Here is a 56,928-nt window from a genome sequence, read left to right as displayed (position 1 = left end):
TGGTGAGCAAGAGCTTTACTTTCAAGATTTCGAAGGACATAGAATGTCTATGGTTGCTGATGGAACTGCTCCGGTATTAAACGAAATTAATGTATATAACGGTAATGGAGTGGAAGAGCAGCATGCAATACGTGCAATTGGTCCAATCACATTAACGGTTAAAGTATTGGAAAAAACGGAAGCCTATGTAACGAACCTACTAGGATTTGAAAAGGTCGTTCAAAAGGAAAATGGCTATAAAGAAGCTTTATTTACGATTCCTTCTTTAGGTTCATCATCGTACATTCATGTGATTGAACGGAAAGATTTGCCAGTTGAAAAGCCTGGGAAAGGTAGCGTCCATCACTTAGCACTTCGTGTACATGACCTTGACGAATTAAACAAATGGGCATCATTTTTAACTAAAGAACGAATCGCCCATACAGGTGTGAAAGATCGCCACTATTTTCAATCATTGTACTTCCGTGATCCGAACGGGATCGTTTTTGAGTTAGCTACAGATGGCCCAGGCTTTACAATTGATGAACATAAGGATGAGCTAGGAAAGAGATTATCGCTACCTCCGTTTTTAGAGGAGAAGCGTGAAGAAATCGAAAAACACTTAAAATTGAAAAGCAATTTTTAATGGGTGTGGGATTAAATATAGTTTGAGATCACGCAAAGCGGCTTGAGATCAGAATGGTGTAGTTTGAGATCACGAAACCTGATTTGAGATCAAAACGGGGTAGTTTGAGATCATGCAAAGTGGCTTGAGGTCAAAACGAGGAAGTTTGAGATCACGCAAAGCGGCTTGTGATCAGAATGGTGTAGTTTAAGATCACGAAACTTAATTTGAAATCAAAATTGGGTGGTTTAAGATCACGCAAAGTGGCTTGAGATCAAAACAATGTAGTTTGAGAGATCACGAAACTTAATTTGAGATCAAAACAATGTAGTTTGAGATCACGCAACCTGATTTGAGATCAAAATGGGGTAGTTTGAGATCACGCAACCTGATTTGAGATCAAAACAATGTAGATTGAGATCACGCAACCTGATTTGAGATCAAAACAATGTAGTTTGAGATCACAAAAAGTGGCTTGAGATCAAAATGAGGTAGTTTGAGATCACAAAAAGTGATTTGAGATCAAAACAATGTAGTTTGAGATCACGCAAAGTGGCTTGAGATAAAAACGAGGTAGTTTGAGATCACGCAACCTGATTTGAGATCAAAACGGGGTAGTTTGAGATCACGCAACCCGATTTGAGATCAAAATGGGGTAGTTTGAGATCACAAAAAGTGATTTGAGATCAAAACAATGTAGTTTGAGATCACGCAAAGTGGCTTGAGATCAAAACAATGTAGTTTGAGATCACGAAACTTGATTTGAGATCAAAATAGGGTATTTTGAGATCACAAAAAGTGATTTGATTCTAAGATTTAAATGAGTAAATCAATGAAAGCAAAACCCAGTTTATGATCTAAGTCGATATGTTTAAGATCAGAAACACGGGTTTATGACTAGTTTTATACAGTTTTCACAGGTGAAAAGAAAAGCTTACTTATAATACACTGTACTTTTTTTAGTTCCTTTTGTTTTTAAATTCATACCTTGTAATAGTCGCTTAGCGACGTGGCGGCATTCAATCATGAGGAATTTTCTACAGTCTGGATTTGATATTTCTGGTCCAAAAAGGTGAAAATATTCTTCTATCGCTTTAATGTGAGCGTCCTTTGAAACTGAATGACATTTCTTGCATTTCCATTGAGCCAATTTGTAATCCATATTAAACAAGTTACATGTATCACATTTTACTCCACGAATAATCTCATTTGGTTTAACGTTTTTCTTGAAAAGAATATTTGTTTGATCATAAATATGTTTACTGTTTATTTTCTGATAAATGAATTTCACCATTTTAGTTGATAGGATCTCGTTTGTGTATTTAGTTTGTATAGTTGAATAAGTATCGTATAATCCATGACAATATATAACATGTTTTTTTGCTTCAATATAGTCGGGATCGATAGTTACAATAGTGGCGGGGTCAGTAACAACGACAAGATATTCGACAGGTAGTTTAGGAAATGAATTTTTATGTAGCCATTTTTGGAGAAGATAACGATGTCGTTTTACTTGTGAAATTGGGTCAAAATAGCCTTGTTCATTTTCATTTAATGTCCTAGTGAATTGATTTAGGTCTTTCTTGAATGACAAAGCACCGTCAAAGTTTTTACACTCAATGATTAGTGCAAATCTTGGAGTTAATAAAAGAAAATCCATTTGAAAAGTATGATTGTCAACCGCGAGCTTTATGTCATATAGGTTGACTTGTCCATAATCAGGCAATTCATCAATATAGAACTTTGCATTAGACTCACCATGATAAGAATGAATTTTCTTTAGAAACTCACTTTTTACTGAAGCGTAGCTAAAGTGGGTTCTAGGTAATCGATTGAATAGTGTTTCTAATTTTAATAAATATTCACTTTTCATAAAAGGCTTTACAAACAATTTTTATGCCTCACTTTCTATTTAAGGTAATTTGATTTTAAACGATGAAAGTCCAATGAAGACTTTATGTTTGAATAATTCACTAAATGGTCGATTTTTTATAAATTTTTGTTAAAAAATGTTCTATAAGCTTAAAATGAAACTTTTTTTGTATCTATACGTTATATACATTATAGGAAAAAAATAATGTTGATTGACTACAGAGGGTGATGCAAGTGGATAAACTAACACCTATATGGGATCGAATCAAGGAATTTTGGTTTGTGATCTGGGAATATATTAAGAAATATTGGAAGAAATTCCATGTTACTCAAATTCTATTATTATCCGTTTTATTAGTTGTTTTATGCACAATATTATTCTTTGCGTACTTAGCCGCCACAGCAAATGTGTCGTCATTAAACGATGGACTAAAGCAGTCAACTGTAATTTATGATAAAGATGGCGATGCTGCTGCGAGAATTGCGACGAATCGAGCGGATGGCGTGCCAATTGAGGATTTACCTGATCATGTTGTGAATGCAGTTGTTGCTATTGAAGATGAACGCTTTTATAAACATAATGGCTTTGACTTAAAAGGAATGACGAGAGCATTCGTAAATAATTTATTTGCTGGAAGAATAACTGGCGGAGGAAGTACAATTACACAGCAGTTAACAAAGAACGCATTATTGTCAACTGAGCAAACGTACCGACGAAAGCTAGAAGAGTTATTTTTAGCGGTTGAAATCGAAAAGCATTATTCAAAGGACGATATATTGCAAATGTACTTGAATCAAGTTTATTTTGGTGCTGGTGCATGGGGGATAGGTAGTGCATCGAAGAAGTATTTCGATAAAACACCTGCTGAATTAACATATAGTGAGGCAGCTTTAATTGCTGGGTTATTACAAGCACCGTCTTCATTAGATCCATTTAAAAACTTGGAAGGTGCAACAAAACGTCGAAATATTGTGCTAAGTAAAATGCATGAACTAGAAATGATTTCTTCAGTGGAGAAAGAAAAAGCCATTGAAGAAGGTGTTCAGTTACATGAAGGAACTGGCAGTCTATTTGAACGGAAATATCCATACTATGTTGATGCAGTAATGGATGAAGCAATCCGTGATTATGGATTAACACAGGAAGAGATTTTTACAAGAGGGTACCGCATTTATACTGAGATGGATCAAAACATTCAATCAAGTTTAGAAAATGTGTATGCCAATGATGCAATGTTTCCAAAATCAAGAACAAATGAGCTAGTTCAAAGTGGTGCTGTTCTATTAGACCCGTCAACTGGAGGTGTTCGAGCACTAGTTGGTGGCCGTGGTGAGCATGTGTTCAGAGGGTTTAACCGTGCAACACATATTAAGGCACAGCCAGGCTCAACGTTAAAACCATTATCTGTTTTTACTCCAGCGATTGAATTAGGGTATGATGCAGATTCTATTTTAAAAGATGAGTTAACATCATATGGAAATTATCGCCCTGAGAATGCAACAAAGCAATATGCAGGAGAAGTGCCGATGTATGAAGCTGTTGAAGATTCATTAAATGCTCCGGCAGTTTGGCTTCTTAATGAAATTGGGTTAGATAATGGAATTAATGCATTAGAACGATTTGGCATTCCATTAGTAGAAGATGACCATTATTTAGGAATTGCGCTAGGCGGTATGAGTCAAGGGATTTCACCAATCCAATTGGCAGAAGCTTATTCTGCCTTCCCGAACGGTGGGAGAAAGCATGATTCACATTTAATTACAAAGATAGTTGGACCTACAGGCAATATCATTGCGGAGCATAAAAAACAAACTGTAACAATTACTTCAAGAGCAACAGCTAATCAAATGACTTCAATGTTGTTAAATGTTGTTGAGTCTGGTACAGGACAAGGAACAAAAATTGAAGGTGTACAATTAGCAGGAAAAACAGGGTCAACACAGCTTCCATATAATGATATTAATGGAACTAAAGATCAATGGTTTGTAGGCTATACGCCAAACTTAGTAGGTGCAGTATGGTTAGGCTATGATCAAACGAATAGGGAACAGTACTTGCCCTCGCGCAGTTCCGAAACAGTTGTCCCAGTTTTTAGAGCCGTAATGTCAGAGGCTACGAAGCACGTAGAGAAACAAGAGTTTGGAGTAGTTTCAATTAACGAACAAAAACGGATAGAAGAAGAAGAGAATCGCAATATTTTCCAAGAGCAAGCTGAAAAAATCAAGGAAAATTTACCAAAATTAAAAGAACAATTCAATGAAGGAATAGAAGAGCTAAAAGAATTTGGAAATTATTTAAAAGATCGTTGGAAGAATTTTAGGGAGCAATAGCAGAGATAAGCATGAGCATGTAGACAAAGTCGAAAATCGACTTTGTCTACATATTTTTAGACGACCTTTAATTTCACACTAAGTATACAGCCTTTGTGAAGAATATAAGACGAACGATACTTACCACGACGAATGTGAACGTTTGTCAACAGAATAAGAAACATGTTGCTCTCTTCTTTAATATGTATCATTTGAAAGATTAGAAGTAATCCGATAGAATAATGCTAAATAAGTGCTAGCAGTTAATAGCATTTTGATAGGGGAATAAAAATAATGAATAATCGCATTCAACTTAATGTCCGTATTACAAAGGAAACGAATGACAAACTTGAAGATATTGTAGAATTTTATCAAGAAAACCTTAAGATTGGGAGAATTTATAAGGGGGATGTGCTAACAGATATCATCGAGAAATCATATGATTTAATGCAGAAGCAAAAAAATGTAAAAACACGCTATTAATGAAAGGATGATCACATGAGGGATGTACGGCTAACGGACCTTTATCAACATAGAATTGCTCAAAAATATATTAGTCGCTCTGGCCTAGCGCATGCAATTGCTGTTAGTTATCACGCATATCAACTAGCATTTGCTGAAGATGTAGATGTTGATATGGCTGCGAAGGCTGGTTTTCTTCATGATATCGGTCATTATACATGGTATAAAAACGGTAAATGGGATTATGAAGTTTATCGTAAAAACGACATTCATGCGATCAAAGGCGCAGAACGTGCTCATAAGTTAATGATTCGTCTAGGAGAAAATCCAGTGAAAGCTAAGGAAATTGCGTTAGCAATTCTATTTCATACTGACTCTTTTTTACCAGGAGGCGAAGTGATAAGAACGCCATTGCAGGATCTTGTTAAAAGAGCAGATGAAAAGGATGAACAGCCTGGTGGCGCTCACCATTATCGAGAGATTTCATCGGATAGAGCTCTAAAAATGTTGGAAAAATTAGATGAAAAAATAGATAATACATTAGGTTTTTCATTTTAATAGGTATAACGTATCATTTTATATGATTAAATTGAGATTTATGCAGGAAGAAAGTTGTTTATTTTGATAGATTTCTATTGTCCTATATAAATATTTTCGCTACTATTTATATAAGGACGGTGATCGCATGAGAGCTAGAACGAAAAGAAGTAGTTTCTCTTTTGACAATTTAAAATTTGGATTAACAACTGTATTCCTGCATTTATCTTTCTATGCACTCATTGTTTTTATTTTGTACATGTTTTTTGAGTTGTTTAGTTAATTTTCCGTTTTGAAAATTTTGAATTGGATGAATTTATATTTAATCAGTGAAATCTTTTATTCCTCCTTTGATTAATGTTATGATAAGTTTGATTTTGTAATCAAAGAAGGAGATGAAGAAAATGACAAAAAAAGGATACATAAACTTACAAAATGGACACAAACTTGATTTTGAACTTTATCCAAACGAAGCACCAGGTACGGTTGCTAACTTTGAAAAGCTAGCAAAAGAAGGTTTCTACGATGGTTTGACATTTCACCGTGTAATCCCTGGCTTCGTAAGCCAAGGTGGTTGCCCAAGCGGAACTGGTACAGGTGGGCCTGGCTACACAATTAAATGTGAAACAGAAGGTAACCCACATAAGCATGAAGTAGGAAGTCTTTCAATGGCACACGCTGGAAAAGACACAGGCGGAAGCCAATTCTTCATCGTTCATGAACCACAGCCACACTTAAACGGTGTACACACAGTATTCGGTAAAGTGACTTCTGGTATGGAACATGTAACATCAATGAAAAACGGCGATGTAATGGAAAAAGTCGTAATCGAAGACTAATTATAAAAACACTTCTCTTTCAGTGAAAGGGAAGTGTTTTTTTTGATTAATGAAACTAACTTTCGTAATAATCGTATAAAAGTTACCTTGTTATTCGGAAGGCTGTTTGTAATGAATAATGAAAACAGAATAAAAGAATGCCCAAAATGCGGGAAGACAGAGCTTGGAATTGGTAGACACAGTGGGAATTCGATCATGGTGCCAGCCGGTAAACTTAGAGGATCTAATATTAAGTATATCGTTTGTACTTCATGTGGCTATATCATTGAAGGCTATGTAGATAAGCCAGAAAGATTTAAAGGCACCATATATTAATTACATTCTCCGCAGCACACACTTACTTATTTTGTAAATGAGTAAGTATCTATACTTTTTGAAAGTCTTTTAGCATGCGCTTAAAAGGCTTCTTTAAGTAAATAGATTAACTGAATGCGACTACTTTGCTAGTTGAAAATCTTCGATTAAATAGTTCACACTATATAGCAGGGAGAAATTTTACTTTGATAACTGAAGCATCTTTTACTATATCCACTTGAATTCATAATAGAAACTGCAATTGCTAGCTGATATGATAAGAATACATTTGGAATGAAGGAGCGTTTTATAGATGCAACAAGTAAGCGATCATTTACAGCATGGTTTAGACGTCGTATTCATAGGGTTTAATCCAAGCATCAAGTCATCCGAGTTAGGTCATCACTACGCAAACCCAAACAATCGATTTTGGAAGATACTTCATGAAGCAGGCTTAACAGAAAGAAAATATCACCCAAGTGAGGATCAGGACCTACTTTCTATTAAATTTGGCTTCACAAATATTGTCATGCGCCCAACGAAGGCTGCGGATGAAATCACGAAGGAAGAATATGAAGAAGGAAGACAAATCTTAAAAGGGAAACTTGAAGAATATAAACCAAAGATTGCTTGTTATGTCGGTAAAGGTGTTTATGAGCAACTAAGCAAACGTAAACAAGTGCTATGGGGAAGACAGGAAGTATCAGTCGTGCCAGGAGTCATTGATTTTGTCGCACCGTCATCAAGCGGCTTAGTTCGGATGAAGCTTGAAGAAATAGTGTTGATCTATAAAGGATTAAATGCACTTAAGGATGGAGTGTAAGAATGCAACCATTCACAGAAAATGTCATAAATATCATTCGGTCTATCCCACCTGGAAAGGTACTAACGTACGGATTAGTTGCTGAACTTGCGGGCAACAGAAGAGCGGCAAGACAAGTAGTAAGAGTGCTACATACTATGAGTGCACAATATGACCTACCGTGGCATAGGGTTGTTAATCGAAAAGGGGAAATCGCCTTGAAGGGTGAAGAACAGTTTATCCGCCAAAAGTGCCTTCTTGAACATGAAGGAATTGAGTTCAATATCGATGATACAATTGATTTGAAAACGTATTTATACAATGCTCCAATAGAATTTTCCGGTCCTTCAGATCAATCATGGATAACAAGATGAGAATATTTATCGCACTCATACTAAGTTTCGTATTAGTAGGTTGTAGCCAAAGTCAACGAGAGCCAGATACAAGGAGTCAATACATTTCGGAGGGAGAGGCGATCGGGTACACATTTGAAGTAGACATGGAACAATCCCCAGTCGAATGGACAATTGGATATAAAGGGGAGAAGGCAGTAATTGTTGAGGATCACTCTAATCAAAGTTCTTTAATCAACTTTATGAGTGCGGTTTGGGATATTGAGATGTATTTGAAAAAGCTCATATTTCCGATCGTGTATTTATTACTTATTTTCATTACGACAATCCTAATATATAAGAAAAGAAAACACTATTTGAAGCAAGTTGTTTTTGCCGCTTGCCTCCTTGCCTTCTTAACGATGTATTTACTTATAGATACACTTGTAGACTTGTCCATCGTACTTAAACAGGCAAACGACTTGTACCATGTATTAAAATAAGAAATCATAAATTGAATTATCTCTTTTTTAATAAAAATAAGACTGAGGACAAACTAAATTTTCTAGTTTGCTCTCAGCCACCTTTATTCGTACTTATTCTGCTTTAGATGCTTGTAGTTCTAAGTGGATTTTTACTTTATCGCCTACAAGTACGCCACCAGCCTCTAATGCCGCATTCCAAGTTAGACCATAGTCACTACGTTGTAGGACACCATCTACACTGAAGCCAGACTTTTCAACGCCCCATGGATCTTTTCCAGAACCCTCATAAGTAACAGTTAATGTTTCTGATTTAGTGATGCCATTTAAAGAAAGGTCACCTGTAACAGCATACTCGCCATCACCTTTTGATGCAATGCTAGTCGCTTTGAACGTTAAGTTTGGCTTGTTTTCAACATCAAAGAAGTCTGCTGAACGTAAGTGGTTATCACGATCTGCATTATTTGTATCCACGCTTGTTAATGCAACAGTAAATGAAATGTCTGCTGTTGTTAAATCTGCTGTGTCCGCCACAACCTCAGCATCAAATTCTTTAAAAGTTCCTTTAACGTTTGCAATCATCATATGTTTGATTGAAAAATCCACACTGCTATGCGCTTTGTCTAAATTCCATTTTGTTTTTGCCATTTTAAATCTCCTCCAATAATAAAGTTTCACTTCAAAAATTCTTAATTCAAGATATTTTAATTCTAGGTAAATTATATGCACTATAAAAATAGAAGTCAATCACTTTTTTCGTATTTTCAAAAAAAGAATCAGAAACCTTTATGCTTTATAAAAGCGATGTTGTGAATTTGAAGTGACCGCATGGTAGAATAATGAAGGTAAATCGGTTTTTGGAGGATAATATGGAATTACTAAAAGATATTTATGAAAAAGCAGTAGAAGCTACAAAAATCAAAATTGAAAATGATCTAGATCAATTTTTTACTGAAGATGATGATTCACTCAGTATTAAACAATATAAAGAATCTCGAATTATATTCCTAAAATATATTTGGTCAAATATTTGGCTGAAGACGGTTAATCAAAAGACAACGCTTCACCAAAAAAGAGATTATTTGTTGATGAAAAATCTTGATGTACATGAAATGAATAAAAAAGATGTACAACATATTTTTCGAACTGAAATTGAACAGCTGTTCCAATTTGATGTTTTGAATTGGTTAGAATTAGAATATGGTGAAGAAATGAAATGGCAGGAGAGAAAGACGTTTGCAACTAAACGTCAATCAGAAGCACAGCTTAGGGAACGGATCGAAGAAGATAAAAAAGTGCTGGAAGCCTCATTAAGGGAAGAGAGTTTACATATTCTTTCAACAAAAAAAATAGACATATATATAAAACTCCGTGCAAAGCTTGCTAACAAGATAAAGGTTATGATTCAAACAGCTACTAAGTATAAAAAGCGAGATGTCTTACAAGTCGAAGTACCACTTATCGAAGAAGGATATTTTAAGATCGGGCCATACGACCGTATAAAAACGTTTTTAACTGAATTCACAGGAAATCTTCATCGAAAAAAACTAGGTAGGCATACATATTTTGCATATGAAACATACGGAGATGTTTTTGATAAAATAATAGAGAGAGAATTAGAGCTTACCCTGCAAATGGTGCTCTTTCAACAGATTAAAGAAGAGTTGACGAATGAATACGAAGCTTTGTTTGGCAAAACGATTTCAGGAAGATTCCTGCTTAAACTAGTGAAACAAACGATTGAAAACATTATGTATGAAGTCCATTTTTTATTCCAAGAAGAATACATCGTTGATTTAATAGCGATTGCAGAGCTTCAAACTAGTGATGAAGGGATGATGGAACGGTACGAAAATGATCTTCTTAATCGAAAGGAAAAGGAGGAGCATCAAAGAGAAGAGCAGAGGCGTAAAAAGGAAGAAGAAGGAAAAATGATGCATGATTTATTCGGTAAAGAATATCGAACAACTGGTGGAAGAGATATTCAATATGTCCTTCATATTGGTGAGACAAATACGGGGAAAACACATCATGCGCTCGAGCAATTAAAGAAAGCAAAGACTGGATTGTATTTAGCACCACTACGATTATTGGCTCTTGAAGTTTTTGAAAGGCTGAATAATGAAGGTGTTCAGTGTTCATTGAAAACAGGTGAAGAAGAGAGGGTAAACGATGGGGCCTTACATTTGGCAAGTACTGTTGAAATGTTTAATAGTCAAAACCAGTATGATGTAGTTGTTATTGATGAAGCACAAATGCTTGCAGATCCTGATCGTGGGTATGCATGGTATCGGGCCATAACAAGAGCAAAAGCAAAAACTGTTCATATTATCGCAAGTTTTCATGCCGAAAAGATGATTAAACGTCTTTTAAGTGAGCGTCAAGTTACTGTTCAGCATTATAAAAGAGAGCATCCATTAAAAGTAAATGAAAATCCGTTTAAGTTAAATGCAGTTCGTAAAGGCGATGCGCTTATTTGCTTTTCTAGAAAAAGAGTACTCGATATGGCAGCGAGATTGACTCAAAATGGTTTTAAAACAAGTATTGTGTATGGAACGATGCCTCCTGAAACAAGGCAGAGGCAAGTGGACGAGTTTCTAAATGGAAAGACAGAAGTGATTGTTTCAACTGATGCGATCGGAATGGGATTGAATTTGCCAATTAAGAGGATTGTCTTTTTAGAAAATCAAAAATTTGACGGAACAAGAAAAAGGTTACTCACTTCTCAAGAAGTGAAGCAAATAGCTGGAAGAGCTGGGCGAAAAGGAATGTATCCGATTGGAGAGGTAGCCTTTACTAAGGATATAACTTTGATGAAGGAACTATTAACAAAGGGAGATCAATCAATAACAGAATTTGCGATTGCACCAACTAGAGAAATGTTAAGGAGATTCCAAACATATTCTCATGATTTATCTCTCTTCTTTAAACTTTGGGACAAATTTAGAGGACCAAAAGGAACAGTGAAAGCACCATTAGAAGAAGAAAGGCTGCTTTTTGAAATCGTTCATGGAACAGAAATTGAAGCGAAGATGCCATTGGACGAATTGTATGGATTTTTGCACCTCCCTTTTTCAAGAAAAGAGCCTGAACTCATTCAGCAATGGGAAGCAACAATGTACTCAATCATAGATGGAACGGACTTCCCACAACCATATTTGAATGAAGCAACACTCGAGGAACTTGAACTAAGCTATAAATCGATTGGACTGCTTCTTCTTTTCTACTATCGTTTAGACAGGAACACAGAAGCCGTATATTGGGAGCGTAAGCGGATGGATGTGTCGATTTCAATACATGAACAGCTGAAAAAAGACGTTCAAGAGAGAAAGAAAACATGTAGAATCTGCAGACGTAGACTAGAGCTAGATCATCCATTTGCTGTTTGCGATCAATGCTTTATGATTCATTATTAATGAGATAGGCATGAACTTATTCTTCACTGTATACATATGAATGTAGACACTTCTATGATGGACAGAAAGGATGAGAAGATTGCCGAGTTATAAGCATAAAACAAAAGTGAATATCCCTTTAGAAGCTTTATGGCATTTTGTTTCAGATATGGATCAGTGGGCTCCTCTTGTACCAGGTTATATTAGCCATGAGAAGATCAGTAATAAGGAATCGAATTGGTCCTTTCACGTAGATGTTGGTTTTTTAAAGAAGAAAATTGACGTAAACGTCTTGATAGAGGAATGGAAGCAACCTTTTAAGGTAACTTTCCATCTTGTTGGTAAGAACGAGAAGGTTTCTGGAGGCGGCTATTTCCTCGCTGAAAAAATATCTGAGCGTCAATTATTAATGACAGGTTTCCTTGACTTAGAAGCAAAAGGAATGATGGCGAATATAGGCAACTCAATCCTCGTTAAATCACTACCTGAGCTTACGATTAAATTAACAGAAGCAGTTGCTGAGAATGCTGTGAAAATGCATATGCAAAAGAAATAGCAGGAAGTTCCACTGAGCATATTTGCATATGATTCGTCACATATGTGCTATCATAAGCGTATATGATCGGAGGGAAATAAAGATGAAAATTGAAGTTTGGTCTGATTACGTTTGCCCATTTTGTTACATTGGGAAAAAACGATTAGAGGATGCGCTAGAGAACTTTCCTTTTAAAAATGAGGTAGAGATTGAATATAAAAGCTTTGAGCTAGATCCTAATACACCGAAATACAGTGGCGCAAATATTGCTGAAGTGTTGGCAAAAAAATATAGTATTCCAGTAGAACAAGCGAAGCAAATGAATGAAAACCTTGGCCAACAAGCTGCGGCTGTTGGATTAACGTTTAATTTTGAGGATATGAAACCGACAAATACCTTCGATGCCCATCGTTTAACAAAGTTTGCGAAATCAAAAGGGAAAGAAGCTGCGATTACTGAGCGGCTTTTATACGCTTATTTTACTGAATCAAAAGAAATCAGTGATCACGACACATTATCTGCGATTGCTGAAGAAATTGGTTTGACTCGTGAAGATGCAATGAATGTCCTAAAGGACGAAAAAGCATATGCCCATGACGTTCGTCTAGATCAAGCAATTGCACAGCAATACAAAATTACTGGCGTACCATTTTTTATCATTAACCAAAAATATGCGATCTCTGGTGCTCAACCACCGGAAACTTTTGCAAACGCTTTGCAAAAAGTATGGGAAGAAGAAAATCCCTCTCCGAGCTTTCAATCATTGGGAGATGAATCAAAAACGCAATACTGCACAGATGAAGGATGCGAATTGCCAGAAGACAAGAATTAATTGACAAGTCAAAAGTGGACACAGTCTACATAAGAAACCTGCTGCGAAAATCACGTAGCAGGTTTTTTATGGCAACAAGATTATTCACTTACTGGAAAGAACCGCTTAATTCATGTATGATTCTTTCAGAAGAATGTTATTAGTAGGAGGTTTTTTGATGAAAGAAAGAGTAAAAGCATTTATTGAAAAGAATAAGGAAGTGGAGTTACTTCCATTTGAACATACATATGCAAAAGAGCTTGGGCTTCTGCATGAACATGTGAATGCAAATTATAGGCTTACCGGGTCTTTTATTGAACGAGTTGATAAAGAATCTGAGGAATCGATTGCTGTTGTCGATGCGTCATTTTTAAGCAAACCTATTTCCTTTTTAAAAGAGCATAAAAGCGAGTATCTATACTTTGAAGATAGCCGCTTCTCAATAATCGGTATTGATAGCCTATCTTTAGAAGTTGATGATGTGTTCATGCATTACGAATGTTTACTAGGATTACCATTACCTAAAAAAGCAAAAGCGAATATTAAAGAAGCAATCGAAGCAACTTTTTCTGAAAATGCGCGATATAGCTTGTTGTTCAACGATAAAGATGGCCTTTGGGAAATGAACCTTCCGCTTAATGATATGGATAACTTCGAAGAGAATTTATCACTTAGTGACATCATTACAGAGCTATATGAATGGATTTTTACATTAGTGGTTTCGATTAAAACTCAAAAATAGGAACAATTGCTTACGCGAACCATGATATTTATCATGTGTACTATATGACATCTATGTCTTTTCTGATCCTTATGAAATCATTATTCTTAACTTATACAAGGAAAGAAAGGAATTGGATGGATGAAAAATAATCGTTTGGCACAATTAAGAAAAGGGATGGCACCGTTTGAAAAATCAGATATGATGAGTAGTATTTGGCAAATGGTGAATACGTTTGTCCCATTTTTCGGTTTATGGACTCTTGCTTACTTGAGCTTGCAGGTTTCATATATCCTTACACTCTTCATTTCAGTCATCGCTGCTGGATTTTTAGTAAGAATATTTATTATTTTTCATGACTGCTGTCACAATTCATTTTTCAAGAATAAGAAAGCAAATCAAATCATTGGAACCATTTCAGGTATTATTACGATGTTCCCGTTCAGTCAATGGAAGCATGATCACTCTGTTCACCATGCAACAAGTGGAAATTTAGATAAGCGTGGTACAGGTGACATTTGGGTGTTGACTGTGAAAGAATATGTTGAAGCACCGAAGAAAACGAAAATTGCGTATCGACTTTATCGTAATCCAATCGTCATGTTTGGCTTAGGTCCGATCTATCAATTTTTAATTATGAACCGTTTTAACCGTAAAGACGCAAGGAAAGCTGAACGATACAATACTTATTTAACAAATTTTGCAATTGTCGCAATTTACACTGTACTATGCTTAGTTCTTGGATGGCAGGCATTTTTACTCGTCCAAGCTCCAATTTTCCTCATTTCAGGATCATTAGGAATTTGGTTGTTCTACGTACAGCACACATTTGAAGATTCGTACTTCGAAGAAGATGATCATTGGGAATATGTGAAAGCAGCTGTCGAAGGAAGCTCTTTTTATAAATTGCCAAAGTTATTACAATGGTTAACAGGGAATATTGGGTATCACCATGTTCATCATTTGAGCCCTAGAGTACCGAACTATAAGCTTGAGCAAGCACATTCTGAAACAGAAGTATTACAGCATGTACCGACAATTACATTAAAAACAAGCCTTGAATCATTGAAGTTCCGATTCTGGGACGAAGAGAAGCAAATGTTTGTCGGTTATCGAGCGCTTAAAGATTATATGCGCCAGCTAAAAGAAAAGCAGGTCGTCGTACCGAAATAAATAAGAACGTGCTTCGATATGATAAAATCATCAGAGAAGCACGTTTTTTTCTACCTTAATGATGAAAGGGATTTTTGTCCATTGGAAAAACGAATGAAGAAGACGATCGATTCACTTAGAAATTCTGGGATTTCTCCTTATATATGGATATTACTTAGCATCTTGCCGTTTTACTTTATTTTCAGGTCGTCGTCAACGATCGCCATCATTGTTGGTATTTTCTTTACGGTTTTATTTTTTATCACTTATCGTTTTGCCTTTATCTCCAATAAGTGGCCGGTCTACTTATGGGGAATTATTTTAATTGCAATCTCGACAACGATGTCTGTAGTGTTTCAATACGTATATTTTTCTTTTTACATCGCCTATTACAATGGAACGATACGCAATCGGGCAGCATTTACTACCGTCTATGTAATTCATCTTGTCGCGATCATCATGGCAATCAATTATAATCTTGTCGTACGAGATTCGCTGTTTTTAACACAAACACCTTTTATTCTTATCGTCTTTATTAGCATGATTTTACTTCCTATTAATATTTATAATAAGCAAAAGCAAGAGGGACTTGAGGCAGAGCTCGCCTTTGCTAATAAACGAATTTCCGAATTGGTCAAGCAAGAGGAAAGACAACGAATTGCAAGAGACTTACATGATACGTTAGGGCAAAAACTCTCACTCATTGGATTAAAGAGTGATTTAGCAAGAAAGCTTATTTATAAAAATCCTGAGCAAGCAAAGAGTGAATTAAAGGATGTTCAACAAACTGCACGAACTGCCTTAAACGAGGTAAGAACGATGGTTTCGCAAATGAGAGGGACGAGATTGAAGGACGAAATCACAAAAGCAACCCAGCTGTTAAAGGTTGCTGGTATCAAGTATGACGTACAAGAAATGAACAAGCTAAATCATGTTTCCTTATTTATTGAGCATATCATTGGCATGTGTTTAAAAGAAGCAGTAACGAATGTTGTTAAGCATAGTGAAGCAACGGAATGTGTCATTACGATTGAGCAAAACGAATCGGGCTGTCTTGTTCAGATTAAAGATAATGGCAAGGGAATAAATGTCTTAACAGATTTAGAACGTGGAAATGGAATTCAAGGAATGAAAGAGCGAATTGAATTTGTAAACGGCGATCTTCAAGTAATAGACAATTCAGGTACAACGGTCGTCATCCACATTCCAACTGTCAAAAAGCATATGGAGTCGGAGGGATGAAGAAATGATCAGAATCGTAATTGCCGAGGATCAACGAATGATGCTCGGAGCATTAGGTTCATTGTTAAATTTAGAAGAGGATATGGAAGTAATTGGGCAAGCGACAAATGGAAGTGAAGCGATTCAACTTATCCAAAAGTTAAAACCTGATGTATGTATCATGGACATTGAAATGCCTGAAAAAAGTGGCTTAGATGCTGCAGAGGCGGTCCGTGATGTCGGTAGCAAAGTAATCATTTTGACGACATTTGCTCGGACTGGTTACTTCCAAAGAGCTGTAAAAGCAGGTGTGAACGGTTATTTATTAAAGGATAGCCCAAGTGAAGAGCTAGCAAGTACAATCAGAGCTGTCATGTCTGGGAGACGAATCTATGCGCCGGAGCTAATGGATGACCTCTATAGTGAAGAAAACCCTTTAACAGAACGTGAACAAATGGTCTTAGAATTAATGGCAGAAGGGAAAAACACGAAGGAAATAGCGATTGACCTAAGCATAACAGCGGGAACTGTACGAAATTATATATCAGCTATAATGGAAAAGCTTGAAGTAACTAATAGGATTGAAGCAATAACGCAATCAAAAGAAAAAGGTTGGTTTAAAACATTTAAATTATAAGCATCTGGTTTGATCACAAATGCAATTTTGTGATCTTAATTTTGCTCTCAAATGAAATATGGTGATCTCAATCTGGTTGATTATGCTCTCAAAAACGATTTCGTGATCACAAACTGGTTGACTTTGCTCTCAAATGGAATTTCGTGATCACAAACTGGTTGACTTTGCTCTCAAATGGAATTTCGTGATCACAAACTAGTTGATTTTGCTTTCAAATACGAAATCGAGATCACAAACAAGTTGATTTTGCTCTCAAATGCGATTTCGTGATCACAAACAAGTTGATTTTACTCTCAAATGGGATTTTGTGATCTCAAACTGGATGATTTTGCTCTCAAATGGGATTTCGTGATCTCAAACTAGTTGATTTTGCTTTCAAATGCGAAATCGAGATCACAAACTAGTTGATTTTGCTCTCAAATGAGATTTCGTGATCACAAACTGGTTGATTTTGCTCTCAAATGCGACTTAGTGATCTCAATCTGGTTGATTATGCTCTCAAAAACGATTTCGTGATCACAAACTGGTTGACTTTGCTCTCAAATGGAATTTCGTGATCACAAACTAGTTGATTTTGCTTTCAAATACGAAATCGAGATCACAAACAAGTTGATTTTGCTCTCAAATGCGATTTCGTGATCACAAACTGGTTGATTTTGCTCTCAAATGCGATTTCGTGATCACAAACTGGTTGATTTTGCTCTCAAAAACGATTTCGTGATCACAAACTGGTTGATTTTGCTCTCAAATGAGATATCGTGATCACAAACTGGTTGATTTTGCTCTCAAATGGGATTTTGTGATCACAAACTGGTTGATTTTGCTCTCAAATGCGATTTCGTGATCTCAAACTTTTTAATTTTGCTCTCAAATGGGATTTTGTGATCTAACCCTCCTCCGATCTTGCTCTCAAATGAGATATCGTGAACTAACCCTCCACCGATCTTTCTCTCGTAATTTTAGGTAGTATTCCACATAAAAGTGATATCCGAATTTCTTTCAAGAAGTGCAACTTATTGACACAACATTTGATAGGTCTATAATGTAGATAGAGTTTATTATCTGATTATTCAGTATTTATTTTAGGAGGTTGTGAGCATGTTTGTTTCTGAGAGGCTAATTGAAATGGCAAAGGTACAACCAGAAAAAATCATAACAACATTTGCTGGTAAAGAATTAACGTACAAACAATTTGTAGAGCAAGCACAAAATTTAGCAGGGTATTTTCAACAAAAAGGTTTTCAAAAAGGGGATCGAATCATTTTATATGTGATGAACTCTGATTCCTTTCTAATTGCGTACTATGCATGTCATCTTGGTGGATATACGGTAACCCCAGTGAATACAAAGTTAACGTCTAATGAGATCTCCTATATTTTTGAACATTCAGAAGCTAAAGCGATCATTTATGATCATCGTTTTGAAAATGTTTTACAATCGATTCATACAAATCAATTTTCTGAGAAAATTGTCATTGGTGGGCAAAAGGATACATTCCATCAAATCATAGAAGGACAAAGAATTCCGTTTACAAATACAAGAATGGATGAAGAAGATACTGCTGTTATTTTTTATACTTCTGGAACAACAGGTCGGCCAAAGGGTGTAATGCTTTCGGCGCAAAACGTAAAATCGACAGCGGAAATTTGGTCTGAATCTATGGAGATCACTGATCGAGATCGAATGCATATTGTTGCCCCATTATTTCATTGTGCAGCAAGTCATGTATTCTGTGTTCCTGTTATTTACAAAGGCGGTACAATTGTCATTGAAGAAGCTTTTTCACCAGAACAAACGTTGGTAACGATGGAAAAAGAGAAGGTATCGATATTCTTTGGTGTACCTGCCATGTACGCAATTATGTTAAATCAAGAGCGCTTTAGAAACTTAAATTTAGAAGCGCTTCGATTGTTTACTTACGGGGCAGCGCCAATGCCTTATGAACATATCAAAAACCTGAAAGCGCTTTATCCAAAAGTAAAGATGCAAAATCTGTACGGACAAACGGAAAATTCTCCAGCTGCAACGACGTTAACGGATCAATATGCTTTAGAGAAAATCGGTTCGGTTGGAAAAGCTGTTCCACTTACAGAAGTAAAAATCGTTGATGAAAATGGAAAGGAACTTCCACCTGGAATGGTTGGAGAAATTGTTGTTAAAGGCCCGCAAGTTATGAAGGGCTACTTGAAAAATGAGGAAGAGACGAAGAGAGCGATAAAGGATGGTTGGTTATATAGTGGAGATTTAGGACGAATGGATGAGGAAGGGCTATTATATATCGTGGATCGCAAGAAGGATATGATTATTCGCGGGGGCGAAAATGTATACCCTGTTGAGGTAGAAGAGGTATTATATGAAATGAATGAAATACTAGAAGCAGCAGTAATTGGAGTCCCTGATCCTGTCTATGGGGAAGTGCCGAAAGCTTTCATCGTTGTAAAAGAAGGGAAATCTATTAGTGAAGAGGGACTGAGAACTTATTGCACGAAGAAATTAGCAAAGTTCAAAATACCAGTTTCCTTTTCTATCATTGATTCTTTACCTAGAAACGCTAGCGGAAAAGTGTTGAAAAATAGTTTACGAGAACAAGTAAATGTGTAACTTTATTTATTTGTAAAGGGTGGTTGACTTTTATAGAAAATAGGTTCATAATATTTTAAAAAATCAATCAACTTTATCAAAGGACTGCTATACCGCTTTTGTGTACAAAAGTACAAAAAGGACGATGTATATCACTCTTACACATCAATTGAAGATCATACCGATACCAAAAGAGAAGTTGATTTCTCAAAAATGATCTAAAGACAGGGAGAATGAGTGGCTATGAAAAACGAAGAAATCCAACTGCAGGTAAGCACGACAAAAAAAGAAAAACCATCTTTTGACAATTTAGTTTTTGGAAGAAGCTTTACTGATCACATGTTTGTTATGGATTATACTGAGGGTGTCGGCTGGCATGATCCACGAATTATCCCATATCAACCACTGCAATTGGACCCATCAGCGATGGTTTTCCATTATGGGCAAAGTGTATTCGAAGGGTTGAAAGCATATTTGACTAAAGACAACGAAGTGCTGTTGTTTCGTCCGAAAAAGAATATGGAAAGGTTGAATCGTTCGAACAATCGTTTGTGTATTCCAGTGGTTGACGAGGAATTTGCTGTATCTGCTTTGAAAAAGTTAATTGAAATTGATCGGGAATGGGTGCCAAATGTTGCGGGTACTTCTTTGTACATTCGACCATTCATTATTTCTACAGAACCATATATTGGGGTAGCTCCATCTAAGAAATATCAATTTATTATTATCATGTCGCCTGTTGGAGCTTATTACAAAGAAGGAATTAACCCAGTGAAAATCGCTGTGCAGACAGATTATGTCCGTGCTGTTAAAGGTGGTACAGGTAACGCAAAAACAGGTGGTAACTATGCAGCAAGTTTAAAGGCTCAGGAAGTAGCTGAAACACTTGGCTACTCCCAAGTGCTTTGGTTAGATGGTAAAGAAAACAAGTATATCGAAGAAGTAGGAAGCATGAACATCTTCTTTAAAATCAATGGAGAAGTCATCACCCCAGCCTTAAATGGTAGCATTCTTGACGGAATTACACGTAATTCTGTTATGGAGCTATTAAAGCATTGGGACATTCCTGTCGTGGAAAAAAGGATTTCCATCGACGAACTAATTGAAGCTCATCGGAGTGGAACTTTAGAAGAAGCCTTCGGAACAGGTACAGCAGCGGTTGTTTCACCAGTAGGGGAATTATATTGGCAAGGTGAATCAATTGTTGTAAATGGAGGGGAAACAGGAGAAATATCGAAAAAAATCTACGATACACTAACAGGTATCCAAACTGGTGCTGTTGAAGATCCATTTGGTTGGTGTGAGGTTATTGAATCTCCACAAAAAAGCTTTGTAGGAATTTAAAAACGTTTGTGTAGGGTGCATTGTCAAAATGTTGATCAATGTACCTTTTTTGTTAGAAAACGATATTGACGGATTGGAAGGTTTACATAATGAATAACAATCCTATACATAGTAATGAAATTGCTGTTGGCTTATTAAAAAGGCTGGAAAGCAGAACCATTTTAAAATTATTGGTGGTGAAATTGAGGAAGGAGAAACAGCATGGGAGGTATGCCATTAGGGAAATGAGGGAGGAGATAGGGGTGAATAATATCGAATTAGATAAATCAAAAAAATTTGATCAATTTTACAATCCCTTCGAAAACTACATCTACATCGCGCCAGTTTTGTAGTATTTATAAATGAATAAAAACGGTCATTTTAAAACATAATCATTGTGACGATGCTTAGTTTCTTTCGAGAATGCTAGTAAAAGAGTGTTCTTACCCGGAAACGTTCGCATATTAGCAACAATAGAAAAAATATTGTAAACACCAGTCCAGGATTGAGTATTAATGAATGTTAATTGGAGCGGGAATAGCATTCGCAGTTTCACTAGCAGGAGCATCTACAATGGCAAGATGAATCATCGTAATAAAAGAAAGAAGAAAAGGTGAGATATCAAAACTGGAGGTGTTGAAGCTTCATTTTGTTGGAGTGAATTCAATTTACTTCTACATAAAAACGTTACAGGGATCGATTTAACCGATGAAGGGTGCATGTTCGATTTGTTGAATCATGCATCTTTTTTCCAATTCTTGTAAATAGTCAATTTATATAGTAAAATTTAACAAATTCCAATTGCAAAGCTTACACTTGATTGGAGGGAATTGTATTGGAAGAAATCATCATCTTTGCATTCATATTTGTAATTTTACTAATAATTAGTAGCATGTTAAATCTAATCTTAAATACAATGACCAAAAAAGATTGGCTGATCACAATTTCCATAAGTACGATCTTCACCATTATTATATATGCAATGGTTCGTATTTAATCTTAAATAAATGCGTACTTCTTGCTCATTTTAAATCATTGTAGCAATGAATAAAAATGGGTAAGAAGTCTAAAGAATAGATCTTATTATCTTGTATTATGGTTTTTCTTAAAAATAGCCCTTAGGGTATTTAAATTAATGGTCTTATTATAATTAAAACATTGTTAAAATATGGTTTGGTTTTCTCGCGGTCGGGGAATTGAATAACAGCAAAGTTTTTTCCTTTTCTGTTTTCGTTTCGTTGAAGTAAAATAGGAATTGCTGAAACTTTTAGTCGCTTTCATTCGTTTACTTATATGAATATATGAACATACATAAAGAAAAGAGTTTGCTTATGAAAAAAATTCGATCCCTATCACCAAATTTAATAGTTGTTATGACTGTTTGCTTACTTGCAACAAAAACAAGTTCAGCTCTATTATTAGGGTTTAATTTTCAATTTCATCGCTGGTCAGAAGTTGTGATTTTACTAATCACTACCTTTGCCTCAATTTTAATCGTTACATCTTTTGGTTTTTACAAAGGAGTCCTTCGGAAGAAAACATTACTCTTCGTATCTTTAGGTACATCCATCGTATTATATGCTAATTTACTGTATTACCGTTTTTATTCAGATTTTATTACTGTCCCGATTCTTTTTCAATTTAAGAATGTTGGGGGTCTTGGGCCAAGTACATTTGAATTGCTTCGCTTGGCGGATATTCTCTTATTTTTAGACGTCATCATCCTTATAATTGTCTTGCACACTTACACTAAAACTAAACAGCATACATTAGAAGTTACTATAAAAAAGTATTATGTAAAAACAACAGCTACTATAGCAATTGCTTCACTTATATTGGCTGTTTGGCAAACTCCTTATTTATTTTCTTTGCCATATGATCGGACGCAAATCGTTAAGTCACTCGGTCCATATAATTACCATATTTACGATGGTGTTTATGCAGTTACGACTCCTTTTAAGAAGATTTTTGCTTCCGAGATTGATACAGAGGCTGCTGTTAGTTTTGTTTCGAATGATGGGTATGAACCATCCGAATTGCATGGTATGGCAGAAGGAAAGAATCTAATCTTGGTTAGTATGGAATCAACGCAGAATTTTGTCATTAATAAGGAGTTAAATAATAAAGAAGTGACTCCATTTCTTAATGAGTTAGTCGAAAAAAGCTTTTACTTTTCTTCAATTTATGAGCAAACTGCACAAGGGAAAACATCCGATTCTGAATTTATCATTGATAATGCATTGTATCCGTTACCAACAGGTTCAGCGTTTGTACGTAAGCCGAATAATGAATACCATACATTGCCAAAAATTTTAAAGAACGAGGCAAATTATTATAACGCAGTGTTTCATGGCAATGTTGCTCATTTTTGGAATCGGAATAATGTATATGAAAACTTCGGGTACGATCAATATTTCTCAGAAGAGTATTATGAAGTGACAGATGAAAACTCCATTAATTATGGAATTAAAGATCTACCTTTTTTTGAGCAAACTGTCGAACTTTTGAAAGATTTGCCGCAACCATTTTATAGTCGAATCATCACATTGACCAATCATTTTCCATTTTTATTAGAAGACGATGATCAATACATTGCTGAGGCTGATACGAGTGAACAACTAGTCAATCGTTATTTTACAACGGTTCGTTATCAAGATGAAGCCCTTAGAACATTTTTTACAGATATGAAAAACGCAGGTTTATATGATGAGTCTATTTTTGTTTTGTATGGTGACCATTATGGGGTATCAGAGGAATATGAGAGTGGACTCTTTGAATTATTGGATATGGATGCAAATGCAGTGAACCATGTGGAATTGCAGCAAGTTCCAGTAATTGTGCATATACCAGGAGTTGAAGGAGAAGAAATCGATACAATCGGAGGCACTATTGATATTCGACCAACGATCTTGAATTTAATGGGGATCGAACCACAAGCTCAGCCATCCTTTGGCCATGATTTATTTAGTCGCAGCAATGAGCAACCTGTCATTTTTCGCGACGGAAGCTTTGTTGCTGATGATTTGGTCTATTACAACAACGCCTGTTATGAAAAATCAACAGGAGAGCAAATAGGTCAAACTGAATGTGAGCCATACTTTGATTTGGTTCATGAAGAACTAAGTCATTCAGACAACATTATTAATGGTGATTTGCTTCGTTTTATGGATGTAGATGCCGAATAACAAGCGACACCTAATTGAGAAAGTAGACAAAGTTGATTGCCAACCTTGTCTACTTTTTTAGGGAGTTGATACGATCAATCTGACGTATATGTTGTATGACGCAATTGAAGGATAATTTCCGAAACGATTTCATTTGTAGATTTTTCTTCAACTTTAACTTTTATATGATGGTAATCATATATTTTCTGTCTTTCTAAAAACAAAGCATGAATTTCCTCTTCTGATTTATGTTGTAAAACTGGGCGTGTATCAATAAGATCTTTTATTCGCTTTTTCCAGTCATCCCATTCTATCGATAAAAAGACGACGATCGTCTCGTCCATGCAAAGTGAGCGAGTTTCTTCGTTAAGAAATGCCCCTCCCCCTAAAGATAAAACAGCATTTTCGCTTTTAATCAATGCCTCAATTGTTTCTTTTTCTTTGTTTCTAAAAAAAGCTTCCCCATAGTTATTGAAGATCTCTACGGTTGATTGGTTCATCACTTTTTCAATCGATGCATCTACATCGATTTGGGGAAGGTTCAACGCCTCTGCTAGAAGATGTCCGATAGTCGTTTTTCCACACCCCATAAATCCGTTTAATGTAATTGGTCGTAGTGATTGATTCATTTGATCGGTCGTCTCCTCATGTTCACTTCTATTTAAGGGCATTATAGTATAAACGGAATGATGTGGAAAGAGAATTTATGAATCGAGTGTTGGAGTATGAAGGTTTTATGTATTGATGGTGGTGGCATTAGAGGTGTTTTTCCGGCAAGGATCTTAGCAAAGTTGGAGGAAGATTTAGCAAAGCCATTAGGTGATGTGTTTCAATTAATTGCTGGGACAAGTACTGGAGCAATTATTGCAGGAGCATTGACAAATGGAAAACGAATGGAGTCTCTTGTTGACCTCTATTTACATAAAGGTGAAAAAATCTTTAAACGAAAAGCTAATTTCGGTTTGTTTAAGACGATCTATAGTAATCATTTTTTAGCGAAAGAATTAAAGAAAATGTTTAATAATACGTATTTACATGATGCCAAGCCAGAATTGATTATTCCGACGGTTAAGCTTGAAAGCGGCACTCCGTATGTGTATCGTTCTCGAAAGAAGGAAAATGAACCGGTCTTGCTGTCAGAAGCCATTCTATCCTCCTGTTCAGCGCCTGTTTATTTTCCCCCCAATCATGTGAAGGATGAAGGGTTGATGATTGACGGTGGATTATGGGCAAATAACCCTTCTCTTATAGCATTGAATGATACACATTCGTATTGGAACAAACGAATGGAAGAGGTGAAAATTCTTTCAATTGGTACAGGGTTACAAAAAATTGACTTTCCTGAAGCGATGTTTGGAAACTGGGGAGTCAAGAAATGGTTGCCGTTTTCTATTCCTAACTTGACCTTTAAACCAAAATTATTGGATTTAGCATTGCATCTATCTTCAGAGGCGATTACCTATCATTGCAAGCAATTTATTGGAGACAATTATTTTCGGGTAAATATTAAGCTCCCGTATGAAATGAGCTTTGATGATATTAGCAATTGTTCCTATCTAGTAGAAATGGCTGATCAGTACTATGAACAGAACAGAGAAAGGTTGTTTCATTTTATTAAAAATTAGTTCTATTTTGAATTTGTTGATTCAATGTTTTTTCGTTGAAAATGTATTCAAACATGTTATGATGAATTCAAGTGAATACACTAGGGGTGTCACATTTGATGTGACTGAGATAGCATTGGCTGAACCCTTTGAACCTGAACTAGTTCATACTAGCGGAGGGAAGTGATACAGTATGTTTTCGAAAGATAAACACATATCCCTGCCGCTCATATTTTTTGAGCGGCTCTTTTATTTAGATTGTGTATTCACCAGTGTTTAGAAGAAAAAAGAATAAAGAGGTGAATAGGATGTCTAAAACAAAAAAACTAACAATGACAGCAATTCTTGCAGCAATTACTACAGTGTCTAGTAGTGTCATCTTCATTCCAGTCGGTTTTGCGAAGATCTTTCCAATACAACACTTTGTGAATGTACTTTCTGCGGTATTACTTGGACCAGTCTATGCTGTTATTCAAGCATTTCTATCGTCATTGATGAGGAACATGATGGGGACAGGTAGTGTCTTTGCATTTCCGGGGAGTATGGTAGGAGCATTACTTGCTGCTTACTTTTATTCAAGGTTTAGAAAACTAGCATATGCAGCTGTTGGTGAAGTGATCGGTACTGGGATTATAGGGGCATTATTAGCTTATCCGCTTGCGGCAATTTTGTTAGGTCAAGATGCTACATTGTTTGGATTTATGCCTGCATTTATAATCAGCTCCTTCGCAGGTGCGTTACTAGGGTATTTATTGTTAAAAGTAATGAAAAGAAATCATGTGATCGGAGGTATCATCAATGAAAACAGCATTAACAATCGCAGGATCTGATTCAGGAGGAGGGGCAGGCATCCAAGCAGATTTAAAATCATTCTCTGCAAACGGTGTGTTTGGAATGTCAGTAATAACAGCAATCACAGCTCAAAATACGGTCGAAGTAAGATCGGTTCAAAATGTTGATACAAACATCATTATTGATCAAATGGAAGCAGTGTTTGATGATCTGCCAGTCGACGCAGTAAAAATCGGAATGTTAGCATCGGCAAAAACAATAGAAGTTGTTGCAAACACATTGGCAAAGTACAAGCCAAAATATATCGTCCTTGATCCTGTAATGATATCAAAAGGAGGGCATCATCTATTACCGGAAGATTCAGTTACTCATTTGATAGAAAAGATGCTGCCATTATGCACGGTGATTACGCCAAATGTACCTGAAGCAGAAGTGATTACAGGATTGAAAATTGAAGATGAAGAAGATATGAAAAAAGCGTGTAAAATCATTCACGGTAAGGGTGCAAATGTCGTATTACTCAAGGGTGGTCATATGAAAGGCGAACCGAATGATCTCTTATTTGATGGAAAAGAGTTTTCATGGTTCAAAGGAAAAAGAATTGATACAAAGAACACTCATGGAACTGGATGTACACTTTCATCGGCAATAGCAGCGAACTTAGCAAAAGAAATGAGTTTTCAGGATGCAGTTCAAAATGCGAAGAACTATATAGAAGCTGCGATTACGCATAGCTTGGATTTAGGGAAAGGTCACGGTCCGACACATCATTTCTATCAATGGGATCAGAACATCCAAGCGGAGGTGGAATGAATGGTTGATTTAGAAACAATAGAACAATTATTTAAAAAGGTACATGAAAAGAAGCCGTTAGTTCATCATCTAACAAACTATGTCACAATGAACGATTGTGCAAATATTACCCTTGCAATTGGTGCATCTCCTGTCATGGCGATGAGTATTGAAGAAGTAGAGGAGATGGTATCCTTATCATCGTCTCTTGTGTTGAACATGGGAACAATCTCCACTGAAACATTTGAATCTATGATACAAGCTGGTAAACAAGCGAATAAATTAGGGATACCAATTGTGTTCGATCCTGTTGGTGTAGGTGCAACGACATTCCGCACAAACTTAGCAAAGGATTTACTAAATCAAATTGATGTGGCCATTATACGAGGGAATGGATCGGAGATATCGTCATTAATTGATCTCGAAGCAAAGACAAGAGGCGTTGATGCAGGTGAATTAAGCGATTCAGTAGAATTCATTGCACGAAGAGCATCAACTACATTTTCAGCAGTCGTGGTTGTAAGTGGAAAACAAGACATCATAGCAAGCGGCAATCACCTCATTTACATTGATAATGGTCATGAGTGGATGACTAAAGTGTCGGGCACTGGTTGTATGGCGACTTCATTAATAGGAGCATTTGCTGGTGTGTCGACGAATACATTTGATGCAGCTTTATTAGGAATGTCTGCTATGAGTATTGCTGGAGAGCTTGCACATGAAAATACTCTTGCAGGAGAAGGAATTGGGTCATATAAAGTCAAAATAATTGACGAAGTATCCTTGTTAGATGGAGAGAATTGGAGATCGAAAGTGAGGTTGCTAGGATAAAATGAACTACTCTATTTATTTGGTAACAGAAGAATCTATTCCATTAGAAAGCCTTCTTCATACTGTCGAAGAAGCTGTTAAGGGAGGAGTCACACTCGTTCAGTTACGAGAAAAAAACAGTGATGGGAGGCTGTTTTATGAAAAAGCATTCGCATTGAAACAGCTACTTGATCGTTACAACATTCCGCTTGTCATCAATGACCGCATAGATATTGCCTTAGCTGTAAACGCTGCAGGTGTTCATGTTGGCCAAAGTGATCTTCCTGTTTCAAATGTACGTTCAATTGTACCAAAAGAGATGATTGTTGGTGTTTCCGTTTCTACAATGGAAGAAGCGAAAAAAGCCGAAAAGGACGGAGCAAATTATATCGGTGTTGGAGCAATTTTCCCAACAAGATCAAAAAGTGATGCAACTCTATTGCCTGCTGGAATGCTAACTAAAATTAGTACGGCTGTAACGATTCCGTCCGTTGCAATTGGAGGCATTCAGCTCGACAATGTCATGACCCTCACTGATAAGCATGTAGATGGTGTTGCAATCGTTTCTGGCATTATGTCTGCTGAAGACCCGCGGAAAGCAGCAGAAGCGTTTACACATCTTTGGTCTACGCAGTAAAATGGTCTTTCTTTGCATCTACATGTCTTCTCTAGTATGATGAATTCTAGTAATTGGAGGCGTGAAAAGATGAATAAAGTAATCGTGATTGGTGGTGGCATCGTTGGTGCTACAGCCGCATATCAATTAGCAAAAGAAGGAATCAACGTCGTTATTGTCGATCAAATGCATAACGGGCAGGCTACCGATGCGGCAGCAGGAATCATTTCACCTTGGCTGTCTCAAAGGAGAAATAAAGCTTGGTATCAATTAGTAAAGAATGGTGCAGCATTTTACACGACGTTAATCAATTCGCTCCATGAGGACGGAGAAACAGAAACTGGTTATAAAAAAATTGGTGCGATCCGATTATATGATGATGAGGATAAACAATCGAAAATGGAAGAGCTTGCTCATACAAAACGAATGGATGCACCTGAGATCGGTGATATTTCATCATGGACTCGTCAAGAAGTTCAGATGAATATTCCAATCGTTTCAGAACGATTTTCTGGTTTACATATTTCTGGTGGTGCAAGGGTGAATGGACGGAGTTTACGCACCTCGCTAATTAGAGCAGCGAAAAAGCATGGCGCTACTTATATTAAAGGAGAAGCTCATCTCATTTCCACGCATTCTAAAATAACAGGAGCAATCATTAATGGGCAGCCTTTTTATGCAGATCATGTCGTCATGGCAGCAGGAGCATGGGTAAATGATTTACTAAAGCCACATGGGATTGAAGTTGATGTACGACCTCAAAAAGCACAAATCGTCCACTTACATTTGGATGGATACAATACAGATGAGTGGCCAGTCATTATGCCACCGAATAATCAATACATTGTACCGTTTGAGCATGGAAAAGTGGTAATTGGTGCAACGCATGAAGATGATCAAGGGTTTGATCATCGTGTTACAGTCGGGGGAATTGATGAAGTGCTGCACAAAGCGCTTGAGATTGCTCCACAGCTTGCTGAAGCTGAAATAACAGAGGTACGTGTCGGTTTTCGCCCAATTAGTCCAAATGCGCTCCCCGTATTCGGACCATTTCCAGGCTTAGAAAACATAACATTTGCCAATAGCCTAGGTGCATCTGGGTTAACTGCAGGTCCATACGTTGGGGATCGATTAAGTCGACTCGTTCTAGGAAATGATGTTGAACTTAATGTGCAAGACTATCCTATTGAAAGCATTCTTAAGGAGGTTAAACGATGAGAACTGCGCTTATTATAGGTGCTACTGGTTTAGTTGGTAAATCGTTAACTGAAGAACTACTAAATAGTGAAGCTTACCAGAGGATTGTGTTAGTTGTTCGGTCTAAACAAGAGATTCTGCACGATAAAGTAATAGAAATTGTGGTGGATTTTGATCATTTGCATCAATGGAAGAGTGAATTGGTAGCGGATGATGTATTCTGCTGTTTAGGTACTACAATAAAAAAGGCGAAATCGCAGGAGGCAATGTATAAAATAGATGTGGATTACCCATTGGAGGTTGCAAAAATTACGAAAGACAATGGAGCTAATCATTTTATTGTCATCAGCTCTGTTGGAGCAAACCCCACCTCGAAAATCTTTTACTCTAGAATAAAAGGTCTATTAGAAGAAGGATTAAAGGCCATTCAGTTTAAAAGTTTATCGATCGTTCGCCCATCGCTTTTACTAGGAGATCGTAATGAAAACCGAACTGGGGAGCAATTTGCAACGAGAGCTTATCGTTTTATTCGTCCGGTTCTCGGGAAGAATCTTCGAGCAAAAATGGCGATAGAGGCAACGGACGTTGCAAAAGCCATGAAGGTCGCTGCTTTGAATCCGAAGGAACCAGTCAACGTCTATCATCCTAATGAACTCATGCAGTTAGTAGAACAAAATAAAAGCAAGTGACTTTAATTGTTGAAGTCACTTGCTTTTTTATAGAAATTAAGTGTTTTTTATTGAATGATAATGAGCAATTTCTTTTTCAATTTCCTGCATTTTCTGTTCTTGCTTTTCAACAGAACGCCCAAATGATTCTAAACGCTCCATATCGTCTTGTAGGCGCATATACTCCATTTTTAATTCTAAGATGGATTGTTCAATCTGCTTTGTGTCCATCTAATAACCTTCTTTCTGTGTTTTTATTTATCTTATCATAGTTGTCATGAATAGTTCATTTTTTAACGGCAAAGGATAAACATATGAATTAGAATGCGAAAGAGGGAAACTTCATAGAGAGTAAAGACCATATTAAATGAACATCTGTAGAGATTGCTGCTGTATGGACAACTTATATGAGCTGTATGGACAACTTATATGAATGATACGCTGTCCGAATGTATACTGTCCTTTATGCAAAAAATAGTAAAGACGAAGACATTAAAGAAGTGATTCAATTTGCGCACGATATGTCAGTTCAGCATATTAAGTTTTTAAAAGAATTATTTAAACAAGAAGATTATGAAGAACCAAATGGTTTTTCAAGTGAAAATGTTAATATAAATACGCCTTGGCTATTTACTGATCAATGTTGCATCAAATATATCCTGCAAATGGGCAAAGCTGGAATGCTCGCATTCAGTGGATTGTTGGCTAACGTTGCTCGAAGGGACTTGAGGGATTTTTATACAAAAGGATTACTCAGTGTTTCTGAATTATATAACAGAACTACAGAGCATTGTTTAGAGAAAGGGATTTTATCAAGACATCCTTTTATTATGACGCCAAAAAGTAATGATTATATTAGTGATAAATCATACTTAAGCGGACTTAATCCATTTTCACCTAAGCGCCAATTAAATTCTATAGAAATCACCCATTTATTTATAATTATATTGACCAATTCAATGGGAATGAAATTATGCCTCGCATTTGCACAAACTTCCCCGCATAAAGATGTACAGGAGTTCATGATAAGAGGAGCACATATTTCAAAAAAACATATTAGGGTTCTATCAAAATTTTTAATGGATGACTTCATCCACCCCCCTGAATTTAGTCATCAAGTTTCTTCACCTCAAAATTAAGTATAAATTAGATAAATTAGAGCGAAAGGCGATGACTCCTGCGGGAAAGCATGGCAGGTGAAACCCAGCAGTCGCGATAGCTAAAGCCATGCCCGCGGAAAGCATTCGCCTTAAGCGATAATCAGGATCTTTCCTTCAATTTTAAACAAAAAAGACCGTAGGCAAACTAAATTTAATAGATTGTATACAGTCTGAGATCCAATTACTTGGGTCTTTTTTTTAAAAAAAGAAATACGTCTATTTTTTGTTAAGAATGATTCAAATGTTTTGATAAAATAGACGAATGGATATAAAGTAGAAGAATAGGGAGTAGGCTAGGGGGGGATATCGATGAATAAATTAAATACAATATCACCAGAATTAAAAGAGTGGATTATACAAAGCCTTCAGAAAGGAATTAGTCCATTGTCGCTGACAACCGCTTTAGTTAAAAAAGGGTTTGATGCAAGATTTGCCTATGAAGAGATGTTTAAAATTGTTGGAAGTAATGTGAATCACCAGGAATTGCAAAGAGATCCATTTCGTTATGATGCAAGAACAGTTGATAAAAATCACCATACAATTTCTACATCGGATAAAAAGGTGAAAATCGTAATGAAGCTAGACAAACCAGAAATCATCGTTATGGATGAATTTTTAACTCATGAGGAGTGTAAGCAATTAATTGAAATGTCTACAAATAGACTGAAGCCTTCATATATTATCGATTCAAAAACAGGGGAAAAACGACCTTCACAAGGAAGAACAAGTCGTAATACCGCCTATTCAATAAATGAAAATGAATTAATCGCAAAAATTGAAAAAAGAATACAAGAAATTACTCACCATCCTATTTCTCACGGAGAAGGATTACAAGTTCTGCATTATCAGATTGGAGAAGAATATAAAGCTCACTTTGATTATTTTCCAGTAAACAAAGTGGATCAAAATAAAGGTGGACAACGAGTAGGGACGTTTCTAATGTATTTGAATGATGTGGAAGCAGGGGGAGAAACGGTCTTCCCTAAGATAGGTTTGTCCGTTGTTCCTAAAAAAGGCTCTGCAATCTATTTTCATTATACGAACGAAAGTGGACAAACAGATCGACTTTCTTTACATACTAGTGTTCCCGTCCTAAGTGGAGAGAAATGGGCAGCTACAAAATGGATTCGTCAACACAATATTTATGAATGATCTAGCCATTTATTTCGCTAAATAATGAAAAGTGATGTATGATGAAATCACTTTAAGATGAAACTAGCAAGAGGACTGTGGTAAATGCGTTTATTAAAGCAAATGTTTAGCAAAAAAAATAAAACACAAGTAGAATTTTGTGAGAAAAATTTAGATCGTTTCTTAGATGAAGGAGATTTTTCAGAGTATGAGAGGTTTTTTGCGTTAAAAGATGTGGTATACAAAGAATATGAATGCCAAAGTAAATGCAAAGAATGCAAGAAATCCCCTTATGCAATCATAAATGGTGAAATGGTCACCGCTGCAACATCTAAAGAGCTATTAGCGATCATGAAAAAATCACAAAATCCAACTTGATGATAGCAACTTTCATTGAATAATGCTATAGTATTACTATCTTTTTATATAAAATAGTATAAAAAGGATCAGACTAAATCAGTTAAAGGGTGATTTCATGAGCAAGGATGTTCAAAATTTTAAAGAAGTAATGGGAAACTATCCAACGGGAGTAACAGTTGTAACAACAAAAGCGGAAGATGGCACTCCATTAGGGTTAACGGTTAACTCATTTGCTTCTGTGTCATTAGATCCTATGTTAATTTTGTGGTCGATTGATAAAAAAGTAAGCTCACATGATGTATTTACGAACAGTGGGAAGTTTGCTGTTCACATTTTAGCAAGTGATCAAGCTGAACTATGTTCTTTATTTGCATCAAAAGGAATTGATCGCTTTGAAAACTGCGAATGGGAATCTTCTGAAAAAGATCTACCAGTTTTAGCTGAAACAGCAGCAGTATTAGAATGTGATACATTTAAGACAATTGATGCTGGAGACCATACGATTTTAATCGGAGAGGTTGCATCGATTTCGAATCAATCGAAAGAACCGCTTCTTTATCACAAGCGAAAATTCGATCGAATCCCAGACGAGTTTTATAAATAAGATATTTATATGTTTTTATACTAATCAGTTGAAAATGTATGAAATCTGTTTTAAAATAAAACATGTAAACAACTATTACATATTAGGAGGAATTTAAAATGGCTAAACATGAACTTCCTGCATTACCTTATGCTAACGACGCACTAGAACCACATATTGATGCACAAACGATGGAGATTCACCACGATCGCCACCACGCAACATATGTTAACAACTTAAATGCTGCACTTGAAGGACACGATGATCTTGCTTCAAAATCAATTGATGAATTGATTGCGAACTTAGATGCAGTTCCTGAAAGCATTCGTACTGCTGTTCGCAACAACGGTGGTGGACATGCTAACCATAGTCTTTTCTGGACTCTATTATCTGCAAACGGCGGTGGTGCACCAACTGGTGAAATCGCTGACGCAATTAATGAAGCTTTCGGAAGCTATGATGCATTTAAAGATGAATTTGCTAAAGCAGCAGCTGGCCGTTTCGGATCAGGTTGGGCTTGGTTAATTTCTGAAAATGGAAAAGTTTCTATTACAAGCACTCCGAACCAAGACAGCCCAGTAATGGAAGGTAAAACTCCAGTTCTAGGATTAGATGTTTGGGAGCATGCTTACTACTTAAAGTATCAAAACAAGCGTCCTGACTACGTTCAAGCATTCTTCAATGTAGTTAACTGGGATGAAGTAAACAAATTATACGCAGCTACTAAGTAAGTTGTTCAAACCAAGCAGCCATATGGCTGCTTGGTTTTTTCTCTATCTGACTGAATCACAATAAAAAGCAGCTATCTTTTTTGAGTGAAGATTAGCTGCTTTATTGGATCGGATTATGATGGAATTTGATTGAAAATTTGCAATGGTCATTTCCTTCAGTTTTACAGTTAACACGATTAATATTTTTAGTTCCGAGGACAGTTTTTAGCATGTTTGTTTCACATCGACATGCAGTTTTGTACTCTGATGCTACCGATAATATTGGGCAATTGTATTCTGTTAGTTCAAAGTTGTTTTCATCAATTTCAACTGCCTTTGCCATATAGCCCTTTTCATTTTGAATGGTTACTAATTCTTCGATTTTTTTTCGGTTATTTTCCGTATCCATACGCTTTCGATATTCTTTGGTTAACCGCTTCTCTCTTTTTAGAAACAACTCATGGACGGCATCTTCACCAAACATATCCTTCACGTCTTGAAGAAATTCTAAAGTAATTCCTTCATAATTTTTAGGAAACGTATCCTCACCATTTTTAGTTAAAAAATACATTTGAAGCGGTCGACCCATGCCTTGTTTAATCTCTCTAGAATCGATTAGCCCTTCATTCTCCAATGCATTCAAATGCTTTCTAACTGCCATATGCGTTATATTAAGATGGTTTGTCAGCTCGTTTACATTTAATGATACTTCTTTTTTTAATAGTTCAAGAATTTTTTCTTTCGTATTTGCCATATGAATACACCTCTCTTTCCATTGAAAAAGCAATGAGGTTGATAATTTACTTACTATTTAAAGGTTATTATACTATAGAGTATAATTAAATGAAAGGTTTACAATGAAATGGAAAAAAATAAATTGACAAATAAGTGAAGTGATAGCAGCTAAAGGACAAGGGTCAAGTAGTTTTGATAGAATAGAAGAAGATAGAAATCAACCACAGCGGAGGCGTTTTAAATGAAGATTACAGTCAGTGAGGAAGCGTTGAAATGGTTTAAGGACGAAGTAGGTGTTGTAAGTGGTGAAAAGATTAGATTTTATACGCAAATCTATGGAAATAGTCCTGTGCAGGAGGGTTTCTCTTTAGCATTTACAAAAGACAATGAACCGCTTAATATCGCAGTTTATGTAGAATATGACGGTATCCAATTTTTCGTAGAAGAAACAGATGTATGGTTCTTTAATGATCATAACCTAGAAGTAGAGTACAATAGCAAGCGCGATGAAGTGGAATACAAATATTCTAACAATTAACGCATATTATTTTTTTATACTTTTAAGTATAAAAGGTGGAATTATTTTTTAAATCTATTATAATAACTAATGTACCGATTTAAGAAGATCGGTGAACAATAATTTAATTTCAACTTGGAGGAGTTCTCAACATGAACGTTTTAGTCGTTAAAGCAAATAATAGACCATCTTCATTAGCTATTTCTAGCAAAATGTATGATTCATTTATGGAAACAATCACAGACAAAGAAGGCTTGAATATTACTACTTTTGATGTGTTCGAAGAAGATATGCCATACTTTGGTCAAGATGTATTCAGCGCATTAGGCAAAATGCAAAATGGAGAAGAATTAACAGCAGAAGAAAGTCGTGTAATCGCAGCTCGTCAAAAAGCGATGGATTTAGTAACAGCAGCAGATGTTGTTGTCTTCGCATTCCCTTTATGGAACTTAACAATTCCTGCTCGTCTGCAAACATTTATTGATTATGTGTACACTGCAGGCTTTGCTTTCAAGTATGATGAAAATGGCAACATGATACAGTTAATGACACATAAGAAAGCAATTTTCTTAAACGCACGTGGAGGCGTTTACTCAGCTCCAGAAATGCAAGGCATGGAAATGTCTGTGAACTACATGCGCAATGTATTTGGTGGCGTATTTGGAATGCAAATCATTGATGAAGTGATCATCGAAGGCCACAATGCATTGCCTGATCAAGCAGCTTCAATTATCAGTGAAGGGCTAGAAAAAGTAAAAGAAGCAGCAGAGAAATTAGCTAAACTGCTTCAACATGCCTAAAATGTAGTACAAGTCTCATAGAAACAATAGAATAAACAAAAAACGAGTATAAAATCATAATGGATTTATACTCGTTTTTTTTATATAAAGACTTAGCACTCGTCTAATAGGGATTAAATAATATAAAAAGCACATACTTTCTAAGTACAACAATAATTGTGTCATTCGATCGTTTAGGAAGTATCTACACTGTTAAAATTCGGTAAATTATGTTAATTTATTATGGAACACCTTTTGATTTAGGCCAGATTATTGGGCAAATGGAATGAAGAAGTGAGAGAGGATATTTATGACTATTAAGTTTGAGATTATGACACAGGAGCAAGCGGAGGAAATAGCACATAATTGGCACTATGATGGAGAATATTCTTTTTATGATATTGCAGCGGATGAAGATGATTTAGCGGAATTTTTAGACCCTGAAACTAGAGGAGATTCTATGTATACAGTTTCTAAGAATGATGAAGTCATAGGGTTTTTCGGTTTTAGCAATCTCACTGCAAATACATATGATATAAGTTTAGGAATGAGACCTGATTTGACTATAGGTGAAGGGTATGGAATTTCTAAATGCTGGGATAGGTTTCGTTAAAACGAGATTTAAACCAGATTTAATTACTTTATCAGTAGCAACTTTTAATAAAAGAGCGATAAAAGTATATAGAAAAATTGGATTTAAGAATGTCGATACTTTTATGCAGGATACAAATGGTAATACGTACGAATTTCTCAAAATGGCTTATGAATGTCAATATAAGGCTCACTACTAATAGTTAAAGTCCAATTACAGATAATCCTAATCAACAGTCTGAAGTTTTCTCTTATTATCAAAAAGTACTACGAAAAAAATGTAGACAAAGTCGGAAATCGACTTTGTCTACAATCTCAGCTCAGTGTAAAAATACTGAGTTTTTTGACTATGTGAGTTCAATTTTAGAATCTAATGTTATTGCTTAAAAATGAATGTTATGCGGTTTTTATGACTTTACATTTATTTTAGGATTGTACTTTAATAGTTGTTGTATAAATTTATCTGTATCATTTGGAGAAATTGAGACGACATCAAATTTATTATATTGTATTTCAATCTTTTCAAAGGAAAGGGCTAAAGAAGTAAAAGGATTATTAGTCATCCGAATTGACTCAATCTTAGCTATATCGATCCTTTTCCTATAAGGGCCAAAGGTAATTATAAGTTCATTAGGATCAATTGCATAAAGTGTACCAAACCAAATCCATGTAAGAATAATAATTAGTAGTGGAAGTATGATCATTCCAATATAATCTTGTCTAATCAAAGATTGATAAAGAATAGTTGAAAATCCCAAGATACAACCCCAAATAATCAGTCTTAACGGTAGCCCTTTTTTAGATGCAAAGACCATTATTATCACCTTTGTTTATAATGTTACTCGCTCAGTTCCTTTGTTGGTCCCATGATTGGAGGAACTTTTAAGCCTGCCTGTCTAAGGAGAACGGTCATTTGCCCACGATGATGGGTTTGGTGATCAATTAGTGTTCTTAAAACGACTCCAGCAGGAAGTAGCTTTCCGAAGTTATCGACTTTTTCTCTTAATTTATCATCAGTCAAATGTTGTTCGACCTGATATTTCAAGTCTTCTACGGTTTGTTCGTACGCTTGTACGATTTCATTTATGGTTGATGGAATATCTTCTGGTTTTCCAGCAGGTTCTACATTCAATCCAATTTGTTTTGCAAAAAATGCTGGAGCCAATGTCAAATGCCAACTAAGCCAAGCTAATGAATTATGATTTTCTGTAATAGCTTGTTTCATATGTTCGTCTTGAATGTTGGCAATTGTTTGTGCCGTACCTTTTGCAGAATACGACCAATCAATTAAAAAATCGCTTACTTTACGATACATCATGTCACTCCTGTCGATCATTATATGATATGAATGGAATAAGTACGTATATACGATTCTATTTACCTTTCTGTAAATCCTCTTTTCAATATAAAAAAGAAATATTCAGATTTATTCGTTATACGAAATAATTTTATAATAACTTTACCGCCGAAGCAAATAAAATCTCTTTACAAATGAGATGTATAATTATAGAATACCGATATACCTAAAAAATCTATGTAGGTGAGAAGATGTTTAATCGAGAATTAGTAAAGGGAAGTTCATCCTTGTTGTTGCTACAATTATTAAATGAACGAGATATGTATGGCTATGAACTTGTCAAAGAGCTCGAAAAACGAAGTGACAATGGTTTTTCAATTAAAGAAGGGACGCTCTATCCAGCGTTGCACAAGTTGGAAAAGCAATCATACATCGAGTATTATTGGAAAGAACAAGAAAAAGGCCCTGCTAGAAAATATTATCGTATAACTGCTGAAGGAAAGAGTATTTTAACGGAAAAAACAAAAGAGTGGAATGAATTTGTCCAGATCATGAATAAAATGATTGGAAGAAAAAACCATGGAACAATTAAAGAATGAGTTTTTAACTGACCTTTATGAAAGGCTAGCTGGAATAAAGGATAAAGAAAAAATTGTCGAGGAATATGAGGATCATTTAGAGCAATGGTTTTCACATAACAGCATGATAGATATAGACGAAGCAAGGGTTTTTTTATACGAACAATTAGGTACACCTCAGGAAATTGCTGATAGCTGGAACGAAGAACTATCAGTCACACCGAGTCGAATGAAATGGTTGTTCATATGCTTAAATGTGCTGTTCTTCATTGGAGGTATTGGGTTAACGACTGCTCATAACTCATTAGAGTGGTATTGGATTCATGAATTATGGGCAAAATTGACGTCCATTCCAATCATGATTGCCATTGGGTATATGTTCTTTTGGGTTATTCTTGGTTATGAATTTGGAAAAGGATTTGGATCAAATGGAAAATCGGTTTTAAACAAAACCTTTCTCATTGCATTGATTCCGAATCTGATGCTAATGGGCTTAGTTGTTTTTAACATCATCCCGCATGAATGGTTTCAACCGCTGTTAACAGAATATTTTGTGCTCCTTTGCATTGGATTTACGATACTACTCTATCCAATTTGTCATCTGAGCTATAGGTGGGGAAGGAAGGCCTCTATATAGCTTTTTTTTGCAAACATACATAGAATTTCTATGTATTAAAACAGGAGGTTTTATTTATGAACGTGAAGAAGAAAGAATGGCTATTTTTATTATTATGTTTAATTATTGGTATCATTGCACAAGAGGCATTTATTACAGTGAATATTGGGATTTCATATTTTTGTTTTTTGTTTGCCTTTTACTTATTGGCTTATTGGAAGTTAAAAGAGAAGCGTGGACCACATCAACGACTTAGTTATTTGCTATTAATTACAATTTGGATCCTTGGCTCTCAATATTTTATTTATGATAATGAAATTTTGTATGGATTGAATTTGATACTCATCCCATTTCTCATTATCGTACAATTAACAGTGATGACTGCACCGAAGCAATTAAGAATTGATCATCCACTTTTCTTATTTGAAATGTTAAGTAAAGTGATCCATGCCTTTTCCTATAGCTTTCAATTTATCAAAAGTAAAACTGACGTCATTAAAAGTCGTGATCATAAGCAGCGTTGGTACATTTTAAGAAAAGTGATCATTGGAATGCTTATTTCGATTCCACTTTTAGGATTAATCATGATCTTACTTATTTCAGCAGACGAGCATTTTGCTAATTTGATTAATCAACTTCCTTTCTTATTTGAGTTTAGCCTTGAGTATCCTTTACGGGTGGCTTTGATTCTTTTTTATACATTTTTCTTTTTTGGTTTGTTGCAAGTTTTTTCGAAAAGGAAAGCAATTGATTTTGATACTGTTTTAAAAGAAAAATCATATACAGATTCAATTATGACGTTAACTGTCCTAGTTTCTGTTTCGATTGTTTATCTTCTATTTATAGGTGTTCAATTCAATTACTTTTTCAGTGATAGTCTGCAGAATGGGCTTACTTATGCTGAATATGCACGTCGAGGATTTTTCGAGTTGCTCTTTGTTTCTATCTTGAATTTATCGATTATCACGTTCTCAATTTATCGAATAAATTCAGAGCAAAAAAAAACCTATCGAATCATTCAAGGCGTTTTAACATTTATCGTTCTTGCAAGCGGCATTATGTTGGTTTCTGCGTTTATGAGACTTAACCTTTATCAAATTGCTTATGGTTCTACGCCACTACGATTGTTCGTCTTTACATTTATGATTTATCTTTTCGTCATTTTTAGCTTAGCACTATGTAAAATTTGGTTGAAAAAACTAGCGTTTGTTCATAGCCTTTTACTTGTGTCACTCGTTTACTATGGCAGCATTAATCTTATGCCTATTGATCAAATTGTCGTCAATCAAAACCTAGAAAGATATGAACAGACCGGTAAATTAGACGTTTACTATTTAACACACTTCTCTGGGGTTGGCACATTAGCGGCTATCGAGTTATATGATGAGGGCGTTGAACAGCAAGAGTTACGTGAAGCATTGCTTGCTGAGAAGAAATATTATCAATATCAGCAACAGGAATGGCAGGCGTATAATCTAGTTCGTAATAAAGTAAAAGTGGAATTAGAGAAGAGAGAGTTTAATTAGGAGGAGCAAATGAAGAAGGTTTATAAGGTACTATTCGTTAGCTTTTGTGTCATCCTGTTTTATTTATATTTACATGGTACCTTCTTTTCATTCAAACAAATAGATCGTGAGTATGTGGATATGGTAGTTGAATCACCTACAGGAGAATTTATTGCTACTGTATCTTATGAGTATTATGGCGGAGCAGCAGGTGGAGTAAATGCAATTGTAGAGGTTGCTAAAAAGCGAGCTGCAAATGAACGTAAGGGACTATACTACGCTGATGCACAACAACGGATTCAATTAACTTGGGTCAGCGATGACGTTCTTTATATTGAAAATGAATCCGAAAGTTCGCCTGGAACATCAAGAAGTCAAGTTTTGCATGTTGTGAATGATCTATACCATGACACCGGCAAAGCGTGTAACAGTCTATTGATTAAGAATTCTTATAAGAATTGTTATAAAATGAAAAAGAACCACTGAACTGAACTTCAGCTGGTTCTTTATTTCGTTTGTACGAATAATCCTTCTCCTTCTAACCACTCAGCAATAAAGACAGATTTATAGTCAGAGATGTTTTGTGTTGTTAATTGTGCATGTAGCCACTCTTCATTTAAGCCAAGCTCGGTTAATTCATCAAATAAAATCTCACCATCACGAATGAGCGTGTATGGGATATAAACAGGTTTACCAATCAACTTAAAGTCATCTAACGTTGTTTTCTTGTATTTTGGTTTTTTTATAATGCTTAAGGATCCATTTGGTTCTAAATAGCAATAAGCGACTTCACGCATTGAGAAAGTTTCGCTTTGACGAAGGAGACTTTGCAGCTGATTTAAGTCAAGGCGACTCTTCGCTAATTGTTTTCGATCAATCTTTCCATTATGAATCAGAGCGGCTGGCTTTCCTTGAAAAAAGCCTCTAAAGGTAAGTGATTTTCTTGCAAACAGTTCTACGGCAAAAAGTAAACTTGCCCACAAAACCATCGAGTATATAATATAGAATATGCCAACCTCATTTGTGTAGAGTGCGTTTCCTAGAAGCTCACTTAGCACAATAGATGCGATAAAGGTGAATGGTGAGATTTGATTAATAATTTTACGACCAACAAAGATTACAATGATAAATAACAAGAAAAAACCTGTAATGATTTCTAATGTTAAATGAGTTAAATTTAGCATGGAGATGAACTTCTTTCTATTATTATTATATTTTGGTTAGTTTCCCCATACTTCCTAATTTTTATTGAGCTAAATGACAGGAAAGTGGACGTGTTTTTCTGGGTATGCGAAATACGGTGGTCTAGCTCCAATTTTTGATACGATGAAATGGTGATTTATAAATGTTATACTTTCAGTTTCTGTTGAATGATTAGTCGTTAACAATTGAAACTCTGTTGAAAAATACAGTTTCATCACGCTGCCTCCTTAAGAGCTTGTAGATTCTCCGCCATCAACATGGAGTACTTGGCCAGTAACAAACCTCGAATCATCAGACGCTAAATACACATAGGTAGGAGCTAATTCAAATGGTTGGGCAGCTCGTTGCATTGGGTTGTAAGCTCCAAAAACAGCATTCTCATCTGCGCTAAAGCTTGCTGGAATTAATGGAGTCCATGTTCTACCAGGTGCCACTGCATTTACACGAATGCCATCCTTAGCAACACTATTTGCTAAAGCTCGGGTGAAGCCTACAATAGCCCCTTTTGTTGCTGTGTAGTCAATCAGTTGTTTTTCTCCTACATACGTAACGACAGAAGCTGTAGCGATAATGCTGCTTCCGGGTTTTAAATGGGGGATCGCAGCTTTCGTCGTGTAGAAATGAGAGTAAATATTAACTTTAAATGTCTCATCGAACTGATCATCTGATATGTCAGTAAGATGTTGTTGCGGGAATTGAATCCCAACATTGTTGCATAATATGTCAAGTCTTCCAAACTGTTGCAGTGTCTTATCTACAATATCTATGCATACTTTTTTTATACGAACATCTCCAGGAAGCAATAAGCATTGTTGACCTAATTCTTCAATCCGTTCCTTTGTTCTATTGGCATCTTCATGCTCGTCGAGGTAAGATATTGCGCAGTTTGCGCCTTCCTTTGCAAAAGCAATTGCAGTAGCAGCACCAATTCCACTGTCTCCCCCAGTGATTAATGCAACTTTTCCTTTGAGTTTGTCACTCCCTTTATAATGAGGATTTTCAATGATTGGAAGCGGTACCATTAACCGCTCTAAACCGGGCTGTCGCAACTGCCTTTGCTCTGGCACATTTATGGGGATTTCTTCATATTGGGTGACTTTCCCATAGTTTGGATAGAGGGGATAGGGTGATTTTTTCATTTGGTCATTGAACCATTTTTGCAACTTTTTAATTTCTTCACTTTGACTCATCTAGTAGCCTCCCATGTTGTCTATATAACATACATATGAGTTCATGCTTGTCAAAAAGAAGGAATAAAAGATATTCTTCGACTTTAACCTAGACTGTTCACAAATAGTTACGTTGAAGAAATCTAATTTCCAATTGTTTTCCCTTCAGGTGCATGCTTTTTTTGATTACAGATCTTCGAGAATATATATGCAACCTCGTCATTTTTTTTGGAGAGATTTATAAATGAGAGCTTAATCTAAATAAGAGTTGTCGATCGCTAAAATAGTTGTCGGATTCAACTCGAAGTTGGTGGAAAACCCCTAATAGCTGTCTGAATCCACTCTATGTTATCGAACGAACAATCAATTAAAATGAACCTAATACATTTAGAGCAATAATAGTTCCAGTCTATGTGAATACTAATATTCTTAAGAAATGAGAATTTGAAATTGGTTTTAAAGAGGGGAATCATCATGTTTAAAAAAGCTATGCGTTTATTGTTTCTTATAGCTTCTATCTATGTTGTTTATGCGCTTGCTTCAGGTGTTTTTATTTTCTATTGGCATACACCTAATGATGTTCATGACTGGAAGCCTCACGATCTTAGTAATGCTAAGGAGACATCAGAACGTGTTTCACTTGTTCAAGATCGTGAAGAGTCTGGGATTGCGAGGCTACAAATGATTCAAATGGCAGAAGAAACAATTGAATTTTCCACGTATGCGATTCATTCTGGCAAATATGCGGATATGTTTTTTGGTGCCATTTTTGATGCTGCGAACAGAGGTGTGAAAGTTAGAATTGTTATAGATGGCATGGTGAACATTATTAATTTTGATTTAAGGAAATACAATTATGCAATTTACGACCACCCAAATATTGAGATGAAATATTATGAGACATTTAAACCTTTATTGCCTTGGACTTGGAATAACCGCTTCCATGATAAGCTCTTAATAATTGATAGGAAAATGGCGTTAATTGGTGGCCGCAATATTGGGGACAAGTACTTTGGTCCTGTGGGTTCTGTCGGAGCTTCTAATGACCGCGATGTTGTAATTTTTGCTGAGGAGGGCAGTGGTTCTAGCTTAATTGATGACATGTCTCAATATTATCAATATGTTTGGGATCATAAATTTACAAGTGATTCTGTCAGAAAAACAAATGACCGAAAAAGGATCAAAGGAAGCGAACAAAAAGATAAGTCGATTGCAGCTTTAAATGAAATGCAAAGAAATCAACCTGAATTACTAAAAAAAGAATATAGCTGGCAAACAGTCTCTTATCCGATCGAACTAGGTTATTTTTTACATAATCCAATTGAACGATTGAATAAAAGTCCATCAATCTGGATGGAGCTTGTCTATTTAATGGAACAGGCTGAACAATCGATTTTCATGGAAAGCCCATATTTCATCCCGACTAAAAAAATGAAAGAATACTTTAAAGATGACGTTCGTGCAAACATCACGCTACTTACTAACTCACTTACTTCCACTCCAAATGTGATGGGGTTTTCTGGCTATTGGCAGCAAAGGCAAAACATCATTGACGAAGTCCACAATCTCTACGAATACAAACCTAAAGATGAATCATTGCATGGAAAAACATTCATTTTTGATGAGAGCATTACGATGATTGGCTCTTTTAATATCGATTCAAGAAGCACATTTTTAAATACAGAAACAGTTGTCGTGCTCAAAAGTGATTCGTTTGCCCAACATTTATCGAATGACTTGAAGAAGTCAATCTCACAAACAAGTCAAAAGGTTTCAGAAGATGGTATTGAATTTGAATATGATCGAACGTACAGTGGTTGGAAAAAACTTGCTGTTCAAATTTCTTCTGTTGTCATACGACCTTTTCATCATTTCTTATAGATAACACCCTTCACTCATGATAACATATACCACATAGGGGTATGTGTGAGAGGGGAAGTGTAGGTAATGGATAAAACTGTAAAACTTGCTGTAAACGGAGGCATTTCTTTTGGTGCTAAGTTAACGACTGAACAACTTTTAATCGTTGCGTCATGTCTTGAAGAGGGCCAAGATATAGAATTAACGACTTTTCAACAAATCTATATTGATGTACCAATTGATAAGTCAGATATTGTGAAGTCACAATTACTAGAAGCTGGCCTATCTGTTTACCCAGTCGGAAACTACGTAAAAAGCTTGCGAACTTGCAATTTCTGCAAAGGCGCAGACGTTGAAGGAATGCCAACAGCGATTGAATTGAACAAACGAATCGCAGGAAAAGAAGTTCCCTTTACTTTGAAGCCTGCTTATACTGGATGTCAAGCAGGCTGTGGGGAACCGTTAGTGAACGATCTTGGGGTCATTAAGGTAAATGATACGTATCAGCTGTTTCTCGGTGGTAAAGGAAAAGGCAAGGATGCAAAGGTCGGTAGGCTAGCTTTTGATGACTTAACAGCAGACCAATTATTTCATGTTGTTGATGAAATTATTGAGTTATATCAGAAACATGGAAAAAAACGAGAGATCTTTTCAAAATTTTTGTACCGATATGGAATTGATGCAATCAAAAATGAAATTCAATTTTTAACAAGCTAAGTAGGAAGTGATTTAAGCGTCTCACATTGCTGACGCTTGTTTCACTTCTTTTGGTTCACTAGTCATTAATTTATACATCAATAGAATACTAATTAATCCGAATGTTAAAAGAATAGCAGTCATGATGAGCGGGGATAGCCATGCACTTATGATCATAAGGATACCAGCGGAGCTTACACCTAATATAATTCCAACTTGGTATATAGATAGATACGTACTTCTTGCGTGTTCAGGAACAATGTTTGCAAGCATAGTTTGTTTAGCCGGGATGTACATGATTTCTCCCACAGAAGCGATGAGCATGGCAGCAAGAAGGATGAAGGGACTTGTGCTATAGCTAATTATCACATAACCAAGAACATAAAGAGATAGACCGACCATAAATATATTGGTTTCTCTTGCATTCTTTATCAAACGAATAAGAATGAATGTGAAGAATGTTACGATCAATGTATTTTCAACCTTTAGGATCCCAAGTAAATTAACGCCATCTATTAAAACAGACATGCTAGGTAGTATTGGAGTCGGATCAGAGAGTTCTTTTGCTAAACGAACGCCGATATAATTCGTCAATTGCTCTTCAATCGCAACAATGAACAAGCTAGCAATCGTAAAGCTGATAAAAACTCGATGGAGCAAGATGTTTTTATAAACTGATCTTTCGTCAATTGAAGGTGAACTTCTGTCTTTTTTTATAGGCTTATAAGTATCCTCAATGAAAAATATCGTGATGATAATAGATAATATTGTAAGCAGTCCTGATCCAGTTAGTAATACAAAAAGGTGGTTCATAAATAAAAATGCACCAATCAAACTTCCAATAGCAACCCCAATATTTCGTAGCCAATATGAGATTGTATAAATGGATTTTCTTTCTTCAGGCTTTGTGACGTCAATAATGAGAGCTTGGTAGACTGGTGTGAGTACACCACTACTGAATTGAATAAATAAAAAACCAATGAAGGTTAAGTAAGGTTGTGGTTGATCGATGTTTGCATATGCTGCAATAGAGAAACCTATCAAAGAAAGAACTTCACCACATAGGATGACTTTTTTCCTTCCGTATCGATCCCCACCAATGCCACCAACAATTGTTCCAATGACAAATGCAACCATCACTCCTAAAAAGAGCGTACCTGCATGAACGACCCCTAGCTGAGAAGAGAACAAAATCATGATGTAAGGAAGGATAGCCATTGATGTAATTGAGGATAAAAAACTAAAGAGTAAGCGAATCTTTATTGTTCTATGAAGTTGGAAAATGCTCATTCTATTAACCTCCTTTTTTAAGATTGATCAATCAATCGTTTGTGGATTTAAAAGATAATCCTATCCTTTTTTGATAGGACCAAAAAGTTGAATCGCTGCTTTTGCGTACGTATCCCAAATGTCATTTGGATAATAATCAGTAGTATTTAAACGCAATCCAATTAATAAACTTGTATATAATGTTGCGATTGTTAACGGATCTTGCTGTTTCGATAGTAAACCTTTTTGTTGTCCGTTTCGGATAAGTTCAGCTACGTTTTCACGTAATTCATCATGGAACCGATCAAGGCGAGCAAAAACAGTAGGGAACTTTCGGAATTGGTTGATGATCTGTGCGACAAGATTTAGATAATGATTCAACCCAGAGAAAACTTGAACATGCTGATAGACCATATTTTCAATTTCAATCATTGGTTGATCAGATTGTGGATTAAATTGAAACAACCGAGAAGCTAGATCATCTAATGGTTCAACTACAACCGTATAAAGCAATTCTTCTTTATCTTTAAAATATGTAAATACACTTCCAAAGCTTACATCTGCAGCTTGTGCTACCTTTTTAATTGTTGTACCCTCGTAGCCTTGTGTGGCGAAAAGAGCAGTAGCGGACTCGAGTATTTTCTGACGTTTTAACTTCATATTGGCAATCTGTTCTTCAGATAATGGCATAGATTGTACTCCTTTAACTACAAATGATTAATCAATCGTTTGTATGAATATTACCACTGATTGGAAATACAGTCAATGAATAGTTTGAAAGTTCTTTAAGATATGATATTCAATATCAAAGTCCAAAATATATAGTAATTTGAATTTAAACAGGAAAAAACAGCTTAATTGTTGAAATATGAAACAACTAAGCAGCTATGGAGGTAATTGTATGAAAAAGAATGTTCTCATTATTAGACTCGTGTTTGTTGGAATATACTTTATAGCTGGAATTCTATCGGTGACGAGTGGTATGGGATTACCTCCTGTTATTCTTGCAGCCATTGGCCTTATTGGTCTGGGGTTTATGGCCTTTATCGAGTAAACCAAAACAATTCTTTCTTTGTATTATTTTCGTTTATTTTGATCACTAGAATTCTTCATTAATTTTTGCAATTGCTCCCGACCTCTCGATAACCTAGTTTTGCATGTGTTTTGGTTTAGGTTTAGAATATCAGCGATTTCTTGTATGGAGAACTCATTATAATAGTATAGAATTATGACTATTTTATAGTTTAAGGATAATTTTTGGATGCTTTTCCAAATTTCATCATTGTTCTCTTCATTTATTAAAACATCTTCTGGTGATGCGATCGTATCTTTAATTGTATCGATCAGGTGAATTGAATATTTTAAGATTTTTTTCTTTTTTAAATAATTGACTGTTCTGTTAACGGTTATTCTATAAATCCATGTATAGAGGTTGCTGTCGCCTTTAAATGTCGATATCCCTTTGTAAATTGCAAAAAAGACTTCCTGAGCAAGATCATCAGTATCATTCAGATCATTAGTCATCGAAAATATGACACTTTTAACGCTCTTCCCATAATTTTTTATTATATATGTTGCTTTCTCTTCATCGCTTAAAGAATGAAGCTCTAGTAGTTCATTATTTCTCATGATGATCAACCCCATAATTCAGAGAGTATTCATTAACTACAACCTCATTATTCCTTATGCGTTTTTAGCTGGTTCAACATGAACAATATCTCCACTAAAAATAGTTAGAATGTCGTTTTCAGAGATACCGAGGTGCATCTTTTCCACAAGCTCTTCTTTATCAAATGAAGCATTATGAGTGAGATTTAATGATGAAAAATTTACATATAAGAGGAATATCAGTATTGCAATTACACTTGTAACAGTGAAAATAGCTGGGAGTACGCCAGTCCTTTTTTTATTCCCTTTTTCTTTATACGTAGATATGATGCTAACCAATGTCTCCCGTTGTTCTATTTCTGAAAAAGTGATGTGCTTGTTAATATTCCTTTGGAAAGAATTTTGAATTTGTTTCTCATCTTCTGTCATGTAAAACCCTCCTTTACTATTTAGACAAAAGAAAAAGCGAATGGTTTCGAATTTTTTTTAAAACTAAACCTTTTTATTATCACAATCAATTAGGGGAGACAACTTATGTGAATGGTCGATTCGTGATGAATCTGAAGAGACAAAGAAAAGAGGCTTTATATGTATATCGGTAATGTTATCATACTAAAAGAATATGTAATTAGAGAGTAAAAATCTAACTAACAAAGTAGCTATATAAATTTGGAGGTCAACTATGTGTTTAATTTAATCATCTCAAATCGTGTATCTGGTTATAATAGCGAGTATTTTTATTTTGACAAGGGTATTGAAGTTATTGAAGTTTATCCAAGTGATAATGATGAAAACCACTATGAAGTTGTAAAGGGTTCATTAATACAATTCCTTACTAGTGTCAATATACTGCCGATTAACATATTTATTAAAACCGGAAAATATTTTGAGGAATTTCTAAGGGAAGAAAAATATGATTATGAAGTAAAAAAAGTAGTTAATCGTGCACCGTTTTATGAATGTTTATATAGGATTAAGATTACTAAAATAGAAGTACTACAATTATTTATAGAAGAAACATTTCATGAAGCATCTGGAAATAGTTTTTACTATATTAGTCCAGAGGGTAATCTTGAATTTTCAAGAAATAAACAAGGCGAATCTCTTGCAAATATTGAGTTTAAAAGATATTCATTCGGAATATGGATAGGCTATGACGGTATGTATTGGGAGTTAATTTCAAATATACTTAAATATCACTATAATTATATAAAAGAGAATAATAAGCTAACAGATGAAATTTTTTATTCAGTGGAAGGTCACCTATAAAATGCTTAACTTTTATTTACTAAAATAAGACAAGTATGAGAATAAACAAAGAACATTCTGTTTTTGTAAATTTCATTATCTCTTTCAAGTTTTTAATTCGTTGCTTCTGTATAGTCTAATCGTCTCACTTTTACAAAATGTATTCTTCTCTTGAAACTTTACGAACGATTACACGTAATTAAAGAATGAATGATGTAGTGGAGGAACAGCATGTGGAATAAAGTGAAGAAGTTTATCGGTTACAGTATGATGTTGTTTGGTATTATTTTTGGTATTACAGCAATGATCATGTTTGATATGGAGCGACCTCTATTAAGCTTATATCTATATATTGCTTTTTGTTATGTTCCGTTTATGATTGGGTATTTTTTGAACGAGAATGATAAGAAGTCTTATTTTGAATCAGTGTGGAAAAACACGAGAGTTTTTATTATTATTACGATCGTGATCCCGTTATTTATTAAGTATTTTGATTACGTGAGGTTTTCAAGGGTTGAACGTTTATCAAAGCCGACTGATCTTTATATAGACGCCTTATCCATTCCAATAGGTTTAATCGTGATCATGGTAGTTGCAGCATTTGCTCTTTTATATGTTTTTGGGATAATTTTTTATCGTCTAGGTAAAGTAAAATGGCCGTACTACGCAGTTGCCTTTGGCACACTTTTAGTTCTTTATTGGATTCCATCGCTGTATACGGATGATTATAAAGCCATTCGTGAGGAAGAGTTGTACGTATCTCATAATGGAAGCGAGTTTGTCGTTCCTTGGCCTGAGGTAGAAAGAGTGACCGTAAGTGGAGATATGGAAAGAAATATTGGGAGAACAAATGCGATTAGTAGCTATAAATGGTATTTTTATTTTGTATTAAATAATGGAGAAATTCTTACTTTTGGACCATTTCAATATAGTAAGTTTGGGTTGCAAGACAGTAAAGTAATTAAAGAAAAAGTCATGAAAGAAAAAATCGGACTGTCCTTACCCGCTTTAACGGAGCGGCAATGGGAGTCCATTCATACAGATACAGAATTTGAGGATGATGCAGATCTAAATGACTTCTTCGAGTTATTTCAATATGATCCGCATACAGGTGAATATTACAATATACCAAATTAGTAGAGTGGGAAAATCCCACTCTATTATTATTTTGAAATAGTATAACCTTTTTATAATTAATGATGAATATATAGGGAAATTATATTGACAAACATAACATATTAATGTTAAAACATATGTAACCGGTTACAGTGACCGGTATATCATATAGGAAATGTGTAACCGGTTACACATTCATATAGAATGTTGAGGTTCGTCTAAATGGTAACGATTAGGGATGTAGCAAAACATGCTGGTGTATCAGTTGCAACTGTATCACGCGTGTTAAATAGCCAAGGGTATGTTCACGAAAAAACAAAGGAAAAAGTTGATGCTGCAATCAAAGAATTGCAATATCGACCTAATAATGTAGCTCGAAGCCTTTTTAAGAAAAAATCGAAAATGATTGGCTACATTGTTCCAGATATCACCAACCCGTTCTTTCCGCAGTTGGTACGAGCAGTAGAGGATGTAACGATCAAAGCTGAATATACAACATTCCTTTGTAACAGTGACGACAATATCAAAAAGGAATTAATGTATTTAGAGAAGATGGTGGAAAATCATGTAGATGGCGTGATTATCGTTTCTAATAATATTCAAATTCATCACTTGGAGAGCTTTAACCTACCTATCGTTGCATTAGACCGTGTTTTTCATGAAAGCATACCATCTGTCACTGTCGATCATTATGATGGTTCACGTAAGGCAGTTCAGTATTTAATTGATATAGGTTGTAAGAATATTGCCCATATAGCTGGGCCAAGTGGAATTGTTAACGCTATTGAACGTCAAAAAGCGTATGAGGATCTATTGATAGAAACAGGATATAAACGATTTATTTGCTCCGGAAACTATCATATAAAAGAAGCTGAAAATGCAATGAAAGAATTATTCGTAAAGCATCCGGAAATTGATGGAGTTTTTGCTGGGAACGATGTCATGGCTGTCGGTGCATTGAAAGCGGCTAAGAGCTTAAATATAAATGTTCCAGAAAAGCTCAAAATCATCGGATTTGATGGAATTGAATGGACAAAAAACCTATCACCTGAAATTTCAACGATGGAGCAACCAATCTATGAAATGGGAAAAAGAGCGGCATTAATGTTGTTTGATCTCATACAAGGTGAAGAATTATGCGAAAAACATGTTGTTTTTGAAACTGAATTGCAAGAAAGAGAAACAACAAGAGAAGGAGAATTTAAGTGATTACAATCATTGGTAGTATCAATATGGACCTTGTAACTGTAACGAATAAGCTTCCAATCTTAGGAGAAACAGTGATGGGTGAATCATTCTTTACAGTACCCGGAGGGAAAGGCGCGAATCAAGCTGTTGCTGCTGCAAGGCTTGGCGGCAATATCATGATACTAGGTCGTGTTGGCAATGATTTATTCGGAGAACAGTATATAAGTCATTTGAAAAGTGAAGGAATAGCAACTGAGTTTATCAAGAAAGTAGCTGGCACAAGCACCGGAACAGCGAGCATTACGGTTCATAATAATGACAACCATATCGTCGTTGTTCCTGGAGCAAATGCACATGTCACACCAGAGCTAGTAGAGGCACATCGCAAAGAAATTCAAAAGAGCAAATGGTTGTTATTACAACTCGAAATACCGTTTGAATCTGTTGAAAAAGCTCTTGAAATTGCTTTTGAAGAAAATGTAAAGGTCATTTTAAATCCTGCCCCATTCCAATCGATTCCTAAGCATTGGCTTTCTAAGGTGACATATTTAACACCGAACGAATACGAAGCAGAAGAATTGCTGTCAGAATATAAAGACGATAAGCAAACTTTAACGATGTTAAAGCAAAAGCTGATCATTACTAGAGGGAGCGAGGGCGTTGAATATTTTCAAGGAGAAAATAGAGTTATCCTCCCTGCTATAAAAGTACAAGCTGTTGATACGACGGGAGCTGGCGATACGTTTAATGGTGCGCTTGCAGTTGGTTTGTCAGAAGGGAAAGCACTTCATGATGCCATCTCATTTGCCATTCTCGCCTCAGGTCTATCAGTCACAAAGCTTGGTGCTCAATCTGGAATGCCAAATAGAGAAGAACTTCCATCTGTAGACAATACGAAATAGTGAGGTGTTCCATTATGAAAAAACATGGACTATTAAATAGTGAAATATCAAAAGTCATTTGTGATCTAGGACATACCGATACAGTTGTAATTGCGGACTGTGGTCTTCCCATTCCTAATGGAGTAAAGAAAATTGACCTAGCTTTAAAGCTTGGAACTCCTTCATTTTTAGATGTTTTACATGAGGTTGCCAAAGAATTAGAAATTGAAAGAATCACGATTGCAAAAGAAGTTGCAGAGCAGAATGACACGATTCATGAAGCATTGACTTCAAAATTTAAGCAATGTGATTATGTAAGTCATGAAGCGCTTAAAGCTGCAACAAAGCATGCAAAAGCGATTATACGAACAGGTGAAGCAACTCCATATGCCAATGTGATCTTACATGCGGGAGTGATTTTTTAATGACAAATGCAATTGTTGAAATGAAGAATATTCATAAAACCTTCTTTAATGTTCAAGTGTTAAAAGGTGTGGATTTTGACTTGAACCGAGGTGAAATTCACGCATTGATGGGTGAAAATGGCGCAGGTAAATCTACGCTCGTAAAAATTTTAACAGGAATTCATAAGGCGAATGAAGGCGAAGTTTATTATAAATCAAACAAAGTTGCTTTCTCTTCGCCGAAGGAAGCAGAGACTGCTGGCATCGCTGTAATTCATCAAGAATTAAACATTATTCCATATTTAACGGTGGCAGAAAATATGTTTCTCGGTAAAGAACTCAAAATCTCTCCTTTTGGAATCTTAAAGACAAAAGAAATGAATGATAATACGAGAGAGTACTTGAAGAAATTAGGCATCGATATTGATCCGTTAAAGCCAGCAGGTGAATTATCCGTCGGCCAGCAGCAAATGATCGAAATTGCTCGAGCAATTGCAGCGAACACTGAGGTTTTAATCATGGACGAGCCCACTGCGGCCTTAACCGATCGTGAAATTGAAACACTATTCTCTGTAATGGATCAGCTTCGAAAAGAAGGCGTTGCTATTATCTATATTTCTCACAGAATGGAAGAAATCTTCCGAATGTGTGATCGAATTACGGTTTTAAGAGATGGTCAATCCATTGGCACTAAACGTACACCAGAAACAAGCTTTGAAGAAATTGTGAAAATGATGGTTGGCCGTGAACTTGGAGAACGTTTTCCTAATCGAACAGCTACAATTGGTGAACCGTATTTCAAAGTGGAAGGCTTAAGTGCAGAGGGGATTTTCGAAGATGTTTCTTTTCATGTGAACAAAGGTGAGATTGTCGGTGTTGCAGGGTTAATGGGCGCAGGAAGAACTGAAATCATGGAAGCAATCTTTGGAGCAAGAAAAAAAAGTGCAGGTACGATTACTCTAGATGGTCAAAAACTAACGATCAGAAAACCTTATGACGCAATAGCAGCAGGCATCGGATTCATAACGGAGGACAGAAAAGACGAAGGGCTAGTTCTTGGGTTATCAGTTAGTGAAAATTTAGCAATTCCAAACATGAAATCACTTTCTAAAACCGGTGTGATGTCTGAGAAAAAAGAGAAGGCATTCACACAAAGCATGATTGAAAAGCTTCATATTAAAACATCTGGTCATACGCAGGAAGTTAAATCTTTAAGCGGCGGCAATCAGCAAAAAGTAGTAATTGGCAAGTGGTTAGGAATTGATCCGAAACTCTTAATACTTGATGAGCCAACTCGTGGAGTGGATGTTGGGGCAAAAAAAGAAATTTATACAATTATGAATGAACATACTGAAAAAGGAAATTCAATCATCATGGTTTCTTCTGAACTGCCTGAGGTTTTAGGAATGTCAGACAGAATCATTGTCATACACGAAGGGAAAATTGCTGCAATCTTAGACAAGGCGGATGCCGACCAAGAAAAAATTATGGAAGCAGCAACTGGAGGTGCAAAATAATGAATAGGCTTTCAAAAGGATTAAGTACGATCCAAAAGCTCGGACCTGTACTAGGGTTATTATTACTAATCGTTGTTTTATCAATTATGAGTCCAAACTTCTCAACAATGGATAACTTGTTTAATGTACTACGTCAAGTATCCATTAATGCCTTAATCGCATTTGGTATGACGTTTGTTATTTTAACAGGTGGGATTGATTTATCTGTCGGTTCAATCCTTGCCTTATCTTCTGCTTTAACAGCAGGGATGCTTACAAGTGGTATTGACCCAATCCTTGCAGTGCTTATTGGATTACTAGCAGGTGCAGCTATGGGTCTATTCAATGGATTTATCATTTCAAAAGGAAAGGTCGCTCCGTTTATTGCTACCCTTGCAACGATGACGATCTTCCGTGGCTTAACACTTGTTTATACGGAAGGTAGACCGATTACTGGTTTATCAGATTCTACTGCTTTTCAAATGATTGGAAAAGGATATTTTTTAGGAATTCCATTTCCTGTAGTTACATTAATGGCTACTTATATAATCCTTTATTTTATCTTAAAGAAAACGACATTCGGTCGTGGCGTGTATGCGATTGGCGGAAATGAAGAAGCCTCACGTTTATCAGGTCTAAAAGTTGATCGTCTAAAAATGGGTGTTTATGGAATTTCCGGGTTATTCGCAGCGCTGGCTGGTATCACATTAATGTCTAGATTAGATTCTGCACAACCAACTGCAGGAACAAGTTATGAACTAGATGCGATTGCCGCTGTTGTTTTAGGTGGAACAAGCCTATCGGGTGGAAGAGGATGGATTTTCGGTACATTAATAGGTGCACTAATCATAGGAGTGTTAAATAACGGCTTAAACTTATTGAATGTTTCTTCTTTCTATCAACAAGTGGTTAAAGGTGGCGTCATCCTTTTGGCTGTATTATTAGACCGAAAAAAAGCTGCCTAATATAAATGATATCTTATAATACACAAGGAGGAATACGTAATGAAAAAATGGTTTAAAGCATTTGCATTACTAATCGTGTTAACGTTAGTAACAGCTTGTTCACTAGATCAAGGTGGCGGTAATGACAGTAATACTAATAACAACAATGATGACGGAGATGGTGCAAAGAAAATTGGCTTATCAATCTCTACTCTAAACAATCCATTCTTCGTTACACTTCGTGATGGTGCTGAAGCAAAGGCGAAGGAGTTGGGATTAGAAATCACTACTGTTGATGCACAAAACGATCCTGCTAAACAGGTAAGTGATATTGAAGATTTAATTCAACAAGGTGTAGATCTTTTATTGGTTAATCCTGCAGATTCCGATGCGATTGCATCAGCAATTAGTTCAGCAAACAAAGCAAATATCCCAGTTATTACAGTTGACCGTAGTGCAGAGGGTGGCGAAGTTGTTGCACATATCGCTTCTGATAACGCTGCTGGTGGGAAAATGGCTGGGGAGTTTATCATTGAACAGCTTGGCGAAACGGCTAAAGTCGTTGAATTAGAAGGAATTCCAGGTTCTTCTGCAGCTCGTGAAAGAGGAAATGGATTTAATGAAGCAATTGCTGAAGCAGATGGATATGAAGTTGCTGTAAAACAAACAGCTAATTTTGACCGTGCTGAAGGTTTATCTGTAATGGAGAATATCATCCAAAGTACACGTGAT

At 35.8% G+C, this 56,928-nt stretch carries 64 protein-coding genes, 1 pseudogene and 1 riboswitch (2 of these 66 cut by a window edge); of the genes and pseudogenes, 51 read left to right on the top strand and 14 right to left on the bottom strand.

Annotated elements, in window-relative coordinates; all coding sequences use genetic code 11:
- On the top strand, positions 1 to 625 hold the 3' portion of the coding sequence (locus tag AC6F34_RS01960) for a ring-cleaving dioxygenase (protein WP_500768433.1). 341 nt of this gene lie to the left of the window's left edge; 625 of the gene's 966 nt are visible here — the last part of the coding sequence; its start codon lies beyond the left edge, outside the window; it ends in the stop codon at positions 623 to 625.
- Positions 626 to 1,538: 913 nt separating this feature from the next.
- On the opposite strand, the gene AC6F34_RS01955 is transcribed toward AC6F34_RS01960, so the two are convergent.
- Positions 1,539 to 2,495 (bottom strand): nuclease-related domain-containing protein, encoded by a 957-nt coding sequence (locus AC6F34_RS01955; RefSeq protein WP_500768431.1) that lies wholly within the window; start codon positions 2,493 to 2,495, stop codon positions 1,539 to 1,541.
- Between the two features lie 215 nt (positions 2,496 to 2,710).
- Between AC6F34_RS01955 and AC6F34_RS01950 the strand changes: the two genes are divergently transcribed.
- The 8 genes from AC6F34_RS01950 to AC6F34_RS01915 all read left to right on the top strand — a co-directional run bounded on the left by AC6F34_RS01950 (position 2,711) and on the right by AC6F34_RS01915 (position 8,555).
- Entirely contained in the window at positions 2,711 to 4,807 is a 2,097-nt protein-coding gene (locus tag AC6F34_RS01950) for a transglycosylase domain-containing protein (RefSeq protein ID WP_500768429.1), read from the top strand.
- A gap of 273 nt (positions 4,808 to 5,080) precedes the next feature.
- Positions 5,081 to 5,269 carry a hypothetical protein gene (locus AC6F34_RS01945; protein WP_500768427.1) on the top strand — a complete coding sequence of 63 codons (189 nt, stop codon included), beginning with the start codon at positions 5,081 to 5,083 and terminating at the stop codon, positions 5,267 to 5,269.
- Between the two features lie 15 nt (positions 5,270 to 5,284).
- On the top strand, positions 5,285 to 5,806 hold the full coding sequence (locus tag AC6F34_RS01940; protein ID WP_500768425.1) for an HD domain-containing protein: 522 nt from the start codon (positions 5,285 to 5,287) through the stop codon (positions 5,804 to 5,806).
- Between the two features lie 383 nt (positions 5,807 to 6,189).
- Positions 6,190 to 6,624, top strand: coding sequence for a peptidylprolyl isomerase (locus tag AC6F34_RS01935; protein WP_500768423.1), 435 nt, complete (start codon positions 6,190 to 6,192; stop codon positions 6,622 to 6,624).
- A gap of 42 nt (positions 6,625 to 6,666) precedes the next feature.
- Complete coding sequence (locus AC6F34_RS01930; RefSeq protein ID WP_500768421.1) at positions 6,667 to 6,939, top strand: transcription initiation factor TFIIIB; 273 nt, start codon at positions 6,667 to 6,669, stop codon at positions 6,937 to 6,939.
- Positions 6,940 to 7,231: 292 nt separating this feature from the next.
- On the top strand, positions 7,232 to 7,741 hold the full coding sequence (mug, locus tag AC6F34_RS01925) for a G/U mismatch-specific DNA glycosylase (RefSeq protein ID WP_500768419.1): 510 nt from the start codon (positions 7,232 to 7,234) through the stop codon (positions 7,739 to 7,741).
- Between the two features lie 2 nt (positions 7,742 to 7,743).
- Positions 7,744 to 8,094, top strand: coding sequence for an MGMT family protein (locus tag AC6F34_RS01920; RefSeq protein ID WP_500768417.1), 351 nt, complete (start codon positions 7,744 to 7,746; stop codon positions 8,092 to 8,094).
- A complete protein-coding gene (locus tag AC6F34_RS01915; protein ID WP_500768415.1) occupies positions 8,091 to 8,555 on the top strand; it encodes a hypothetical protein in 465 nt (154 codons plus the stop codon). Before AC6F34_RS01920 ends, AC6F34_RS01915 begins: the two co-directional genes overlap by 4 nt.
- Before the next feature lie 93 nt (positions 8,556 to 8,648).
- Here the strand turns inward: AC6F34_RS01915 and AC6F34_RS01910 are convergent, their stop codons facing one another.
- Complete coding sequence (locus AC6F34_RS01910) at positions 8,649 to 9,182, bottom strand: YceI family protein (RefSeq protein WP_500768413.1); 534 nt, start codon at positions 9,180 to 9,182, stop codon at positions 8,649 to 8,651.
- 221 nt (positions 9,183 to 9,403) lie between these two features.
- On the opposite strand from AC6F34_RS01910, the gene AC6F34_RS01905 reads away from it, so the two are divergent.
- The 12 genes from AC6F34_RS01905 to AC6F34_RS01850 all read left to right on the top strand — a co-directional run bounded on the left by AC6F34_RS01905 (position 9,404) and on the right by AC6F34_RS01850 (position 24,094).
- Positions 9,404 to 11,950, top strand: coding sequence for a helicase-related protein (locus AC6F34_RS01905; protein ID WP_500768411.1), 2,547 nt, complete (start codon positions 9,404 to 9,406; stop codon positions 11,948 to 11,950).
- Between the two features lie 79 nt (positions 11,951 to 12,029).
- A complete protein-coding gene (locus tag AC6F34_RS01900) occupies positions 12,030 to 12,485 on the top strand; it encodes an SRPBCC family protein (RefSeq protein ID WP_500768409.1) in 456 nt (151 codons plus the stop codon).
- Between the two features lie 82 nt (positions 12,486 to 12,567).
- Entirely contained in the window at positions 12,568 to 13,296 is a 729-nt protein-coding gene (locus AC6F34_RS01895; RefSeq protein WP_500768407.1) for a DsbA family oxidoreductase, read from the top strand.
- A gap of 157 nt (positions 13,297 to 13,453) precedes the next feature.
- Positions 13,454 to 14,017 carry a branched-chain amino acid aminotransferase gene (locus AC6F34_RS01890; protein WP_500768405.1) on the top strand — a complete coding sequence of 188 codons (564 nt, stop codon included), beginning with the start codon at positions 13,454 to 13,456 and terminating at the stop codon, positions 14,015 to 14,017.
- A 120-nt stretch (positions 14,018 to 14,137) separates the two neighbouring features.
- Complete coding sequence (desA, locus tag AC6F34_RS01885; RefSeq protein WP_500768403.1) at positions 14,138 to 15,169, top strand: Delta(5) desaturase DesA; 1,032 nt, start codon at positions 14,138 to 14,140, stop codon at positions 15,167 to 15,169.
- A 93-nt stretch (positions 15,170 to 15,262) separates the two neighbouring features.
- Positions 15,263 to 16,390, top strand: coding sequence for a sensor histidine kinase (locus AC6F34_RS01880; protein ID WP_500770081.1), 1,128 nt, complete (start codon positions 15,263 to 15,265; stop codon positions 16,388 to 16,390).
- A 4-nt stretch (positions 16,391 to 16,394) separates the two neighbouring features.
- Complete coding sequence (locus AC6F34_RS01875) at positions 16,395 to 17,006, top strand: response regulator (protein ID WP_500768401.1); 612 nt, start codon at positions 16,395 to 16,397, stop codon at positions 17,004 to 17,006.
- Positions 17,007 to 18,104: 1,098 nt separating this feature from the next.
- A complete protein-coding gene (locus AC6F34_RS01870) occupies positions 18,105 to 19,607 on the top strand; it encodes a class I adenylate-forming enzyme family protein (protein WP_500768399.1) in 1,503 nt (500 codons plus the stop codon).
- A 222-nt stretch (positions 19,608 to 19,829) separates the two neighbouring features.
- Entirely contained in the window at positions 19,830 to 20,930 is a 1,101-nt protein-coding gene (locus AC6F34_RS01865; RefSeq protein WP_500768397.1) for a branched-chain amino acid aminotransferase, read from the top strand.
- Between the two features lie 89 nt (positions 20,931 to 21,019).
- Positions 21,020 to 21,262 carry a hypothetical protein gene (locus tag AC6F34_RS01860; protein ID WP_500768395.1) on the top strand — a complete coding sequence of 81 codons (243 nt, stop codon included), beginning with the start codon at positions 21,020 to 21,022 and terminating at the stop codon, positions 21,260 to 21,262.
- Between the two features lie 482 nt (positions 21,263 to 21,744).
- Complete coding sequence (locus AC6F34_RS01855; protein ID WP_500768393.1) at positions 21,745 to 21,906, top strand: hypothetical protein; 162 nt, start codon at positions 21,745 to 21,747, stop codon at positions 21,904 to 21,906.
- A 334-nt stretch (positions 21,907 to 22,240) separates the two neighbouring features.
- Positions 22,241 to 24,094, top strand: coding sequence for an LTA synthase family protein (locus tag AC6F34_RS01850; protein ID WP_500768391.1), 1,854 nt, complete (start codon positions 22,241 to 22,243; stop codon positions 24,092 to 24,094).
- A gap of 74 nt (positions 24,095 to 24,168) precedes the next feature.
- Here the strand turns inward: AC6F34_RS01850 and AC6F34_RS01845 are convergent, their stop codons facing one another.
- Entirely contained in the window at positions 24,169 to 24,702 is a 534-nt protein-coding gene (locus tag AC6F34_RS01845; RefSeq protein ID WP_500768389.1) for a shikimate kinase, read from the bottom strand.
- A 96-nt stretch (positions 24,703 to 24,798) separates the two neighbouring features.
- Between AC6F34_RS01845 and AC6F34_RS01840 the strand changes: the two genes are divergently transcribed.
- The 7 genes from AC6F34_RS01840 (at position 24,799) to AC6F34_RS01810 (ending at position 30,573) form a co-directional block, all read left to right on the top strand.
- Entirely contained in the window at positions 24,799 to 25,698 is a 900-nt protein-coding gene (locus AC6F34_RS01840; protein ID WP_500768387.1) for a CBASS cGAMP-activated phospholipase, read from the top strand.
- A gap of 72 nt (positions 25,699 to 25,770) precedes the next feature.
- Positions 25,771 to 25,876: riboswitch (TPP riboswitch) on the top strand.
- A 109-nt stretch (positions 25,877 to 25,985) separates the two neighbouring features.
- On the top strand, positions 25,986 to 26,507 hold the full coding sequence (thiW, locus tag AC6F34_RS01835) for an energy coupling factor transporter S component ThiW (RefSeq protein WP_500768385.1): 522 nt from the start codon (positions 25,986 to 25,988) through the stop codon (positions 26,505 to 26,507).
- Positions 26,476 to 27,282 carry a bifunctional hydroxymethylpyrimidine kinase/phosphomethylpyrimidine kinase gene (gene thiD / locus AC6F34_RS01830; protein ID WP_500768383.1) on the top strand — a complete coding sequence of 269 codons (807 nt, stop codon included), beginning with the start codon at positions 26,476 to 26,478 and terminating at the stop codon, positions 27,280 to 27,282. The genes thiW and thiD overlap by 32 nt, the downstream gene beginning before the upstream one ends.
- A complete protein-coding gene (gene thiM, locus AC6F34_RS01825; RefSeq protein ID WP_500768381.1) occupies positions 27,283 to 28,092 on the top strand; it encodes a hydroxyethylthiazole kinase in 810 nt (269 codons plus the stop codon).
- Position 28,093: 1 nt separating this feature from the next.
- Positions 28,094 to 28,708, top strand: coding sequence for a thiamine phosphate synthase (thiE, locus tag AC6F34_RS01820; protein WP_500768379.1), 615 nt, complete (start codon positions 28,094 to 28,096; stop codon positions 28,706 to 28,708).
- Between the two features lie 69 nt (positions 28,709 to 28,777).
- Positions 28,778 to 29,905, top strand: a complete 1,128-nt coding sequence (locus AC6F34_RS01815; protein WP_500768377.1) for an NAD(P)/FAD-dependent oxidoreductase — start codon at positions 28,778 to 28,780, stop codon at positions 29,903 to 29,905.
- Entirely contained in the window at positions 29,902 to 30,573 is a 672-nt protein-coding gene (locus AC6F34_RS01810; protein WP_500768375.1) for an oxidoreductase, read from the top strand. The genes AC6F34_RS01815 and AC6F34_RS01810 overlap by 4 nt, the downstream gene beginning before the upstream one ends.
- Positions 30,574 to 30,609: 36 nt before the next feature.
- Here the strand turns inward: AC6F34_RS01810 and AC6F34_RS01805 are convergent, their stop codons facing one another.
- Positions 30,610 to 30,783 carry an SE1832 family protein gene (locus AC6F34_RS01805; RefSeq protein WP_500768373.1) on the bottom strand — a complete coding sequence of 58 codons (174 nt, stop codon included), beginning with the start codon at positions 30,781 to 30,783 and terminating at the stop codon, positions 30,610 to 30,612.
- Between the two features lie 218 nt (positions 30,784 to 31,001).
- On the opposite strand from AC6F34_RS01805, the gene AC6F34_RS01800 reads away from it, so the two are divergent.
- The 5 genes from AC6F34_RS01800 (at position 31,002) to AC6F34_RS01780 (ending at position 34,517) form a co-directional block, all read left to right on the top strand.
- Entirely contained in the window at positions 31,002 to 31,691 is a 690-nt protein-coding gene (locus tag AC6F34_RS01800) for a DUF3231 family protein (RefSeq protein WP_500768371.1), read from the top strand.
- A gap of 330 nt (positions 31,692 to 32,021) precedes the next feature.
- The gene (locus tag AC6F34_RS01795; RefSeq protein ID WP_500768369.1) at positions 32,022 to 32,864 is read left to right on the top strand and encodes a 2OG-Fe(II) oxygenase; all 843 of its coding nucleotides are present in this window, start codon (positions 32,022 to 32,024) and stop codon (positions 32,862 to 32,864) included.
- An 84-nt stretch (positions 32,865 to 32,948) separates the two neighbouring features.
- Positions 32,949 to 33,221, top strand: a complete 273-nt coding sequence (locus tag AC6F34_RS01790) for a DUF1450 domain-containing protein (RefSeq protein ID WP_500768367.1) — start codon at positions 32,949 to 32,951, stop codon at positions 33,219 to 33,221.
- 97 nt (positions 33,222 to 33,318) lie between these two features.
- On the top strand, positions 33,319 to 33,807 hold the full coding sequence (locus AC6F34_RS01785) for a flavin reductase family protein (RefSeq protein WP_500768365.1): 489 nt from the start codon (positions 33,319 to 33,321) through the stop codon (positions 33,805 to 33,807).
- Between the two features lie 98 nt (positions 33,808 to 33,905).
- A complete protein-coding gene (locus tag AC6F34_RS01780) occupies positions 33,906 to 34,517 on the top strand; it encodes a superoxide dismutase (RefSeq protein ID WP_500768363.1) in 612 nt (203 codons plus the stop codon).
- A gap of 100 nt (positions 34,518 to 34,617) precedes the next feature.
- On the opposite strand, the gene AC6F34_RS01775 is transcribed toward AC6F34_RS01780, so the two are convergent.
- Positions 34,618 to 35,250: a helix-turn-helix transcriptional regulator gene (locus AC6F34_RS01775; RefSeq protein ID WP_500768361.1), complete on the bottom strand. Its 633-nt coding sequence runs from the start codon at positions 35,248 to 35,250 to the stop codon at positions 34,618 to 34,620.
- 222 nt (positions 35,251 to 35,472) lie between these two features.
- On the opposite strand from AC6F34_RS01775, the gene AC6F34_RS01770 reads away from it, so the two are divergent.
- The 3 genes and pseudogenes from AC6F34_RS01770 (at position 35,473) to AC6F34_RS01760 (ending at position 37,318) form a co-directional block, all read left to right on the top strand.
- Positions 35,473 to 35,769, top strand: a complete 297-nt coding sequence (locus AC6F34_RS01770) for a HesB/YadR/YfhF family protein (protein WP_500768359.1) — start codon at positions 35,473 to 35,475, stop codon at positions 35,767 to 35,769.
- A 131-nt stretch (positions 35,770 to 35,900) separates the two neighbouring features.
- Positions 35,901 to 36,548: an FMN-dependent NADH-azoreductase gene (locus AC6F34_RS01765; RefSeq protein WP_500768357.1), complete on the top strand. Its 648-nt coding sequence runs from the start codon at positions 35,901 to 35,903 to the stop codon at positions 36,546 to 36,548.
- A gap of 289 nt (positions 36,549 to 36,837) precedes the next feature.
- Positions 36,838 to 37,318: pseudogene (locus AC6F34_RS01760) on the top strand (GNAT family N-acetyltransferase).
- Between the two features lie 207 nt (positions 37,319 to 37,525).
- Here the strand turns inward: AC6F34_RS01760 and AC6F34_RS01755 are convergent.
- Together AC6F34_RS01755 and AC6F34_RS01750 are read right to left on the bottom strand one after the other, a co-directional pair.
- A complete protein-coding gene (locus tag AC6F34_RS01755; RefSeq protein ID WP_500768355.1) occupies positions 37,526 to 37,933 on the bottom strand; it encodes a PH domain-containing protein in 408 nt (135 codons plus the stop codon).
- Between the two features lie 23 nt (positions 37,934 to 37,956).
- Positions 37,957 to 38,433 carry a DinB family protein gene (locus AC6F34_RS01750; protein WP_500768352.1) on the bottom strand — a complete coding sequence of 159 codons (477 nt, stop codon included), beginning with the start codon at positions 38,431 to 38,433 and terminating at the stop codon, positions 37,957 to 37,959.
- 233 nt (positions 38,434 to 38,666) lie between these two features.
- On the opposite strand from AC6F34_RS01750, the gene AC6F34_RS01745 reads away from it, so the two are divergent.
- Genes AC6F34_RS01745 through AC6F34_RS01730 form a run of 4 tightly spaced genes read left to right on the top strand, consistent with a single transcriptional unit; the run spans position 38,667 to position 41,600 of the window.
- Positions 38,667 to 39,014 (top strand): PadR family transcriptional regulator, encoded by a 348-nt coding sequence (locus AC6F34_RS01745; RefSeq protein ID WP_500768350.1) that lies wholly within the window; start codon positions 38,667 to 38,669, stop codon positions 39,012 to 39,014.
- Positions 38,995 to 39,630, top strand: coding sequence for a DUF1700 domain-containing protein (locus tag AC6F34_RS01740; protein ID WP_500768348.1), 636 nt, complete (start codon positions 38,995 to 38,997; stop codon positions 39,628 to 39,630). The genes AC6F34_RS01745 and AC6F34_RS01740 overlap by 20 nt, the downstream gene beginning before the upstream one ends.
- A gap of 56 nt (positions 39,631 to 39,686) precedes the next feature.
- Complete coding sequence (locus AC6F34_RS01735) at positions 39,687 to 41,135, top strand: DUF4153 domain-containing protein (RefSeq protein WP_500768346.1); 1,449 nt, start codon at positions 39,687 to 39,689, stop codon at positions 41,133 to 41,135.
- Positions 41,136 to 41,144: 9 nt separating this feature from the next.
- The gene (locus AC6F34_RS01730; protein ID WP_500768344.1) at positions 41,145 to 41,600 is read left to right on the top strand and encodes a DUF5412 family protein; all 456 of its coding nucleotides are present in this window, start codon (positions 41,145 to 41,147) and stop codon (positions 41,598 to 41,600) included.
- 20 nt (positions 41,601 to 41,620) lie between these two features.
- Here AC6F34_RS01730 and AC6F34_RS01725 read toward each other — a convergent pair whose 3' ends face one another.
- The 3 genes from AC6F34_RS01725 to AC6F34_RS01715 form a co-directional block, all read right to left on the bottom strand.
- Positions 41,621 to 42,298 carry a YetF domain-containing protein gene (locus AC6F34_RS01725; RefSeq protein ID WP_500768342.1) on the bottom strand — a complete coding sequence of 226 codons (678 nt, stop codon included), beginning with the start codon at positions 42,296 to 42,298 and terminating at the stop codon, positions 41,621 to 41,623.
- A gap of 69 nt (positions 42,299 to 42,367) precedes the next feature.
- Positions 42,368 to 42,532, bottom strand: a complete 165-nt coding sequence (locus tag AC6F34_RS01720) for a hypothetical protein (RefSeq protein ID WP_500768340.1) — start codon at positions 42,530 to 42,532, stop codon at positions 42,368 to 42,370.
- Positions 42,533 to 42,544: 12 nt separating this feature from the next.
- Positions 42,545 to 43,507: an SDR family oxidoreductase gene (locus tag AC6F34_RS01715; protein WP_500768338.1), complete on the bottom strand. Its 963-nt coding sequence runs from the start codon at positions 43,505 to 43,507 to the stop codon at positions 42,545 to 42,547.
- 453 nt (positions 43,508 to 43,960) lie between these two features.
- Between AC6F34_RS01715 and AC6F34_RS01710 the strand changes: the two genes are divergently transcribed.
- Complete coding sequence (locus tag AC6F34_RS01710) at positions 43,961 to 45,367, top strand: phospholipase D-like domain-containing protein (protein ID WP_500768336.1); 1,407 nt, start codon at positions 43,961 to 43,963, stop codon at positions 45,365 to 45,367.
- Between the two features lie 66 nt (positions 45,368 to 45,433).
- Positions 45,434 to 46,063 carry a nitrite reductase gene (locus AC6F34_RS01705; protein ID WP_500768334.1) on the top strand — a complete coding sequence of 210 codons (630 nt, stop codon included), beginning with the start codon at positions 45,434 to 45,436 and terminating at the stop codon, positions 46,061 to 46,063.
- Between the two features lie 21 nt (positions 46,064 to 46,084).
- On the opposite strand, the gene AC6F34_RS01700 is transcribed toward AC6F34_RS01705, so the two are convergent.
- Positions 46,085 to 47,332 (bottom strand): MFS transporter, encoded by a 1,248-nt coding sequence (locus AC6F34_RS01700; RefSeq protein ID WP_500768332.1) that lies wholly within the window; start codon positions 47,330 to 47,332, stop codon positions 46,085 to 46,087.
- A gap of 60 nt (positions 47,333 to 47,392) precedes the next feature.
- A complete protein-coding gene (locus AC6F34_RS01695) occupies positions 47,393 to 48,001 on the bottom strand; it encodes a TetR/AcrR family transcriptional regulator (RefSeq protein ID WP_500768330.1) in 609 nt (202 codons plus the stop codon).
- A gap of 211 nt (positions 48,002 to 48,212) precedes the next feature.
- On the opposite strand from AC6F34_RS01695, the gene AC6F34_RS01690 reads away from it, so the two are divergent.
- The gene (locus tag AC6F34_RS01690; protein WP_500768328.1) at positions 48,213 to 48,365 is read left to right on the top strand and encodes a hypothetical protein; all 153 of its coding nucleotides are present in this window, start codon (positions 48,213 to 48,215) and stop codon (positions 48,363 to 48,365) included.
- A 23-nt stretch (positions 48,366 to 48,388) separates the two neighbouring features.
- Here the strand turns inward: AC6F34_RS01690 and AC6F34_RS01685 are convergent, their stop codons facing one another.
- Together AC6F34_RS01685 and AC6F34_RS01680 are read right to left on the bottom strand one after the other, a co-directional pair.
- Positions 48,389 to 48,940, bottom strand: coding sequence for an RNA polymerase sigma factor (locus AC6F34_RS01685; RefSeq protein WP_500768326.1), 552 nt, complete (start codon positions 48,938 to 48,940; stop codon positions 48,389 to 48,391).
- A 54-nt stretch (positions 48,941 to 48,994) separates the two neighbouring features.
- Positions 48,995 to 49,348 (bottom strand): hypothetical protein, encoded by a 354-nt coding sequence (locus AC6F34_RS01680; protein ID WP_500768324.1) that lies wholly within the window; start codon positions 49,346 to 49,348, stop codon positions 48,995 to 48,997.
- A gap of 255 nt (positions 49,349 to 49,603) precedes the next feature.
- On the opposite strand from AC6F34_RS01680, the gene AC6F34_RS01675 reads away from it, so the two are divergent.
- The 8 genes from AC6F34_RS01675 to rbsB form a co-directional block, all read left to right on the top strand.
- Positions 49,604 to 50,188, top strand: coding sequence for a hypothetical protein (locus AC6F34_RS01675; protein WP_500768322.1), 585 nt, complete (start codon positions 49,604 to 49,606; stop codon positions 50,186 to 50,188).
- Positions 50,189 to 50,398: 210 nt separating this feature from the next.
- Positions 50,399 to 51,304 (top strand): hypothetical protein, encoded by a 906-nt coding sequence (locus AC6F34_RS01670; protein ID WP_500768320.1) that lies wholly within the window; start codon positions 50,399 to 50,401, stop codon positions 51,302 to 51,304.
- Between the two features lie 201 nt (positions 51,305 to 51,505).
- On the top strand, positions 51,506 to 52,492 hold the full coding sequence (locus AC6F34_RS01665) for a LacI family DNA-binding transcriptional regulator (RefSeq protein WP_500768318.1): 987 nt from the start codon (positions 51,506 to 51,508) through the stop codon (positions 52,490 to 52,492).
- Positions 52,489 to 53,373: a ribokinase gene (gene rbsK / locus AC6F34_RS01660; RefSeq protein ID WP_500768316.1), complete on the top strand. Its 885-nt coding sequence runs from the start codon at positions 52,489 to 52,491 to the stop codon at positions 53,371 to 53,373. Before AC6F34_RS01665 ends, rbsK begins: the two co-directional genes overlap by 4 nt.
- Before the next feature lie 14 nt (positions 53,374 to 53,387).
- Positions 53,388 to 53,777, top strand: a complete 390-nt coding sequence (gene rbsD / locus AC6F34_RS01655) for a D-ribose pyranase (protein ID WP_500768314.1) — start codon at positions 53,388 to 53,390, stop codon at positions 53,775 to 53,777.
- Positions 53,777 to 55,273 carry a sugar ABC transporter ATP-binding protein gene (locus AC6F34_RS01650; RefSeq protein ID WP_500768312.1) on the top strand — a complete coding sequence of 499 codons (1,497 nt, stop codon included), beginning with the start codon at positions 53,777 to 53,779 and terminating at the stop codon, positions 55,271 to 55,273. Before rbsD ends, AC6F34_RS01650 begins: the two co-directional genes overlap by 1 nt.
- Positions 55,273 to 56,217, top strand: a complete 945-nt coding sequence (locus tag AC6F34_RS01645; protein WP_500768310.1) for an ABC transporter permease subunit — start codon at positions 55,273 to 55,275, stop codon at positions 56,215 to 56,217. The genes AC6F34_RS01650 and AC6F34_RS01645 overlap by 1 nt, the downstream gene beginning before the upstream one ends.
- A gap of 39 nt (positions 56,218 to 56,256) precedes the next feature.
- Positions 56,257 to 56,928: the 5' portion of a ribose ABC transporter substrate-binding protein RbsB gene (rbsB, locus tag AC6F34_RS01640; protein ID WP_500768308.1), read on the top strand. 264 nt of this gene lie beyond the right edge of the window; the window shows 672 of its 936 coding nt (coding positions 1–672); the start codon lies at positions 56,257 to 56,259; its stop codon lies off the right edge, out of view.

Source organism: Niallia sp. CD-39, from assembly GCF_059874745.1.
Note: the sequence above shows the minus strand (reverse complement) of the source record. Positions and strands in the feature narration are given on the sequence as shown.

Coding starts and splice junctions, on each gene's coding strand:
- AC6F34_RS01945 (WP_500768427.1), top strand. CDS start 5,081: ATGAATAATCGCATTCAACTTAATGTCCGTATTACAAAGGAAACGAAT.
- AC6F34_RS01940 (WP_500768425.1), top strand. CDS start 5,285: ATGAGGGATGTACGGCTAACGGACCTTTATCAACATAGAATTGCTCAA.
- AC6F34_RS01935 (WP_500768423.1), top strand. CDS start 6,190: ATGACAAAAAAAGGATACATAAACTTACAAAATGGACACAAACTTGAT.
- mug (WP_500768419.1), top strand. CDS start 7,232: ATGCAACAAGTAAGCGATCATTTACAGCATGGTTTAGACGTCGTATTC.
- AC6F34_RS01920 (WP_500768417.1), top strand. CDS start 7,744: ATGCAACCATTCACAGAAAATGTCATAAATATCATTCGGTCTATCCCA.
- AC6F34_RS01915 (WP_500768415.1), top strand. CDS start 8,091: ATGAGAATATTTATCGCACTCATACTAAGTTTCGTATTAGTAGGTTGT.
- AC6F34_RS01910 (WP_500768413.1), bottom strand. CDS start 9,182: ATGGCAAAAACAAAATGGAATTTAGACAAAGCGCATAGCAGTGTGGAT.
- AC6F34_RS01905 (WP_500768411.1), top strand. CDS start 9,404: ATGGAATTACTAAAAGATATTTATGAAAAAGCAGTAGAAGCTACAAAA.
- AC6F34_RS01895 (WP_500768407.1), top strand. CDS start 12,568: ATGAAAATTGAAGTTTGGTCTGATTACGTTTGCCCATTTTGTTACATT.
- AC6F34_RS01890 (WP_500768405.1), top strand. CDS start 13,454: ATGAAAGAAAGAGTAAAAGCATTTATTGAAAAGAATAAGGAAGTGGAG.
- desA (WP_500768403.1), top strand. CDS start 14,138: ATGAAAAATAATCGTTTGGCACAATTAAGAAAAGGGATGGCACCGTTT.
- AC6F34_RS01880 (WP_500770081.1), top strand. CDS start 15,263: ATGAAGAAGACGATCGATTCACTTAGAAATTCTGGGATTTCTCCTTAT.
- AC6F34_RS01875 (WP_500768401.1), top strand. CDS start 16,395: ATGATCAGAATCGTAATTGCCGAGGATCAACGAATGATGCTCGGAGCA.
- AC6F34_RS01870 (WP_500768399.1), top strand. CDS start 18,105: ATGTTTGTTTCTGAGAGGCTAATTGAAATGGCAAAGGTACAACCAGAA.
- AC6F34_RS01865 (WP_500768397.1), top strand. CDS start 19,830: ATGAAAAACGAAGAAATCCAACTGCAGGTAAGCACGACAAAAAAAGAA.
- AC6F34_RS01860 (WP_500768395.1), top strand. CDS start 21,020: ATGAATAACAATCCTATACATAGTAATGAAATTGCTGTTGGCTTATTA.
- AC6F34_RS01850 (WP_500768391.1), top strand. CDS start 22,241: ATGAAAAAAATTCGATCCCTATCACCAAATTTAATAGTTGTTATGACT.
- AC6F34_RS01845 (WP_500768389.1), bottom strand. CDS start 24,702: ATGAATCAATCACTACGACCAATTACATTAAACGGATTTATGGGGTGT.
- AC6F34_RS01840 (WP_500768387.1), top strand. CDS start 24,799: ATGAAGGTTTTATGTATTGATGGTGGTGGCATTAGAGGTGTTTTTCCG.
- thiW (WP_500768385.1), top strand. CDS start 25,986: ATGTCTAAAACAAAAAAACTAACAATGACAGCAATTCTTGCAGCAATT.
- thiD (WP_500768383.1), top strand. CDS start 26,476: ATGAAAACAGCATTAACAATCGCAGGATCTGATTCAGGAGGAGGGGCA.
- thiM (WP_500768381.1), top strand. CDS start 27,283: ATGGTTGATTTAGAAACAATAGAACAATTATTTAAAAAGGTACATGAA.
- thiE (WP_500768379.1), top strand. CDS start 28,094: ATGAACTACTCTATTTATTTGGTAACAGAAGAATCTATTCCATTAGAA.
- AC6F34_RS01815 (WP_500768377.1), top strand. CDS start 28,778: ATGAATAAAGTAATCGTGATTGGTGGTGGCATCGTTGGTGCTACAGCC.
- AC6F34_RS01810 (WP_500768375.1), top strand. CDS start 29,902: ATGAGAACTGCGCTTATTATAGGTGCTACTGGTTTAGTTGGTAAATCG.
- AC6F34_RS01805 (WP_500768373.1), bottom strand. CDS start 30,783: ATGGACACAAAGCAGATTGAACAATCCATCTTAGAATTAAAAATGGAG.
- AC6F34_RS01800 (WP_500768371.1), top strand. CDS start 31,002: ATGTATACTGTCCTTTATGCAAAAAATAGTAAAGACGAAGACATTAAA.
- AC6F34_RS01795 (WP_500768369.1), top strand. CDS start 32,022: ATGAATAAATTAAATACAATATCACCAGAATTAAAAGAGTGGATTATA.
- AC6F34_RS01790 (WP_500768367.1), top strand. CDS start 32,949: ATGCGTTTATTAAAGCAAATGTTTAGCAAAAAAAATAAAACACAAGTA.
- AC6F34_RS01785 (WP_500768365.1), top strand. CDS start 33,319: ATGAGCAAGGATGTTCAAAATTTTAAAGAAGTAATGGGAAACTATCCA.
- AC6F34_RS01780 (WP_500768363.1), top strand. CDS start 33,906: ATGGCTAAACATGAACTTCCTGCATTACCTTATGCTAACGACGCACTA.
- AC6F34_RS01775 (WP_500768361.1), bottom strand. CDS start 35,250: ATGGCAAATACGAAAGAAAAAATTCTTGAACTATTAAAAAAAGAAGTA.
- AC6F34_RS01770 (WP_500768359.1), top strand. CDS start 35,473: ATGAAGATTACAGTCAGTGAGGAAGCGTTGAAATGGTTTAAGGACGAA.
- AC6F34_RS01765 (WP_500768357.1), top strand. CDS start 35,901: ATGAACGTTTTAGTCGTTAAAGCAAATAATAGACCATCTTCATTAGCT.
- AC6F34_RS01755 (WP_500768355.1), bottom strand. CDS start 37,933: ATGGTCTTTGCATCTAAAAAAGGGCTACCGTTAAGACTGATTATTTGG.
- AC6F34_RS01750 (WP_500768352.1), bottom strand. CDS start 38,433: ATGTATCGTAAAGTAAGCGATTTTTTAATTGATTGGTCGTATTCTGCA.
- AC6F34_RS01745 (WP_500768350.1), top strand. CDS start 38,667: ATGTTTAATCGAGAATTAGTAAAGGGAAGTTCATCCTTGTTGTTGCTA.
- AC6F34_RS01740 (WP_500768348.1), top strand. CDS start 38,995: ATGGAACAATTAAAGAATGAGTTTTTAACTGACCTTTATGAAAGGCTA.
- AC6F34_RS01735 (WP_500768346.1), top strand. CDS start 39,687: ATGAACGTGAAGAAGAAAGAATGGCTATTTTTATTATTATGTTTAATT.
- AC6F34_RS01730 (WP_500768344.1), top strand. CDS start 41,145: ATGAAGAAGGTTTATAAGGTACTATTCGTTAGCTTTTGTGTCATCCTG.
- AC6F34_RS01725 (WP_500768342.1), bottom strand. CDS start 42,298: ATGCTAAATTTAACTCATTTAACATTAGAAATCATTACAGGTTTTTTC.
- AC6F34_RS01720 (WP_500768340.1), bottom strand. CDS start 42,532: ATGAAACTGTATTTTTCAACAGAGTTTCAATTGTTAACGACTAATCAT.
- AC6F34_RS01715 (WP_500768338.1), bottom strand. CDS start 43,507: ATGAGTCAAAGTGAAGAAATTAAAAAGTTGCAAAAATGGTTCAATGAC.
- AC6F34_RS01710 (WP_500768336.1), top strand. CDS start 43,961: ATGTTTAAAAAAGCTATGCGTTTATTGTTTCTTATAGCTTCTATCTAT.
- AC6F34_RS01705 (WP_500768334.1), top strand. CDS start 45,434: ATGGATAAAACTGTAAAACTTGCTGTAAACGGAGGCATTTCTTTTGGT.
- AC6F34_RS01700 (WP_500768332.1), bottom strand. CDS start 47,332: ATGAGCATTTTCCAACTTCATAGAACAATAAAGATTCGCTTACTCTTT.
- AC6F34_RS01695 (WP_500768330.1), bottom strand. CDS start 48,001: ATGCCATTATCTGAAGAACAGATTGCCAATATGAAGTTAAAACGTCAG.
- AC6F34_RS01690 (WP_500768328.1), top strand. CDS start 48,213: ATGAAAAAGAATGTTCTCATTATTAGACTCGTGTTTGTTGGAATATAC.
- AC6F34_RS01685 (WP_500768326.1), bottom strand. CDS start 48,940: ATGAGAAATAATGAACTACTAGAGCTTCATTCTTTAAGCGATGAAGAG.
- AC6F34_RS01680 (WP_500768324.1), bottom strand. CDS start 49,348: ATGACAGAAGATGAGAAACAAATTCAAAATTCTTTCCAAAGGAATATT.
- AC6F34_RS01670 (WP_500768320.1), top strand. CDS start 50,399: ATGTGGAATAAAGTGAAGAAGTTTATCGGTTACAGTATGATGTTGTTT.
- AC6F34_RS01665 (WP_500768318.1), top strand. CDS start 51,506: ATGGTAACGATTAGGGATGTAGCAAAACATGCTGGTGTATCAGTTGCA.
- rbsD (WP_500768314.1), top strand. CDS start 53,388: ATGAAAAAACATGGACTATTAAATAGTGAAATATCAAAAGTCATTTGT.
- AC6F34_RS01650 (WP_500768312.1), top strand. CDS start 53,777: ATGACAAATGCAATTGTTGAAATGAAGAATATTCATAAAACCTTCTTT.
- AC6F34_RS01645 (WP_500768310.1), top strand. CDS start 55,273: ATGAATAGGCTTTCAAAAGGATTAAGTACGATCCAAAAGCTCGGACCT.